The sequence below is a fragment of the Phenylobacterium sp. genome, from assembly GCF_035944335.1.
In the GTDB taxonomy this organism is placed as follows: domain Bacteria; phylum Pseudomonadota; class Alphaproteobacteria; order Caulobacterales; family Caulobacteraceae; genus Phenylobacterium.
On record NZ_DASZBG010000016.1, the window covers coordinates 1 to 52,062 of the forward strand.

Annotated in this window: 52 protein-coding genes, 2 tRNA genes and 1 pseudogene; 26 read left to right on the top strand and 29 right to left on the bottom strand. The window is 70.5% G+C overall.

Going from position 1 to position 52,062, the window contains the following annotated elements:
• The 3 genes from VGT80_RS03420 to VGT80_RS03430 form a co-directional block, all read left to right on the top strand.
• Nucleotides 1-336 (top strand): FAD-dependent oxidoreductase (locus tag VGT80_RS03420; RefSeq protein WP_327452900.1); only part of this gene is annotated, 336 nt, incomplete at its 5' end.
• A 63-nt stretch (nucleotides 337-399) separates the two neighbouring features.
• Nucleotides 400-2,382, top strand: a complete 1,983-nt coding sequence (locus VGT80_RS03425) for a M1 family metallopeptidase (protein ID WP_327452902.1) — start codon at nucleotides 400-402, stop codon at nucleotides 2,380-2,382.
• 17 nt (nucleotides 2,383-2,399) lie between these two features.
• Complete coding sequence (locus VGT80_RS03430) at nucleotides 2,400-3,350, top strand: NAD(P)H-dependent flavin oxidoreductase (RefSeq protein ID WP_327452904.1); 951 nt, start codon at nucleotides 2,400-2,402, stop codon at nucleotides 3,348-3,350.
• A gap of 1 nt (nucleotide 3,351) precedes the next feature.
• Here VGT80_RS03430 and VGT80_RS03435 read toward each other — a convergent pair whose 3' ends face one another.
• Genes VGT80_RS03435 through VGT80_RS03450 form a run of 4 tightly spaced genes read right to left on the bottom strand, consistent with a single transcriptional unit; the run spans nucleotide 3,352 to nucleotide 8,267 of the window.
• Nucleotides 3,352-4,218, bottom strand: coding sequence for an alpha/beta hydrolase family protein (locus VGT80_RS03435; RefSeq protein ID WP_327452906.1), 867 nt, complete (start codon nucleotides 4,216-4,218; stop codon nucleotides 3,352-3,354).
• Between the two features lie 47 nt (nucleotides 4,219-4,265).
• Nucleotides 4,266-5,516: a PQQ-dependent sugar dehydrogenase gene (locus VGT80_RS03440; RefSeq protein WP_327452908.1), complete on the bottom strand. Its 1,251-nt coding sequence runs from the start codon at nucleotides 5,514-5,516 to the stop codon at nucleotides 4,266-4,268.
• Nucleotides 5,517-5,525: 9 nt separating this feature from the next.
• A complete protein-coding gene (gene asnB / locus VGT80_RS03445; protein ID WP_327452910.1) occupies nucleotides 5,526-7,235 on the bottom strand; it encodes an asparagine synthase (glutamine-hydrolyzing) in 1,710 nt (569 codons plus the stop codon).
• A gap of 3 nt (nucleotides 7,236-7,238) precedes the next feature.
• Complete coding sequence (locus VGT80_RS03450) at nucleotides 7,239-8,267, bottom strand: glycosyltransferase (protein WP_327452912.1); 1,029 nt, start codon at nucleotides 8,265-8,267, stop codon at nucleotides 7,239-7,241.
• Between the two features lie 103 nt (nucleotides 8,268-8,370).
• Between VGT80_RS03450 and VGT80_RS03455 the strand changes: the two genes are divergently transcribed.
• Nucleotides 8,371-8,447, top strand: a tRNA-Met gene (locus VGT80_RS03455).
• Nucleotides 8,448-8,480: 33 nt separating this feature from the next.
• Here the strand turns inward: VGT80_RS03455 and VGT80_RS03460 are convergent.
• From VGT80_RS03460 to VGT80_RS03470, 3 genes are read right to left on the bottom strand one after another with little or no spacing between them, the layout of a single operon-like run.
• On the bottom strand, nucleotides 8,481-9,359 hold the full coding sequence (locus tag VGT80_RS03460; protein ID WP_327452914.1) for a Kdo hydroxylase family protein: 879 nt from the start codon (nucleotides 9,357-9,359) through the stop codon (nucleotides 8,481-8,483).
• A 45-nt stretch (nucleotides 9,360-9,404) separates the two neighbouring features.
• Nucleotides 9,405-10,025: a class I SAM-dependent methyltransferase gene (locus VGT80_RS03465; protein ID WP_327452916.1), complete on the bottom strand. Its 621-nt coding sequence runs from the start codon at nucleotides 10,023-10,025 to the stop codon at nucleotides 9,405-9,407.
• A 22-nt stretch (nucleotides 10,026-10,047) separates the two neighbouring features.
• Nucleotides 10,048-11,091 (bottom strand): DUF2125 domain-containing protein, encoded by a 1,044-nt coding sequence (locus VGT80_RS03470; RefSeq protein WP_327452918.1) that lies wholly within the window; start codon nucleotides 11,089-11,091, stop codon nucleotides 10,048-10,050.
• A gap of 27 nt (nucleotides 11,092-11,118) precedes the next feature.
• Here VGT80_RS03470 and VGT80_RS03475 point away from each other — a divergent pair, with 27 nt between their 5' ends.
• The gene (locus VGT80_RS03475; RefSeq protein ID WP_327452920.1) at nucleotides 11,119-11,646 is read left to right on the top strand and encodes a gamma-glutamylcyclotransferase; all 528 of its coding nucleotides are present in this window, start codon (nucleotides 11,119-11,121) and stop codon (nucleotides 11,644-11,646) included.
• Here the strand turns inward: VGT80_RS03475 and VGT80_RS03480 are convergent.
• Genes VGT80_RS03480 through VGT80_RS03495 form a run of 4 tightly spaced genes read right to left on the bottom strand, consistent with a single transcriptional unit; the run spans nucleotide 11,643 to nucleotide 14,586 of the window.
• Nucleotides 11,643-12,347, bottom strand: coding sequence for a lysophospholipid acyltransferase family protein (locus VGT80_RS03480; protein ID WP_327452922.1), 705 nt, complete (start codon nucleotides 12,345-12,347; stop codon nucleotides 11,643-11,645). The two genes, VGT80_RS03475 and VGT80_RS03480, sit on opposite strands and share 4 nt — an antisense overlap.
• A 3-nt stretch (nucleotides 12,348-12,350) precedes the next feature.
• Nucleotides 12,351-12,980 (bottom strand): YdcF family protein, encoded by a 630-nt coding sequence (locus VGT80_RS03485; protein WP_327452924.1) that lies wholly within the window; start codon nucleotides 12,978-12,980, stop codon nucleotides 12,351-12,353.
• Nucleotides 12,977-13,867 carry a cell division protein FtsX gene (locus VGT80_RS03490; RefSeq protein ID WP_327452926.1) on the bottom strand — a complete coding sequence of 297 codons (891 nt, stop codon included), beginning with the start codon at nucleotides 13,865-13,867 and terminating at the stop codon, nucleotides 12,977-12,979. The genes VGT80_RS03485 and VGT80_RS03490 overlap by 4 nt, the downstream gene beginning before the upstream one ends.
• A complete protein-coding gene (locus tag VGT80_RS03495) occupies nucleotides 13,864-14,586 on the bottom strand; it encodes a cell division ATP-binding protein FtsE (protein WP_327452928.1) in 723 nt (240 codons plus the stop codon). The genes VGT80_RS03490 and VGT80_RS03495 overlap by 4 nt, the downstream gene beginning before the upstream one ends.
• A 59-nt stretch (nucleotides 14,587-14,645) precedes the next feature.
• Here VGT80_RS03495 and VGT80_RS03500 point away from each other — a divergent pair, with 59 nt between their 5' ends.
• The 6 genes from VGT80_RS03500 (at nucleotide 14,646) to VGT80_RS03525 (ending at nucleotide 19,262) form a co-directional block, all read left to right on the top strand.
• On the top strand, nucleotides 14,646-15,482 hold the full coding sequence (locus VGT80_RS03500) for a DUF3426 domain-containing protein (protein ID WP_327452930.1): 837 nt from the start codon (nucleotides 14,646-14,648) through the stop codon (nucleotides 15,480-15,482).
• The gene (locus VGT80_RS03505) at nucleotides 15,475-15,996 is read left to right on the top strand and encodes a phosphoribosyltransferase (protein ID WP_327452932.1); all 522 of its coding nucleotides are present in this window, start codon (nucleotides 15,475-15,477) and stop codon (nucleotides 15,994-15,996) included. The genes VGT80_RS03500 and VGT80_RS03505 overlap by 8 nt, the downstream gene beginning before the upstream one ends.
• Nucleotides 15,993-16,502, top strand: coding sequence for a 2'-5' RNA ligase family protein (locus VGT80_RS03510; RefSeq protein ID WP_327452934.1), 510 nt, complete (start codon nucleotides 15,993-15,995; stop codon nucleotides 16,500-16,502). Before VGT80_RS03505 ends, VGT80_RS03510 begins: the two co-directional genes overlap by 4 nt.
• Nucleotides 16,503-16,578: 76 nt before the next feature.
• The gene (locus VGT80_RS03515) at nucleotides 16,579-16,992 is read left to right on the top strand and encodes a hypothetical protein (RefSeq protein WP_327452936.1); all 414 of its coding nucleotides are present in this window, start codon (nucleotides 16,579-16,581) and stop codon (nucleotides 16,990-16,992) included.
• A gap of 225 nt (nucleotides 16,993-17,217) precedes the next feature.
• Nucleotides 17,218-18,249 (top strand): hypothetical protein, encoded by a 1,032-nt coding sequence (locus VGT80_RS03520; protein WP_327452938.1) that lies wholly within the window; start codon nucleotides 17,218-17,220, stop codon nucleotides 18,247-18,249.
• A 14-nt stretch (nucleotides 18,250-18,263) separates the two neighbouring features.
• Nucleotides 18,264-19,262 (top strand): NAD(P)-dependent alcohol dehydrogenase, encoded by a 999-nt coding sequence (locus tag VGT80_RS03525; protein WP_327452940.1) that lies wholly within the window; start codon nucleotides 18,264-18,266, stop codon nucleotides 19,260-19,262.
• Nucleotides 19,263-19,560: 298 nt separating this feature from the next.
• Here VGT80_RS03525 and lysA read toward each other — a convergent pair whose 3' ends face one another.
• From lysA to argH, 4 genes are read right to left on the bottom strand one after another with little or no spacing between them, the layout of a single operon-like run.
• Nucleotides 19,561-20,829, bottom strand: coding sequence for a diaminopimelate decarboxylase (gene lysA / locus VGT80_RS03530; RefSeq protein WP_327452942.1), 1,269 nt, complete (start codon nucleotides 20,827-20,829; stop codon nucleotides 19,561-19,563).
• A 10-nt stretch (nucleotides 20,830-20,839) separates the two neighbouring features.
• The gene (locus tag VGT80_RS03535) at nucleotides 20,840-21,130 is read right to left on the bottom strand and encodes a hypothetical protein (protein ID WP_327452944.1); all 291 of its coding nucleotides are present in this window, start codon (nucleotides 21,128-21,130) and stop codon (nucleotides 20,840-20,842) included.
• Between the two features lie 19 nt (nucleotides 21,131-21,149).
• Complete coding sequence (locus VGT80_RS03540) at nucleotides 21,150-21,413, bottom strand: hypothetical protein (RefSeq protein ID WP_327452946.1); 264 nt, start codon at nucleotides 21,411-21,413, stop codon at nucleotides 21,150-21,152.
• A complete protein-coding gene (gene argH / locus VGT80_RS03545; RefSeq protein ID WP_327452948.1) occupies nucleotides 21,410-22,831 on the bottom strand; it encodes an argininosuccinate lyase in 1,422 nt (473 codons plus the stop codon). The genes VGT80_RS03540 and argH overlap by 4 nt, the downstream gene beginning before the upstream one ends.
• Between argH and VGT80_RS03550 the strand changes: the two genes are divergently transcribed.
• Entirely contained in the window at nucleotides 22,832-23,464 is a 633-nt protein-coding gene (locus VGT80_RS03550; RefSeq protein ID WP_327452950.1) for a TlpA disulfide reductase family protein, read from the top strand.
• Nucleotides 23,465-23,473: 9 nt separating this feature from the next.
• Here VGT80_RS03550 and VGT80_RS03555 read toward each other — a convergent pair whose 3' ends face one another.
• Entirely contained in the window at nucleotides 23,474-23,893 is a 420-nt protein-coding gene (locus tag VGT80_RS03555) for a helix-turn-helix domain-containing protein (protein WP_327452952.1), read from the bottom strand.
• Nucleotides 23,894-24,039: 146 nt separating this feature from the next.
• On the opposite strand from VGT80_RS03555, the gene VGT80_RS03560 reads away from it, so the two are divergent.
• The 4 genes from VGT80_RS03560 (at nucleotide 24,040) to VGT80_RS03575 (ending at nucleotide 27,902) form a co-directional block, all read left to right on the top strand.
• Entirely contained in the window at nucleotides 24,040-24,870 is an 831-nt protein-coding gene (locus VGT80_RS03560; protein WP_327452954.1) for a hypothetical protein, read from the top strand.
• A 77-nt stretch (nucleotides 24,871-24,947) separates the two neighbouring features.
• Complete coding sequence (locus tag VGT80_RS03565; RefSeq protein ID WP_327452955.1) at nucleotides 24,948-25,199, top strand: hypothetical protein; 252 nt, start codon at nucleotides 24,948-24,950, stop codon at nucleotides 25,197-25,199.
• Nucleotides 25,200-25,279: 80 nt separating this feature from the next.
• Nucleotides 25,280-25,747 carry a hypothetical protein gene (locus tag VGT80_RS03570; RefSeq protein ID WP_327452957.1) on the top strand — a complete coding sequence of 156 codons (468 nt, stop codon included), beginning with the start codon at nucleotides 25,280-25,282 and terminating at the stop codon, nucleotides 25,745-25,747.
• Between the two features lie 100 nt (nucleotides 25,748-25,847).
• Entirely contained in the window at nucleotides 25,848-27,902 is a 2,055-nt protein-coding gene (locus tag VGT80_RS03575) for an NAD(+) synthase (protein ID WP_327452959.1), read from the top strand.
• Here VGT80_RS03575 and VGT80_RS03580 read toward each other — a convergent pair.
• Nucleotides 27,899-28,429 carry a DUF1993 domain-containing protein gene (locus VGT80_RS03580; RefSeq protein WP_327452961.1) on the bottom strand — a complete coding sequence of 177 codons (531 nt, stop codon included), beginning with the start codon at nucleotides 28,427-28,429 and terminating at the stop codon, nucleotides 27,899-27,901. The two genes, VGT80_RS03575 and VGT80_RS03580, sit on opposite strands and share 4 nt — an antisense overlap.
• A 116-nt stretch (nucleotides 28,430-28,545) precedes the next feature.
• On the opposite strand from VGT80_RS03580, the gene VGT80_RS03585 reads away from it, so the two are divergent.
• From VGT80_RS03585 to VGT80_RS03620, 8 genes are all read left to right on the top strand, one after another.
• A complete protein-coding gene (locus tag VGT80_RS03585) occupies nucleotides 28,546-29,811 on the top strand; it encodes a c-type cytochrome (RefSeq protein ID WP_327452963.1) in 1,266 nt (421 codons plus the stop codon).
• Nucleotides 29,808-30,278 carry a (2Fe-2S)-binding protein gene (locus VGT80_RS03590; protein ID WP_327452965.1) on the top strand — a complete coding sequence of 157 codons (471 nt, stop codon included), beginning with the start codon at nucleotides 29,808-29,810 and terminating at the stop codon, nucleotides 30,276-30,278. The genes VGT80_RS03585 and VGT80_RS03590 overlap by 4 nt, the downstream gene beginning before the upstream one ends.
• Nucleotides 30,275-32,506 (top strand): xanthine dehydrogenase family protein molybdopterin-binding subunit, encoded by a 2,232-nt coding sequence (locus VGT80_RS03595; RefSeq protein WP_327452967.1) that lies wholly within the window; start codon nucleotides 30,275-30,277, stop codon nucleotides 32,504-32,506. The genes VGT80_RS03590 and VGT80_RS03595 overlap by 4 nt, the downstream gene beginning before the upstream one ends.
• 105 nt (nucleotides 32,507-32,611) lie before the next feature.
• Nucleotides 32,612-33,421 (top strand): enoyl-CoA hydratase/isomerase family protein, encoded by an 810-nt coding sequence (locus VGT80_RS03600; RefSeq protein WP_327452968.1) that lies wholly within the window; start codon nucleotides 32,612-32,614, stop codon nucleotides 33,419-33,421.
• Nucleotides 33,422-33,539: 118 nt separating this feature from the next.
• Nucleotides 33,540-34,796, top strand: coding sequence for a GTP cyclohydrolase II (locus VGT80_RS03605; RefSeq protein WP_327452970.1), 1,257 nt, complete (start codon nucleotides 33,540-33,542; stop codon nucleotides 34,794-34,796).
• 125 nt (nucleotides 34,797-34,921) lie between these two features.
• Entirely contained in the window at nucleotides 34,922-36,124 is a 1,203-nt protein-coding gene (locus VGT80_RS03610; RefSeq protein WP_327452972.1) for a DUF1688 family protein, read from the top strand.
• A gap of 13 nt (nucleotides 36,125-36,137) precedes the next feature.
• Entirely contained in the window at nucleotides 36,138-36,767 is a 630-nt protein-coding gene (gene upp / locus VGT80_RS03615) for a uracil phosphoribosyltransferase (RefSeq protein ID WP_327452974.1), read from the top strand.
• 50 nt (nucleotides 36,768-36,817) lie between these two features.
• Entirely contained in the window at nucleotides 36,818-37,177 is a 360-nt protein-coding gene (locus VGT80_RS03620) for a hypothetical protein (RefSeq protein WP_327452976.1), read from the top strand.
• A gap of 10 nt (nucleotides 37,178-37,187) precedes the next feature.
• Here the strand turns inward: VGT80_RS03620 and VGT80_RS03625 are convergent, their stop codons facing one another.
• From VGT80_RS03625 to VGT80_RS03650, 6 genes are all read right to left on the bottom strand, one after another.
• On the bottom strand, nucleotides 37,188-38,009 hold the full coding sequence (locus tag VGT80_RS03625; RefSeq protein WP_327452978.1) for a carbohydrate ABC transporter permease: 822 nt from the start codon (nucleotides 38,007-38,009) through the stop codon (nucleotides 37,188-37,190).
• Entirely contained in the window at nucleotides 38,006-38,896 is an 891-nt protein-coding gene (locus VGT80_RS03630; RefSeq protein WP_327452980.1) for a sugar ABC transporter permease, read from the bottom strand. The genes VGT80_RS03625 and VGT80_RS03630 overlap by 4 nt, the downstream gene beginning before the upstream one ends.
• On the bottom strand, nucleotides 38,893-40,179 hold the full coding sequence (locus tag VGT80_RS03635) for an extracellular solute-binding protein (RefSeq protein ID WP_327452982.1): 1,287 nt from the start codon (nucleotides 40,177-40,179) through the stop codon (nucleotides 38,893-38,895). The genes VGT80_RS03630 and VGT80_RS03635 overlap by 4 nt, the downstream gene beginning before the upstream one ends.
• Nucleotides 40,176-41,588 carry a glucoamylase family protein gene (locus VGT80_RS03640; RefSeq protein ID WP_327452984.1) on the bottom strand — a complete coding sequence of 471 codons (1,413 nt, stop codon included), beginning with the start codon at nucleotides 41,586-41,588 and terminating at the stop codon, nucleotides 40,176-40,178. Before VGT80_RS03640 ends, VGT80_RS03635 begins: the two co-directional genes overlap by 4 nt.
• 83 nt (nucleotides 41,589-41,671) lie before the next feature.
• Nucleotides 41,672-44,620: a TonB-dependent receptor gene (locus tag VGT80_RS03645; RefSeq protein ID WP_327452986.1), complete on the bottom strand. Its 2,949-nt coding sequence runs from the start codon at nucleotides 44,618-44,620 to the stop codon at nucleotides 41,672-41,674.
• Nucleotides 44,620-45,639 (bottom strand): LacI family DNA-binding transcriptional regulator, encoded by a 1,020-nt coding sequence (locus VGT80_RS03650; RefSeq protein ID WP_327452988.1) that lies wholly within the window; start codon nucleotides 45,637-45,639, stop codon nucleotides 44,620-44,622. Before VGT80_RS03650 ends, VGT80_RS03645 begins: the two co-directional genes overlap by 1 nt.
• A gap of 287 nt (nucleotides 45,640-45,926) precedes the next feature.
• Between VGT80_RS03650 and VGT80_RS03655 the strand changes: the two genes are divergently transcribed.
• Complete coding sequence (locus tag VGT80_RS03655; RefSeq protein WP_327452990.1) at nucleotides 45,927-47,288, top strand: GH1 family beta-glucosidase; 1,362 nt, start codon at nucleotides 45,927-45,929, stop codon at nucleotides 47,286-47,288.
• On the opposite strand, the gene VGT80_RS03660 is transcribed toward VGT80_RS03655, so the two are convergent.
• Both VGT80_RS03660 and VGT80_RS03665 read right to left on the bottom strand, forming a co-directional pair.
• Nucleotides 47,285-48,376 (bottom strand): sn-glycerol-3-phosphate ABC transporter ATP-binding protein UgpC, encoded by a 1,092-nt coding sequence (locus VGT80_RS03660; RefSeq protein WP_327452992.1) that lies wholly within the window; start codon nucleotides 48,374-48,376, stop codon nucleotides 47,285-47,287. The two genes, VGT80_RS03655 and VGT80_RS03660, sit on opposite strands and share 4 nt — an antisense overlap.
• A gap of 70 nt (nucleotides 48,377-48,446) precedes the next feature.
• Nucleotides 48,447-48,523: transfer RNA gene (locus VGT80_RS03665), tRNA-Arg, on the bottom strand.
• A 25-nt stretch (nucleotides 48,524-48,548) separates the two neighbouring features.
• Here VGT80_RS03665 and dctA point away from each other — a divergent pair.
• Entirely contained in the window at nucleotides 48,549-49,895 is a 1,347-nt protein-coding gene (gene dctA / locus VGT80_RS03670) for a C4-dicarboxylate transporter DctA (protein ID WP_414693889.1), read from the top strand.
• A 188-nt stretch (nucleotides 49,896-50,083) separates the two neighbouring features.
• Here dctA and VGT80_RS03675 read toward each other — a convergent pair whose 3' ends face one another.
• From VGT80_RS03675 to VGT80_RS03690, 4 genes and pseudogenes are all read right to left on the bottom strand, one after another.
• Nucleotides 50,084-50,599 (bottom strand): CarD family transcriptional regulator, encoded by a 516-nt coding sequence (locus tag VGT80_RS03675; RefSeq protein WP_327452995.1) that lies wholly within the window; start codon nucleotides 50,597-50,599, stop codon nucleotides 50,084-50,086.
• 300 nt (nucleotides 50,600-50,899) lie between these two features.
• The gene (fdxA, locus tag VGT80_RS03680; RefSeq protein WP_327452996.1) at nucleotides 50,900-51,241 is read right to left on the bottom strand and encodes a ferredoxin FdxA; all 342 of its coding nucleotides are present in this window, start codon (nucleotides 51,239-51,241) and stop codon (nucleotides 50,900-50,902) included.
• A 66-nt stretch (nucleotides 51,242-51,307) separates the two neighbouring features.
• A complete protein-coding gene (locus tag VGT80_RS03685; RefSeq protein ID WP_327452997.1) occupies nucleotides 51,308-51,616 on the bottom strand; it encodes an RNA-binding S4 domain-containing protein in 309 nt (102 codons plus the stop codon).
• A pseudogene (locus VGT80_RS03690) lies at nucleotides 51,613-52,062 on the bottom strand (phosphonate-binding protein); the annotation flags it as partial. The pseudogene VGT80_RS03690 and the gene VGT80_RS03685, both read right to left, overlap by 4 nt.

Here is a 52,062-nt window from a genome sequence, read left to right on the forward strand (position 1 = left end):
CATTACCGCCGCGACCTCGGCGGCCAGGCGGTGTTCGGGCCGGACCTGATCTTCGTGGATGAGCTGGATTACAGCGTCGACCCGGCCGCGGCCGACGCCTTCGCCCAATACATCCGCAAGTTCTGGCCGGGCCTGCCCGACAGCGCGCTCAGCCCCGACTACGCCGGCATCCGCCCCAAGCTGCACGGCCCGGGCGAGCCGCAGGGCGACTTCCGCATCGATGGATCCGACAGCCATGGCCTCGCCGGCCTCGTCGCCCTGTTTGGCATCGAAAGCCCGGGCCTGACCTCCTCGCTCGCCATCGGGGAAGAGGCCGCGGGCCGCCTGGGCCTTTAGCTCGGCCTTGCCTCCGGCGCCGCGCCTGCGCCAGATGCCGGCCAGGCAAGTCCGGGGAAGATCATGTCGTTGCGCGCGTTCGTCGTCCTGGCCATGGCGCTCGCCGTGACGCCGCTGTCCACGGCCCTGGCCCAGCCGGCGCCGGCCGCGCCCGCGAGCCGCTACGACCCGCTGAAGACCTTCGCCCCGCTCGCGCTGCCGCAGCCGGCGAACAGCATCCGCACCGGGGCCGGGACGCCGGGGCCGGCCTATTGGCAGAACCGCGCCGACTACCGGATCGAAGCGCGCCTCGACGCGGCCGCCAAGCTGCTGACCGGCGAGGAGACGATCACCTACACCAACAACAGCCCCGACACGCTCGACGCGCTGTGGCTGCAGCTCGACCAGAACATCTACCGCCCCGACAGCCGCGCCCAGGCCATGGCCGGCGGCCGCCGGCTGCCGCGCCAGTTCACCGACGGCTATGCCATCGACGCCGTGCAGATCGAGGCGGGCGGCCGCCTGGTCCCCGCCGGCCACCTGGTCAGCGACACGCGGATGCGGGTGGCCCTGCCGCAGCCGTTGCGCGCCGGCGGCCAGCTGAAGCTGCACGTCGGCTACCACTTCACCATCCCCAGCGCCTTCGGCGGACGCATGGCCTGGGGCGACAGCCGCCACGGCCCGATCTTCGACCTCGCCCAGTGGTATCCGCGGGTGGCGGTCTATGACGACGTGCGCGGCTGGGACACGCTCCCCTACCTGGCCAACGAGTTCTATCTGGAATACGGCGACTTCGATTACGCGGTGACGGTCCCCGCCGACATGATCGTCGCGGGCTCAGGCCAGCTTGTGAACCCCCAGGAGGTGCTGACGCCGGTCCAGCGCGCCCGCCTCGACGCGGCGCGGGCCAGCGACGCGACGGTGATGATCCGGACGCCGGACGAGGTGGTCGCCGCCGCGGGCCGGCCGCCGGCCGCCACCTCGACCCGGACCTGGCGCTTCCACATGGACCATACCCGCGACGTGGCCTTCTCCGCCTCGCGCGCCTTCGTCTGGGACGCCGCCCGCATCAACCTGCCCGACGGCAAGACCGCGCTCGCCCAGTCCGTCTATCCGGTGGAAAGCGCGGGCGACCCCGCCTGGGGCCGCTCGACCGAATATCTGAAGGACGCCGTCGAGCATTTCTCAAGCCGCTGGTTCCCCTATCCCTGGCCGAACGCCATCAACGTCGCGGGCCCAGCCTCGGGCATGGAATATCCGGGCCTGCTGTTCGACGGCATCGAGGACAAGGGCAAGGTGCTGTTCTGGATCACCGCCCACGAGATCGGCCACACCTGGTTTCCCATGGTGGTCGGCTTCGACGAGCGGCGCGACGCCTGGATGGACGAGGGCTTCAACACCTTCATCGACACCTACGAGTCCGACGACTTCAAGGGCGGCGTCTACGGGCCCAAGCGCGATAGCGAATATGCGCCGGGCAAGGGCACGCCCGGCGAACAGATCGCGGCCCTGCTGGCCGACCCGGACGCCCCGGTGATCCTCACCCGCGCCGACGCCATCCGCGAGACCTACCGGCACCCGGTCACCTACTTCAAATCCGCCTACGGCCTGACCCTGCTGCGCGAGGACATCCTGGGCCCCGAGCGGTTCGACCCCGCGTTCCGCAAGTTCATCGCCGACTGGGCCTACAAGCACCCCAAGCCCTCCGACTTCTTCCGGGCGATGGAGAGCGCCGGCGGCGAGGACCTCTCCTGGTTCTGGCGCGGTTGGTACTTCAACAACTGGACCCACGACCTGGCGGTGACCGCGGTCCGCTACGTCGACGGCGACCCGGCCAAGGGCGCCGAGGTGACGGTCGCCAACCTCGGCCAACTGGTGCTGCCGGCCACGCTACGGATCACCTACGCCAGCGGCCAGAAGCGCGACCTGCGCGTGCCGGTGGAGACCTGGATGCAGAACGCCAGCCACATCTTCGCCGTCCCCGCCGGGACCATCATCGAGGCCACCATCGATCCCGACCGGCGGCTGCCCGACGCCGACCGGTCCAACAACAGCGCCAGACCCTGATCTCGGAGAGGCCGCAAATGAAGAACCGCATCACGGAGCTGCTGGGGGTCAGATACCCGATCGTCCAGGCGCCCATGGGCTGGATCGCCCGGGCGCAGCTGGCCAGCGCCGTCTCCAACGCCGGCGGCCTCGGCATTATCGAAACCTCGTCCGGGCGCCTCGACGAGGTGCGCGAGGAAGTGAAGAAAATGCGCGGCCTCACCGACAAGCCGTGGGGCATCAACGTCGCCCAGGCCTTCGTGCGCGACCCGGACATTGTCTCCTTCGTGGCCGACCAGGGCGTCAAGTTCGTCACCACCTCGGCGGGCGACCCGAACCGCTACTGCGAGGCGCTGAAGGGTCGCGGCCTGACCGTGTTCCACGTGGTGCCGTCGCTGGCCGCGGCCATGAAGGCCATCGAGGCCGGCGTCGACGGGCTGGTGGTCGAGGGCGGCGAGGGCGGCGGCTTCAAGAACAGCCGCGAGGTGGCGACCATGGTCCTGCTGCCGCTGGTCTGTTCGAAGGTCGGCGTGCCGGTGATCGCGGCCGGCGGCATCGTCGACGGACGCTCCATGGCGGCGGCCTTCTGCCTGGGCGCCGAGGGCGTGCAGATGGGCACCCGCATGGTCTCCGCCGCCGAGAGCCCGGTGCACCAGAACTGGAAGGACATGATCCTCGGGGCGAAGGAGACCGACACGGTCTTCCTCAACCGCTTCGGCCCAGGACCTGCGCTCCGGGCCCTGCGCACCGAGAAGACCACGAAGTTCGAGAAGGAGCCGCCGGAGAACATCATGGGCGAGTTCGGTCGCGCGCTCGACCTCTACTTCGGCGGCGACATGGAGGCCTCGATCGCGCTGTCCGGCCAGGTCGCCGGACGCATCGACGAGGTGAAGCCGGTCGCCCAGATCCTGCGCGAGACGATCGCCGAGTTCGAGGCGGTGATGAGCGAGATGGGCGCGAGGTACGGCAAGGCCGCGCACCCCGCCTGAGCTACTTCGGCAGGCTGTCCAGCCAGGTCAGCACTTCGCTCTCCAGCCGGATCCGCTTGTCGCTCCACCCGTGGTCGGTGGCGGCGTGCGCCGTGGTCACCCGGCCGCCGCGCTTGCGGACCTCGGCGGCCAGGGCCTCGGCCCGCGGACCCAGCCCGTCGTCGGAGGTCAGCACCAGCAGCGGATGCCTGGCGAGGCCGGGCGCGGCCGCGGCGAAGCTGAGCTCCGGCCCCAAGGTCGCCACCTCGTCCGCCATCGGCTGCAGGCCGACGTTGAGCGACTCGTGGTTGTCCTCGGCGAGCTTCAACCGAACCGCTGGCGGACCCTTGGCGGCCGAGGTCATGTCCGCCGCCGAGATCAGCGCCGCGCCGGCCAGCGCCGGGTCGCGCCCGCCGGTGACCGCCGTCACCCAGCCGCCCATGCTGTGGCCCATCACCACGATCCTGCGGGTGTCGACGCCGAGCTTGGCCGCGACCGCCGGGCTGCGCACATAGGCGAGCGTCGCTTGCGCGTCCTCCAGGTTGCCCTTGAAGCTGAAGGTCCCGGGACTGCCCCAGGAGCCGCGGTAGTTGAGGGTCACCACGTTCCAGCCGTCGCGGCGGATGGCCTGGGCAAGGTCGAGGTTCTTCTCGTTGCCCGGCAGGCCGTGGAACAGCACCACGGTGGGATGCACCCCGGGGCCGGCGGCCAGATAGGCGACGCCATTGATCTCCACCCCGCCGCTCGGGATGTGCAGCACCTCCATCCGCGCCGGATGGACCTTGTCGGCCGGCGGGTCGGTGTAGATCGCCGCGGGCGGCAGGGCGATCGCCCTGGCCTGGGCGTTCGCGCCGACCAGCGAGATCGCGGCGCAGGCGGCGAGCAGCATCGACTTCATCATCATCCCCCGTTGAACCGCCGGCCCCAGCCTAGCCGCTATTTCGGGGCGATCCGCAACACCTGCCCATTGGCCTCGTCGGTCAGCACCCAAAGCGCGCCGTCGGGTCCGACGATCACGTCGCGGATGCGCCAGCCCAGGTCCTGCAGCAGCCACTCCTCGCCGACCACCCGATCGCCCTTCAGCGTCAGCCGCGCCAGGTGGGTGGAGGCCAGGCCCCCCACGAACAGGCTGCCCTTCCAGGCCGGGAACAGGTTGGCGTCATAGAAGGCCATGCCCGAGGGCGCGATCACCGGGTCCCAGTAGTAGATCGGCTGCTCCATCCCGGCCTGGGCGGTGATGCCGCGCCCCACCGGACGTCCGGAATAGTCCTCGCCATAGGAGATCACCGGCCAGCCGTAGTTCTTGCCGGCCTCGGGGATGTTCACCTCGTCGCCGCCCCGCGGGCCGTGCTCGATGGTCCACAGCCTGTGGGTCCAGGGGTCGATCACCGCGCTCTCGGGGTTGCGATGGCCGTAGGACCAGATTTCGGGGCGAGCGCCCGCTTTGCCGACGAAGGGATTGTCCTTGGGGGCCGAGCCATCCGGATTGATCCGGACGACCTTGCCGATGTCGTTGTCCAGCGTCTGGGCGCGGGCCTGGCCGTCGGTCGTGAAGCGGTCGCCGACCGTCACGAACAGGGTCCCGTCGGGGGCGAACGCCAGCCGGCCGCCGATGTTGGCGAGCGCGCCCATGGCCGGTTGGGCGCGGAAGATCGGCTGCAGGTTCTGGACGGCGACGGCGCCGTTCTCCACCAGCCGGCCGCGCGCCACCGTCAGGCCCGAGCCGCCGCCGCGGGATTCCATGTAGCTGATGTAGACCAGTCGGTTGGCGGGAAAGTGCGGGTCCAGCGCCACGTCGAACAGCCCGGCCTGCTCGCCCGTCACCACCTTCGGCACGCCGCCCAGTGGCGGCGAGATCGCGCCTGTGCGGGTGAGGATGCGCAGCCGTCCCGCCCGCTCGGTCACCAGCAGCCGGCCATCCGGCAGGAACACCTCGCCCCACGGATGGTCGAGGCCCTTGGCGATGGTCTGCACCTGGAAGGCGGTCGCGGTGGTCAGCGCGGGCGCGCGGGTCTGGCCGGGGAAGGCCGGGTGCTGGCCCTTGGCGTTCGGCGGATCGGTCTCTTCCGGAGCCGGAGCCGGGGCGCCTCCGACGCGCGCCGCCGAAGCCGCCGCGGCGCCCTGGCTCTCCCGCGCCCCGCAGGCGGCGAGCAGCAGGGCCAACAGGATCGGGAGGAGCGGGCGCATGGCGGATCCTCAGATGGGCCCGGCCGCCGCCTCGAGCGCGGCCTTGGGGGATGCGCCTTCCAGGTGGATCAGCGACCAGACCGCGAAGAACAACAACGGCCAGCGTCCGGCCGCATCCTCTTTTGCGAAGACAGCCTGAACCTCTTCGGCGCTTTTCACACGCCGCACGGCCTCCAATCCGGCGATCCGGTCGCCGATGGCCTTGGCGCGCGGCGCGATCCAGGCCTCCACCGGCACCGTGAAGCCCTGCTTGCGGGCCCAGGGCTCGGCCGCCGGGCAATGGGCTTCCAGCCACTTGCGCAGGATCCATTTGCCGTAGCGGCCGCGCAGTTTGAACCGGTCGGGCAGGGGAAAGGCGAACCGCGCCACCTCCGGATCGAGGAATGGCGTGCGGCCCTCCAGCCCGTGGGCCATCAGGCAGCGGTCGAGCTTGAGCAGCAGGTCATTGGGCAACCACGTCGCCACGTCGGCCCACTGGGCGGCCTGTAGGGGCGTCAGGCCCTTCGGCGCGCGGGCCTCGTCGCGCCAGCGGGCAAGCATTGCAGGCGTCGCGCCCTGCGGCTCCGCCGGGCGGCCGCCCAGCCAGGACGGCCGCAGCGCCCGGCGATAGCGGCCGTAGCCGCCGAACAGCTCATCGCCCCCTTCGCCGGTCAGCACGACGGTCAGCGCGCCCTTGGCGGCCTCGGCCAGCTTGTAGGTCGGCAGCGTGGCATAGTCGGTGGTCGGGTCGTCCAGCGCCCAGGCGACCTCCGGCAACACGCGCCAGAAGTCCGCCTCGTCGAAGCGGGTCTCACGCCAGTCGAGGTTCAGCGCGCGCGCCACCCGCTCGGCCTGGGCCCGCTCGTCCTTGGCGCCCGGCGCGTCGAAGCCGCAGGTGAAGGCGGTCACTGGCCGCTCGTTCAGCCGCGACATCAGGGTGGCGATGGCCGCACTGTCGATGCCGCCCGAGAGGAACAGGCCATAGGGCACGTCGGAGCGCTGGTGCACGCGGACGCTGTCCTCCAGCACGCGGTCGAGCTGGCCGATCAACGTCGCTTCATCGCCCGCCGCGTCCGCCGGTGCGCGGGACAGGGCGGCCTTGCGCCGCCCCGAGACGATCCGGCCGCCCCGCACCTCGACGATCTCGCCGGGAACCAGCCGGCGCAGGCCCTGGAAGGCGGTGCGTTCGGCCAGCGTGTAGTTGAAGGCCAGCAGCTCCTTGGCCGGCTCTTCGTTCAGCACCGGGGCCATCAGGCCGGCCTTGAAGAAGGCGCGCGGCTCGGAGGCGAAGGCCAGGCCCCCGTCGTGCTCCATGATGTAGAGCGGCTTGATGCCGAACGGATCGCGCGCCAGCCAGGTCTTGCCGTCGGCGCCGATCAGGCACAGCGCATACATGCCGCGCAGCCGCTCGAAGGCCGCCTCGCCCTCCCGGGCGTAGATGTGCAGGAAGGGCTCGAAGTCGGAGCCGGTGGCGAGCTGGTCCTCGAGGCCGAACTGCTGGCCGAGCTCGACGTAGTTGTAGATCTCGCCGTTGCCGATCACCGTCGATCCGGCGGCGTGCAGCGGCTGCCAGCCACCCTCCAGGTCGATGATCGACAGCCGAGCATGGGCCAGGGCCGCGCCCGCGGCCGCCTCCAGCCGGATGCCGTCCGGGCCGCGATGGGTCAGCGCCTGGGCCATCGCCTCCGTTACCGCCGCAGCCTTGGGCCCGCCGGCCAGCACGCCTGCGATGCCGCACATGCCTCAGGCCGCTCCGTATTGCGCGAAGAGGTCGGTCCACTGGTCGACCACGGCGGCCTGTGAGAACTCGGCGTCCACCCGCTTCAGCCCCGCTGCCGCGAGCGTTGCGCGCAGCTGCGGCGCGGTGAGCAGGCCCCCGACCGCCTCGGCGAGCGCCTCGGCGTCGTCGATCGGGACCAGCAATCCGTCCTCACCCTCGCGGATCAACGCCCGGGGACCCTGGCTCTCGGCCGCCACCACCGGCAGGCCGTGCGCCCAGGCCTGGATGATCACATTGCCCAGGGGTTCGTAGCGCGAGGGGAAGACGCAGACATCCGCCGCCCGATAGAGCGCCGAGGGGTCGGTCCGCCAGCCGAGGAACCGCACCCGATCGGCCACGCCCAGGCCCTCGGCCATGGCCTTCAGCTTGGCCTCCAGGGGTCCGGAGCCCGCGATCCACAGGTAGGCGTCGGGCAACGACTTCAGGGCGGTCAGGCTGACGTCGTGGGCCTTGGCGTCGTGCAGCCGACCCATGCCGAGCAGCAGGGGCGCATCCGCGGGCGTCTCCAGGCTCGCGCGGTCGAGCGCGGGCGCCTCGGCGGGCGCGGTCGCGAAGTTCGGGATGCAGCGCACCCGGCCGGCCGGCCAGCCCTGTGACACGATCCAGTCGGCGATGTCCTCGGTGTTGGCGACCAGCAGGTCGAAGCCCTTGTAGTATTTGAGGTTGTAGTAGCCTCCGAGCCGCCCGATCCGCGCCCACGGCCCCTTGGGCGTATGCCGCGCCGCCCGGCTCATCCAGGCCAGCGCCACCGTCGTCTGCTGACGCCGGGCGAACCCCGCCAGTCGCGGCCGGGTCAGGAGATCGAGGGCGCCGGAAAAGCCGAACACCTCCACCGGCACGCCGGCCCGGGTCAGGGCGGCCTCGCGCAGGAGGTGGCGGCGGACGGCGGCGGCCTGGCGGACGCCGGCGCGCGACAGGGCCGCGACGAGGTCGACGAAGTAGGTCTCCGCCCCGCCTTCGCCAGCCGTTCCCAGGAGTTGCAGGACGCTCATCGAAGCGGCGAACCTAACCGGTAGAACGGCTCAGCCCAAGCGGCTTGAAGGGGCGGGGGCGAAACCCTATAAACCGCGCCTCGCGCACCGCGCGGGGGTTCCTGGCTGGGTAGCTCAGCTGGTTAGAGCGGTGGATTCATAACCCACAGGTCGGCGGTTCGAGCCCGCCCCCAGCCACCAGGACCCCCCGGCGCAGATCCTGCGTGCGCCGCCCTAGACCAGCGCCTTGCCGGTCAGCCGTTCCAGGGTGCGCAGCGGTGAGGCCGCCTCGTCCTCCATCGCCGCCACCGGCAGGTAGAAGGTCTGCTCGAAGGCGTAGCGGCCGCCCAGCGCGGCGTGCACCACCGCATCGGTGAACACCATCCAGGTCGCGCCCGGCGGGAAGCTCACGTCCCAGTGCGGCGCGGCGGCCTGATAGCCGTCGTCGTCCTTCGCCTGGTCGTGCAGCTGCAGCATCAGCTGGTCGTAGGCGGTGCGCCGGCCCTTGGTGACGCCCAGCGCCTGCAGCAGCGCCCCCGCGCCCGGCGCCATCGGCCGGGCGTTGCGCAGGAAGCGCCCGGCATAGTCGGCGAACGGCTCGCCCACCCGCCAGTAGCGCGACTCGCCCGCTGGGTTCACGTTGCGGAACACCCGCAGGATCCGCCGTCCCTGCAGCGGCGTGGAGGGGAAGGCGTCCACGTGCAGGCGCCGGTCGTCCTTGCGCTTGGAGAGGTTGTGGTCGGCCGAGCGCGGCCGCCAGCTGGTGCGGCCCACCTGCAGCTTGGCCCCATAGGCCGGCATCAGTTCGCGGACCAGGTCCTCGGCCCACCGCGAATAGCGCGCCACGATTTCGACCAGCTGCTCGCGCGCGAAGCCCTCCGCAGCGGCGCCCTTCAGCTCGCCGGTGGCCGGGTTGTAGCTGATGTTCTTGACGCCCTCATTCGAGACCTGGGCGTAGAGCGCGTCCTCGAAGCCCGCGATATCGAAGTCGAGGTCGGGCAGCAGCAGCACCGAGCCGTGCTCCAAGAGGCGCGCGGCCTGGCCCTTCGGATCCTGGCGGCTGAGCACCGCGACGGGCGGCTGGGTTTTGGCGGGGGCGGTTTGGGCGGGCATCGGACTCTCAACATACACCAGCGCGCGTCCTACGCGGACCCCGGCTCATGGCCGCGCGGCGCCCCATTCGTTCCAGGCGGCGATCTTCGGCGTGCGCGGCACATACATCGTCTCGACGCTCTCCATGGTGAAGCCGGCCGCCTGGATCGCCGAGGTCACCGGCCGGGTCAGGTGGCAGCCGCCGGCGATGCGTTTCCAGACCGGCTCGATCCTGCGCTGCCACCTGGCGACGCCGGCGTCCGGCGCCAGCCCGTGCTCGCAGAACAGGAACCGGCCGCCGGGCTTCAACACCCGGCGCGCCTCGCTGAGCGCCGCGCCCGGCGTACAGACCGAGCAGAGGGTGAAGGTGCAGACCACGGTGTCGAAGCTTCCATCCTCGAAGGGCAGGGCCTCGGCGTCGCCATCCTCGACCCGCACCTTCAGCCCTGGATCGCGCTCGGCCGCCTCGGCTACGGCGCGCAGCTCCGGCGAGGGATCGACGCCCGTCACCTCGCTCACCCTGGCCGGATCGTAGAAGCGCAGGTTCAGGCCCATGCCGATGCCGAGCTCCAGCACCCGGCCCTGCGCCCTGGGCACGATCTTCGCCCGCTGCTTCATCATCGGCGGCGACGAACAGGCCAGGCCGAGCAGCTTCGGCAGGATGAAGCGGTCGTAGAGCGAAGCCATGACGTCCCCCTTTCGCGGCCCCTCAGCGCGGATCGTAGACCTTCGGCGCGGGCCCGATGGCGACCGGGCCGAGTGTGGTCCGGCCGGCCTGGAAGTCCAGGGCGATGTGGGCGGTCTGGTTGGCCTCTTCCCGGGCCTGGGCGACGTCGGCGGCGGCCTGCGCCTGGTCGCGCGGAATGGCGCCGCCTTCGCCCAGCGCCCCGAGCGCCCGCGGCGCCTGGCGCACGGTCACCGGCAATTCGCCGCGCAGTCGTCCGTCGGCGCCCACCGTCAGGGTTCCGGACGTCGCGCCGATCAGGGCGTCCCCGGCCGTAACGCCGGCCTGGCGCAGGCTCATCTGCCCGCCCGCGTCGGTCCAACGTCGCACGGCGGCGGGCCAGCTTGGGCCGTCGAAGGCGCTCATCTTCGAGAGCGTGGCGTTCCAGACGATGGAGATCGGCTTGTCCCCGGCGATGCGGGCGAACAGGCCCGACAGCCTCGCCTTGCCGTTCTGCACGTTTAGGAACACCCCGCCCTCGTCGTCCGGCCCGGCGCGCAGGTGGAACTCCACGCGCTCGGCGGCTGACAGGGAGAAGGGCTGCGCCCCGGGCTGCGGCTGGAAGCTCAGGCCGACGCCCTCGAGGTCGAAGCTCGGCGGACGTTTGTCGAAATCGGTCAGGCTGGCGCGGATCAGCTTGCCGCTCACCGTCACCGGCCCCGCCTCCGGCCGCACGAAGGTGATCCCCTGCGGCGCGGCGATCAGCCAGTGGCCGAGCGCGTGCATATAGGCCTCGGCCTCCAGCCTGGGCGCCTGCAGCGCCCAGCCGGAGGGCTCGCGGATCGTGGCCTCGGTGAGCGTCACGTCCATCCGGAACGGGTAGCCGCCGATGTCGCGCTCTTTCCAGCCGATCTGGTAGCCGGCGCGGGTGAGCTCGGCGACGGCGACGTCCATCCGCGCCTGAGCCTGGCCGCGCGCCCAGACCCACCCGCCCGACCATAGCGCCGCGACGACCAGGAGCAGGATGAACGGACCGTAGAGGCCCCACCGGCTGAGTTTGCGGGGCGGCGCGGGATCGGGCAGAGACATGTGACTTTCAGGCAAGGCGGGGCGGGAGTGTCGGACGCGCGGTGGGTCTTCGGCTACGGCTCGTTGATGTGGCGTCCGGGTTTCCCCTACGCCGAGCGGGCGGCGGCCACCCTACACGGACGCCGTCGGGCCTTCTGCATCTATTCCGTCCATCATCGCGGCACCTATGAACGCCCCGGCCTGGTGCTCGGCCTGGCGCCTGGCGGGGCGACCCGCGGCATGGCCTACCGTATCGCCGAGCCCGACTGGGCGCAGGTCCACGCCTATCTGATGGAGCGCGAGCAGCCCACCGAGACCTATGTGGAGGCCACGCGCCCCGTCCGCCTGGCCGACGGCCGCCGCGTGGACTGCCTGGTCTTCCTCTCCGACGTCCGCCATCCGCAGTGGGCCGGCGCGCTCAGCCTGGGGCGCCAGGCCGAGCTGATCGCCGGCGCGACCGGCCTTTCGGGCCGCAACCTCGACTACCTGCGCGATCTCGTGGCTCACCTGCGCGAGATGGGCGTGCGGGACCAGGCCATGGAGACGCTGCTCGGGCTGGTGGAGGGAAAAGGCTAGAGCGCCAACAACCTCGCCGACGCCGTCTCGATGCGCTCTTCCAGGATGCGCATGAACTCCGCCCGCTTCAGGCCCGGCGGGATCGGCTCGAGGTACTCGAAGACGATGGTGCCGGGGTGGCGCAGAAATCCGTGCGCCGGCCAGTGGACGCCGGAGTTGGTGGCCACCGGATAGACCGGCACGTCCAGCTCCCGGTAGAGCGCCGCCACGCCGGGCTTGTAGTCGCCGGGCACGCCCGGCTGGCCGCGGGTGCCTTCCGGGAAGATCACCACCTGGCGGTCCTTGGCGAACATGGCCTTGGCCTGGCGGACCATCTTCTTCAGCGCCGAGGCGTGGCCGCTGCGGTCGATGGGAATGGTGCCCACCCTGGCGGCGTACCAGCCGAACCAGGGGATCCAGCCGAGCTCGCGCTTCATCACGAACACCGAGCCGGGGAGGTAGGTGAACTGGGCGAAGACGTCGAGCATGCACTGGTGCTTCGGGGCGACGATCGCTGCGCCGCGCGGGATGTTCTCGCGGCCGCGCAGCTCCACCTTGATCCCGCAGATGGTCAGCAGGCCGAGCACGCCGCGCCCCCACATGTTGAACATGCGCAGCGACCAGCGCTGCGGGCCGAACAGCAGCGGCGTGCAGACCAGGCAGACGAGGACCGTCCAGAGGTAGAACAGCGCCACGTAGAGGAAGGATCGGACGGCGATCAAGGATCAGCCCTTCTGCGGCGCCGCGGGATGGCCCCGGTCGCGGGGACCGAGACTCAGGACCAGTTCGCGGCCGAGGATCGCCAGATACTTGCAATATTCCACCACCAGCAACCGGGTCCCTTGCGGCGAGCGCCACCAGCGCCGGGCGTTGAACGCCTGGGTGGCGACCGGATAGGCCTGCAGTTGCACCCCCTGGCGGTCCAGCAACGCGCGCAGCTCCAGCATGGCGCGCGGCATGTGGTAGTCGGCGGTGACCACGATCAGGCTGTTGAAGCGCATGGCCTTGGCCCAGTCGGCGGTCTCGCGCGCATTGCCCACGGTGTCGAGGGCGCTGAAGCCCAGGTCCACGCAGCAGTCGTAGAGCCGCTTCACGGCGGTGGAGACGTTGCGCACGTCCTCGCGGGTCAGGTCGCGATTGACGCCCGACACCAGCACGCGGCGGCCATAGTTGTCGGAAAGCAGGGTGACGCCGGCGGCGATCCGGTCGCGGCTGGCGGCGCCGGTCAGGACCACGATGCCGTCGGCCCGCTGCGGCGTCGGCGCGGGCGTCGACTGCTGCACGCGGCTGGCGAAGGCCGTAAGCCCCGCGGTCCAGATCAGGACCACGACCAGGAAGGCGGCGACGCTCCTCATTCCATGTCCCGGATCAGGGCCGAGGCGGTCAGTCGTGCGGCGACCGCGGCCACGAGGGCGGCGGCCAGCGGGCAGGCCAGCGCCACGGCAAGGTCGCTCCAGGCGATCGGCAGGGCGGGCGTCAGCCCCTGGGCGCCGCCGGCCAGCCGCAGCACTGCGCCCAGCCCGGCCGCGACGCCGGCGCCGATCACTCCGCCGATCGCCGCCATGCGCGCGAACCGCAGCTGGAAGAGGCTGGCGATATAGCTGTCTTCCGCGCCCGACAGGTGCAGCACCTCGACCACGTCGCGCCGGCCCGCCAACCCCGCCTGGGTGGCGAAGGCCACCACCGCGCCCGCCGCGCCGGCGATCAGCAGGAACACCACCGCCCCCAGCCCCCGCGCCAGGTTGGCCGAGCGGCGGATGTCCTTGATCCACAGGCTGTGGTCGTCGACCGAGGCGTCGAGGTCCTGGGCCTTCAGCGCCTGCGCCAGGCGGGCGGCGTCGGCGGGCGCCTTGCGGTCGAGCGTCACGGCCACGAGCCGCGGCACCGGGAGATCCTCGAGGTCCGAGATATCCCCCAGCCAGGGACGGATCAGGTCGTAGGCCTTCTGCGGCTCCAGCGCCCGGGCCTCGGCGACGCCGGTCACGCCGGCCAGGGCCTCGGCCGCCCGCGCCGCGGCGGCGTCCGGCGTCTCGCCGCGCCTGGGCCGCACGATCACCGTCGCCTCGCCGTCCAGCTGTCCGACCCAGCCGCGCGCCGCGCGATCCGAGGCGATCACCGCGATGGCGGTCAGGCAGGCGAGGAAACACAGGGTCGCCACCACGAACAGCAGCGAGCCGGAGCGCGAGCCGTCCTTCGGCAGCAGGGGCGCCGGGCGCCATTTGGCGGCGTTGAAATCGCTCATGGCGCGGCCTGCGCGGGCCGGAAGGTCATCTTCCCCTTGTCGAGGTGCAGCACCGGTCGCGCGGAGCGGGCCACCAGGTCCTGGTCGTGGGTGGCGATCAGCACGGTGGTGCCCAGCCGGTTCAGCTCCACGAACAGGCGGAAGATGCGCAGCGCCATCTCGTGATCGACGTTGCCGGTCGGCTCGTCGGCCAGCAGGATCTCGGGGCGGTTCACAACGGCCCGCGCGATGGCCAGCCGCTGCTGCTCGCCGCCGGCCAGGGTGGGGGGCAGCGAGTCCATCCGCCCGCCCAGGCCGACCCAGTTCAGCAGTTCGGCCACGTCGGCGCGATAGTCGGAGGGCCGGCCTCCGGAGATGCGCAGCGGCAGGGCCGCATTGTCGAACACCGAGAGGTGATCGAGCAGCAGCAGGTCCTGGAACACCACTCCGATGCGCCGCTTGAGCGCCGGCCGCGTCTTCGCCCCGGCCCGGGCGGCGTCCTGGCCGAAGATCTCGATGCGGCCTTGGGTGGGCCGCGCGGCCAGCGATATCAGGCGCAGGAGGCTGGTCTTCCCTGCGCCGGAGGAGCCGGTGACGAAGTGGAACGAGCCCGGCGCCAGCCCGAAGTCGAGCGCGCTCAGCACCTCCGGCCCCTCGCCGTAGCGCATGGAGACATTCTCGAAACGGACGATCTCGCCCTCGGCCGTGAAGGCCGCAGCGGCGCTCGGGTTTCTGGACATCGGGGCCGAAATCGGCGACCTCGGGAGCAGGGTTGCTGGAAGCGTCCGATTCGCCGCGAATGATACTGACCTGTCCAGAGTGCGCCACCAGCTATTTCGTGGATGATTCACGCATCCCCGAAGCCGGCAGGACTGTGAAGTGCGCCAGCTGCGCCCATCGGTGGACCGCCAAGCGCGAAACCGGCGAATTCACCTCCACCGATCCGGAGCCTGCCGTCGCGCCTGCGCCGGTGGCGCCGGCCGCGGTCGCCGATCAGCCCGCCGCCGCCGCGCCGCTGGACGCCGACGATCTGGAGATCGTGGCCGTCGAGGCGGAGCCGAGCCGCCGGCCGCCGCCGCGCCCCGCCGCCAACCCGCGCGGCGACACCAAGGGCAAGGTGCTGACCCTGGCCGCCGCCGCCGTCCTGGTCGTGGCCCTGGTGGCTGGCGCCATCCTCTTCCGCAGTCAGGTCGTGCGCCTGTGGCCCAAGAGCCAGGCCGCCTATGCGGGCCTCGGCATGCCGGAGAACAGCGTCGGTCTGGTGATCGAGGGCGTCCACGCCGAGCCCACCTTCCTGGGCGGCCGCCCGGTGCTGTCGATCACCGGGGCGATCCGCAATGTGAAGGAGGCCGCGGTCAACGCGCCCTCCATCCGCGTCAACCTGCTGGACCGGGCCGGCAAGGCGATCTCCGCCAAGATCGTGCGGCCGATCGATCCCAGGGTGCCGGCCGGCGCCACGCGCCACTTCGCCATCGCCATCACCGACCCGCCCGCCAACGCCCGCGACCTCGAGGTGGTCTTCGAGACCGCCGGCCGGCAGAGCGCCACCGCGCCGGTCGCCATCGGTCCAGCGGCGCCGGTGGAAGCCCAGCCCTTGCCCGCGGGCTCGCCGGAATCGCTTGCCGAACATGGCTGACCCGACGGTCCTGCTCCCCGAAGCGGAGATCGCCGAGCGCGTCGCCAAGATGGCGGGCGTCATCGCTCCGCGCGTCGACGACGAAACGGTGGCCGTCTGCCTGCTGACTGGCGGCCTGTGGTTCTGCGCCGACCTGACGCGCGCCCTGGCGCGGCTGGGCCGCAACCTCAGCTTCGACGCGCTGTGGCTCGCGTCCTACGGCGACGAGCGCGCCAGCCTCGGCCGCTGCGAGGTGCGCGCCGACCTGCAACGGCCACTGCACGGCCGCAAGGCGCTGATCGTCGACGACGTCTTCGACACCGGCCTGTCGCTCTCCGAAGCCGCCCGCCTGGTGCGCGACGCCGGCGCCGCGGAGGTGCTGACCGCGGTCTTCGCCCGCAAGCCCTGGCCGACGCCGCGCGCCATCGAGCCGGACTTCGTCGGCTGGGAGGCCCCGGCCCGCTTCCTGGTGGGCTACGGCATGGACGCCGCCGGGACCCTGCGCGGCCTGCCCTATGTCGGGGCGCTCGATTGAGTTCTTCGGGAGTGGTGATCCTGACGCCCGAGCTGGAGCCGCGGATCGCCGATCTGCGGGCCGTCCACGATCCCGCCGCGCGCCAGGGCATGCCCGCTCACGTCACGCTCCTCTATCCGTTCATGGATCCGGTGAAGCTCGGTCCCACCCAGCGGGGCCGCCTCGCGGAGGTCTTCCGCGGCGTCCCGGCCTTCGATCTCAGCTTCTCGCGCATCGGCCGTTTCCCCGAGGTGCTATGGATCGCCCCCGAGCCTGCGCAGCCGCTGCTGGCCATGGTGCGCGCCATCGCGGCGGTGTTTCCGGACTATCCGCCCTATGGCGGCCAGTTCGAGACGATCATCCCGCATGTGACCGTGGCGCATGGCGACGGGCTTGACCTGGGGGCGCTGGAGCCGGAGGTTCGCGCGCGCCTCGCCACGCCGGTCGTCCAGCGCGTGGACGGCGCCTCGCTTTTCACCACCATCCGTCGCAAGTGGCGGGAAGTGGATCGTTTCCTTTTGGCGTAAGCTGGTTGGCCTTAGGGCTGCCGCATCCGTGCGGCTCGGCTTGCGCGCTTGTTCGATATCCTGGAGCGACGACGACGTGATCAAGACTTCCGCCGCACTGATGCTGGGACTGCTCCTCGTGGGTGGCTGCAGCGGCCAGCCCAAATCGACCGCGAGCAGCGACCCCTACGCCGGCCTCGACGACGCCATCCGCAGCTGGAAGACCGAGGTCGCCGCCAGCGACATCAGCTGCAAACGCGCGCCCGCCGGCTCGAAGTGCGAGATGTTCGACATCTCCTGCAAGGCGCAGCGGACCATCACGCCGCAGGACCAGGCCAAGGGCGTCACCGCCAAGCTGGTCGCCGACATGAGCTGGTCGGGCTACGACGACAAGGGCGCCCCCACGCCGGCCTCGGCGGCGGCTCTGTTCACCCGAGCCAAGGGCGTCTGGGCCCGCACGCAGACCAAGGCCGTGGATCCGGTCGGCTGCGCGGACCTGGCGTCGAAGTAGCCACCCCAATTGCCGTCATCCCGGGCTGTTCTCGGGACCCGGCGCCGCCCAGCGGCCATTGCGACGGCGGCGATGGGCGGCGGCGCCTGTCACCGGTAGTCATCTTTTTGATGCCTGGAGCCGTGGCTGCGCGGACCCACCCGCCTACCCTGGCGGTCACGGCTCGCGCGGCCGGGTCAGCTTTCGGCCCTGGCCAGCGCCGGCCCGGTCGACCGGAGAGCAGCCATGCGCCATCTATCCGCGCTGATCGTCGTAGCGGCCCTGGCCGCCAGCGCCGCCGACGCCCACGCGTACCGGCCGCCGCGCACCGCCTACGGCCAGCCCGACCTGCAGGGCCTGTGGACCAACTCCGCCATGACCATGCTGGCGCGGCCGCCGATGATCAAAGGCCTGGTCCCGACGCCCGCCGAGGCCGCGGCGTTCAAGACGATGTTCCTGGGCTTCCTTGGCAACATCCTCAGCACGGCCCCCATCGATCCCAACAAGCCTGCGCCCGATGTCGCCAAGGCGGTGGAGAACACCGAATACTTGGAGATGGACCTCAACCTCGCCCGCGTCGGCGGCCAGCTCCGCTCGTCATGGATCGTGGAGCCCGCCGACGGGCAGATCCCGCTGACCGACGCCGGCAAGGCGTTGGCCAAGACGATGAGCAGGGGCAACCAGTACGACGGGCCGGAGGTGCGCCCGATGACCGAACGCTGCGTCACCGCCATCGGCTCGCCCGAGGGGCCGCCGATGATGAACACCGGCTTCAACGCCAACTACCAGATCGTCCAGACCCGCGACCATGTGGCCATCGAGGTCGAGATGAACCACGATGTCCGGATCATCCGCCTGACGGACCGCGCGCATGGGCCGGCCGCCGTGCGGCGGTGGATGGGCGACTCGGTGGGCTGGTGGGAGGGCGACACCCTGGTCGTGGAGAGCACCAACTTCCACCCGCAGGGGACCTTGATCGGCGGCGTGTTCGGGGTGTTCGCCTACCGGCCGGACTCGATCGTGCGCGAGCGGTTCACGCGAACCTCCAAGGACGAGATCCTCTATGAGTTCACGGTCGAGGATCCGGTGATCTTCTCCAAGCCCTGGCGCGCCGAGATGTCGTTTCGGCCGACCAAGGGCCCGATCTATGAATACGCCTGCCACGAAGGGAACTATGGCGTCGCCAACGCCCTGGCCGGCGCGCGCTACCAGGAACGGCAGGCCGCCGCCGAGGCTGCGAAGCCCGCGCCGGCCGCGAAGCCGGGCGCCCCGCGGTGACGGACAGTCCGACGATGCGCGCCGCCGTGATACCGCGCTACGGCTCGCCGGACGTCGTGCAGATAGGCGACGTGTCAAAGCCGGCGCCCGCAGCGGGAGAGGTCCTGATCCGCGTCCATGCGACGACGGTCAATCGGACGGATGACGGCGAGCTGCGACCCGGCATCCTGGGGCGGCTGTTCTTCGGGCTTACCCGGCCGCGCCGCACGATCTTCGGCCTCGACGTCGCCGGCGTGGTCGAAGCCGTGGGCGCCGACGTCATCGCGCTCAAGCCGGGCGATCGCGTGTTCGGCATGTGCCCGCACCAGGGCAATGGCGCTCAGGCGGAATACGTCTGCGTCCCCGAGAGCGGCCCCATCGCCCTGATGCCGGCAGGCCTGGGCTTTGCAGACGCCGTGGTCTGCGAGGGCGCCTACTATGCCGACAGCGGGCTGAAGAAATTCGACGTCGGGCCTGGCCACAAGATCCTGATCTACGGCGCCTCGGGGGCCATCGGCTCCTCTGCGGTGCAGCTTGCGAAAGCCCGTGGCGCGGAGGTGACCGCCGTCGTCGCCACGCGACATCTGGAGCTGGCCAGGTCCCTCGGCGCGGACCGCGTCATCGACTACACGGCGGAGGACTTCAGCCGCCTCGGCGAGCGCTTCGATTTCGTCTTCGAGGCGGTCGGGAAGACCAGCTACCTTCGGTGCCGCAGACTGCTGAAACCCAAGGGCAGGTTCATGGCGACGGACGCCGGACCCTGGGGGCAGTACCTGCCGCTGCTGCTGTGGTCGGCGATCGCCAGGAACGACCGAGTCGTCGTGCCCCTGCCGCCCCGGGGCGGGGGCCACGCGTTTGTCGCGTTCCTGAAGACCCGCATGGAGGCCGGCCAGTTCCGCGCGGTCGTCGATCGAACCTATCCCCTGGACGCGATCGCCGACGCCTACCGCTATGTCGCGGCGGGCCAAAAGGCCGGCATCGTCGTGATCGAGGTCGTCGCGGACGACCCGCTCGAAGCCGCTCAGGCCCGTTGAGTGAATTCAAGCTGCCGGCCTCGACGAGGCCGTCCGCCGCTGGAAGACCGAGGTCGCCGCCAGCGACATCAGCTGCAAGCGCCGGCCGGCTCGAAGTGCGAGATGTTCGACATCTGCCCAGAAGGCGCAGCGAAGGATCAGGCCAGGGGCGTCTGGACCCGCGGCCAGACCAAGCCGGTGGTCCGGCGACGGCTGGGAGATCGTCGTGTTCCGCAACATGATCCCCTTCGAACGCCCGGTCGCCGGCCCGGTCGAGCTGCGGGTGCGTGAGCAGATGGCGCAGGCCTGACGCGACGAGCTACAGCCACGGCGCCGGCCGCTCGCGGGCCAGCATCTCCTCGTAGCTCTCCCGGGGCCGGACCACGGCGAACTGGTCGTCCTTGACCAGCACCTCGGGGACCAGGAGGCGGCTGTTGTATTCGCTGGCCATGGCCGCGCCGTAGGCGCCGGCGGTCATGAAGGCCACCAGGTCGCCGGCCTGCATCGGGGCCAGGGCGCGGTCGCGGGTGAAGGTGTCGCCGGTCTCGCAGATGGGACCGACCACGTCGTAGGTCACCGGCTCGCCGTCGCGCGGCGCGACCGGGCGGATGTCGTGATAGGCGTCGTACATGGCGGGCCTGAGCAGGTCGTTCATCGCCGCGTCGAGCACCAGGAATTTCCGGCCTTCGGGACGTTCGTTGACGTGCTGGACGCGGGCCACCAGCACGCCCGCGTTGGCGGCGATCACCCGGCCCGGCTCGAAGGCGAAGGCGATGTCGAGACCCTTCATCACCCGGCCGATCATGGCGGCGTATTCGGTCGGCCCGGGCGGCGTCGGCATGTTGAAATAGGGCACGCCCAGCCCGCCGCCGAGATCGAGCCGCTCCACGGAAAGGCCCTGGCCGCGCAGCCGTTCGACCAGGCCGCGCATCTTGGTGAAGGCCGCCTCCATGGGCGCCAGGTCGGTAATCTGGCTGCCGATGTGACAGGCGACGCCCACGGGCATGAGGCCCCCGGCGTTGGAGGCGTTGGCATAGAGCCGCTCGGCCTCGGCGAAGGAGACGCCGAACTTGTTCTCCGCCTTGCCGGTGGAGATCTTGGCGTGGCCGCCGGCCTCCACGTCCGGATTGACCCGGATGGCGATGCGGGCGCGGACGCCCAAGCCCTGGGCCACCTCATCGACAAGCTTCAGCTCCGGCTCGGATTCGACGTTGATCTCGGCGACGCCGGCCTTCAGCGCGAAGGCCACTTCGCCGGCTGTCTTGCCGACGCCGGAGAAGACGATTCGCTGCGGCGGCACTGCGGCCGCCAGCGCCCGGCGGACTTCGCCCTCGGAGACCACGTCGGCGCCGGCGCCCAGCTTCGCCAGCGTCTTCAGGACCGCCACGTTGGAATTGGCCTTCACCGCAAAGGCGATCAGCGGCTCGCCGAGGCCGGCGCCCTTCAGGGCGTCGCGCAGCACCGTGTAATGCCGCTCAAGCGTCGCGGAGGAATAGACGTAGACCGGCGTCCCCACGGCCTGGGCGATGCGGCTCAAGGGCACGCCTTCGCAAGCGAGCTCGCCCCCGCGCAGCTCGAAGTGATTCATCGGGAAAGGTTCATCTCGGGGGGTTGGAATAGGGATCGGCCAGCGCGCCCTGCGGGCCCGAGGCGGTCGGATTCTGGCCCGAGCCGGGGATCGGCAGGGTGCGCGGCGGCGCCGGCGAGGCGCTCTGGTCCCGGGGGTCGATGGTGGCGGTGGGATGATTGGGATCCTGCGCCTGGCGCGGCTGGTTGCCGGCCCCGGCGCCATGGCCGCCCAGGCCCATCTGGGCGCAGCCGGCGAGGCCGCCGCTCAGGGCCACGGCGGCGAGCAGGGCGGCGATCGGGGCGGAGGTCGGACGGCTCATGGGAATCTCCTGCCCAAGCTCACTGCGGGGTGGGGGGCGGCGGCGCCACCGGTGCGGGCGACGCCGGCTGGTCCTGGCCCGGCGTGCTGTTGGGATCGCGCGGATCGACCGTCGTGACTGGCCGGTTGGGGTCCTGGCGCTGGCCGGGCTGGGCCTCCGCGGTCGGATGGCCGAACATCGGGCCGGGGCGCTCCAGGGAGCCCAGCTTCCCGCAGCCGGCCAGACCGGCGCTGAGCGCGCAGGTCGCGGCGATCGCAGCGGCGGCGGCGAACAGTCGCCTCATCCCAGGATTTCCTTCCAACGCTGGATCTGGGCCCGCACCTGGTCCGGCGCCGTCCCACCATGACTTACACGGCTGGCGACCGAGGCTTCCGGCGTCAGCACCTTGTAGATGCCCTCTGTGATCTTCGGTTCCAAGGCCTGAAGTTCGCAAAGCGGCAGCGAGGGCAGGTCGCAGGCGAGCTGTTCGGCCCGCTTCACCGCCGCGCCGGTGATGTGGTGCGCCTCGCGGAACGGCAGGCCGAGCTCTCGAACCAGCCAGTCGGCGAGGTCCGTGGCGGTGGAATAGCCGGCGCCGGCCGCTCTCGCCATGTTTTCGACGATGGGCTGCATGTCCGCGACCATGCCGGCCATGGCCGCCAGCGAGAGTTCCAGCGCGTCGAAAGCCTCGAAGGTCGGGACCTTGTCCTCCTGCATGTCCTTCGAATAGGTCAGCGGCAGGCCCTTCATGACCACCACGAGCTGGGTGAAAGAGCCCAGGAGCCGCCCGACCTTGGCGCGCACCAGCTCGGCCGCATCCGGGTTCTTTTTCTGCGGCATGATCGAGGAGCCGGTGGTGAAGGCGTCGGTGAGCCGGATGAAGCCGAACTGCGGCGTCATCCAGATGACGATCTCCTCCGCCAGCCGCGACAGGTGGGTGGCGCAGATGGTGGCCGCGGCGAGCGCTTCCAGCGCAAAGTCGCGGTCGGCGACGCTGTCCAGCGAATTGGCGGTCGGCCGATCGAAGCCCAAGGCCTCGGCCGTCTGGCGCCGGTCGATCGGGAAGGGCGAGCCGGCCAGCGCCGCGGCGCCCAGCGGGCTTTCGTTCATCCGCGCCCGCGCGTCGGCGAACCGCGAGGCGTCGCGACCGAACATCTCCACATAGGCCATCAGATGGTGGCCGAAGGTCACCGGCTGGGCGGGCTGCAGGTGGGTGAAGCCGGGCATCACCGCATCGGCGTGCGGCTCGGCCTTGGCGATCAGGGCGCGCTGCAGCGTCTTGATCTGGGCGCCGGTCCGGTCACAGGCGTCGCGCACCCACAGGCGGAAGTCGAGCGCCACCTGGTCGTTGCGCGAGCGCGCCGTGTGCAGCCGCCCGGCCGCCGGCCCGATCAGCTCGGTGAGGCGGGCCTCCACGTTCATGTGGATGTCTTCGAATTCCTCGCGGAACGGGAAGGTCCCGGCCGCGATCTCGGCTTCGATGGCGTTCAGGCCCTGCTGGATCGCCGCCTCATCCTGGCTTGATATGACGCCGACTTTACGCAACATCGCCGCGTGCGCACGGGACCCCGCCAGGTCCTGCGCCGCGAGCCGGCGGTCGAAGCCGATGGAGACGTTGATCGCCTGCATCAACTCCGCCGGCTTCTCGGAGAAGCGGCCGCCCCACATCGCCTGTCCAGCAGCGGCTGGGGGCTTTTGGGCGTCAGAGGATGAGTCTGTCATATGAGCGATCAATCCGCGGCCAGGCCCAGGGGCGGGCTTCTCAAATGGGCCCTCTGGGGCGCCGCGCTGATCGGCGTCGCGGCGGTTATCTACATCATCGCCCAAGCTTCGACCAAGCCGCCGCCGCAGACCGTGGTCTCCGTCCCGGTCCCTGTGGCGAGCGAGACGCACGATGTCGCCAGGAAGCTGGAGCACCCCGCGGACGGCCAGGCGCCGCCCGCCTACGCCTTCCACGACGCCCGCGGCAAGACGCTCAGGCCGGCCGATTTCAAGGGCAAGGTGGTGATCATGAACATCTGGGCCACCTGGTGCGGGCCCTGCAAGATCGAGATGCCGACGCTGGCCAAGCTGGCGCAGCAATATGCCGGCCAGCCCGTCCAGGTCGTGGCGGTCTCCATCGACAAGCCCGAGGAGCTGGCGGCGGCGAAGGCCTTCATCGCGGCCAATGCGCCGCTGGGCTTCTACAACGATCCCGAGGCCAAGCTGCCCTGGGCCCTGAAGCCGGCGGCGAGCGGCATGCCCACCACCCTGATCCTCGGCAAGGACGGCCTGGAGCGCGGCCGCATCTCCGGCGAGGCGGACTGGTCGGGCCCGGGCGCCAAGACGGTGATCGACAAGGTGCTGGCGGAGTAGGGGCGGGTCCTAGGCGACGATGCGCGCCTTGGCGCGGGCTTCGGCCTGCAGGGTCAGGGTGCGCAGCAGGCCCACCAGGGCCATGCGCGATTCGCCGTTCAGCCGCTCATAGGCGGCCAGCAGCTCCACCGCGCCCGGCGTCCGCATCCGGGCCAGCATGTCGATGTCGGCCGGCGACTCGCGGTCCGGCGCGTCCAGCACCTCCAGCAGATCGACCACCCGGCAGCGCAGCGCGCGGGCGATCTGCACCAGGCGCGAGAAGGAGATGCGGTTCGCGCCGTTCTCGTATTTCTGGATCTGCTGGAAGCTGATGCCGCACTGTTCGGCCAGCGCTTCCTGCGAAATTCCCAAGGTCTTGCGCCGCAGTCTCACCGCCGCGCCCAGCGCAATATCCATAGGGTCCGGCGCCTTGGCGGATCGCTCAGCCACATGTCTCTCCCATCGGCCGAGCGTTCTTTTGGGGGCGAACAGCCCCCGCGCTCTGACCGCCGCAGCATAAAGCGAATGTTTCCGGTTTGAAAAGAGCGTCGTTACGCGAACTGCAACCGAAGCCGCGCTGCCGAGTTGCCTTGGCCATGGCGGAGGAAGCGCGAGCCGGGCTGGAAACCCATGCGCCCCAAGGGGAAGCGCAGCCCTACGAGGCGCCCCCCTCGCGGCTGGGGATCGTGCTGGCGGCCCTCGTCGCGGCCGCGGCCTCGGCAAGCCTCGCCTGGTGGTTCGCCGTCCCCGACCGTTCGGCCGACATCGCCGCCGTCCCGGCCGCCGCGCCCGCGCCGCCGCCGGCGGCGGCCGCCCAACCGGTGCGCTACGACGCCGCCGATCCTGATGCGAACCAGGTCCGACGGGCCTGGGCCGACGTCAGGCAGGCCTACAGCACAGGCGGGCCCGAGGCCCTGGTGCGGGCCTCCCAGGCCTGCGCCGGCGCCGTGCCGGCCGCCCCGACGACCCTTGACTACTGCCTCGCCTACGACATCTACGCCGCCGAGGTGGCGCCGGGGGACGGATCGCAAGGTCAGGCCGGCTGGTTCAGCGGCTCCGGCGACCGCGGCCTGGCCCTGGCCCGCAGCGCGCTGCCGGAGGGCGTCGACGCCCACAACCGCCTGGCCCAGGTCGCCGCCCTGACCACGGCCGTCCTGCCCAAGGCGAAACCGCCGCAGCCAAGGATCCAGGCCGTGCACGCGCGGCCGCCCGCCGCCCGGCCGCACCTGTTGAGGGCCCGCCACGTCCGCCACCCGGTCGCCCCCAGGCCGAAGCTGCTGAAGGCCAGCGTGCGCCATCGCCCCGCGCCGCGGCCGCTCTTTGCGACCCAGCCGCCCGCCCGACCCTTCACCTTCCGGCAGGCCGCAACCCTGGACGACGTCCTGAGCCAGTCGCCGCCCGGCGAACCCCTCGACCCGCCGCACTGAACAGGCCGGTTAAGCTCTTGGTGACCGAGTCACCGCCGAACTCGGCCTCACCCGAGCGGTGATTCCGAAAAGGCCCCATGCGCGCAAGAGCTTCCCATCTGCGGTTCGACCACGGCGCGGCCCTGCGTGTGCCGCCGCCCGGCGATGCGCGGAACTGGCAGACGCTGTGGACCTGGCTCGGCGAGGACGCTTGCTCGGTCGCCGAGGCCGCCGCCGTCCAGGTGCGGACGCCGGAGGGGCCGGTGGTGGCCCACAGCGGCGACTGGATCGTGCTGTCGGTGAGCGGTGATTTCCACGTGGCCCACACCGTGCGGACCTGCGACGCCTGAGCGCCTATCTCGGGCTTGCAACCGGCGCGTGAAGCGCGCTCAATTCCCGCTAGAGAACAACAGGATTCGGGGAGGAATCCATGCGTATGCTCGTCATCGCGACGGGTCTCGCCGCCGCCATGGGCCTGGCCGCGTGCCAGCAGTCCCATAGCGACGCCACCGAGGCGCCGGCGCCCAAGAAGGACCTTGGCCGCTCGCAGGTCATGTACCAGGGTCAGGAACCGGTGCTGAAGATCGACACCGCCGTCGTCGAACCCGGCAAGACGCCCGACAGCGTGGTGCTGAAGGTCACCGGCGATGTGCCCGGCCCCGGCTACAGCGACGCGGCCTTCCTGCCGCGCATCTATCCGGCCCCGCCGCCCGATGGTGTCTACGAGGTCGATGTCGTGGCCACCAAACCGGCCGGCGCCATGGTCGCCCAGCCCACCCAGATCGAGGTCGCCCACGCCTGGCCGAACTATCCGGCCGCGCACCTGAAGGCGGTGCGTTTCATGGCCAAGGGCAACCAGGTCATGGCCACGGTTCCGGCCGCCAAGCCCGCGGGCTGAAACCGGCCAAGCTGGCGCCATCCATCGCTCGTCAATAGATAGGGCTTAAAGGAAGCCGCCGCGGACGCACGTCCGCAGGGCACATCCTGAAGGCGCACGGATGGCTGAGAAGGCCGCGTTCTATTCGATCCACAGGCACGGCTTCGTCCGCGTCGCCGTCTGCGCGCCGCGCGTCTGCACGGCCGATCCGGCCGGCAATGTCGCCGAAACCCTGGCGCTCGCCCGCCAGGGCGACATCGAATCCTGCGACCTGATGGTCTTCCCCGAGCTTGGCGTCTCGTCCTACGCGCAGGACGACCTGCACCTGCAGGACGCCATCCTGGAGCGCGTCGACCAGGGCCTCGCCGAGATCGCCAAGGCCAGCCGCAAGCTTAAGCCGGTGCTCGTCGTGGGCGCCCCGGTCCGCCGCAACGGCCGGCTCTACAACTGCGCCATCGCCATTCACCGCGGCGCCATCCTGGGCGTCACGCCCAAGAGCTTCCTGCCCAACTACCGCGAATATTACGAGAAGCGCTGGTTCGCCTCCGGCGTCGGCCTCACCGGCCTGGAGGTGCAGATCGGCGGCCAGACGGTCCCGTTCGGCGTCGACCTGGTGTTCGAGGCGACGGACCTCGCCGACTTCATCTTCCACCTGGAGATCTGCGAGGATTTCTGGGCCGCGACCCCGCCCTCGACGAGGGGCGCGCTGGCCGGCGCCCTGATCCTCTGCAACCTCTCGGCCTCGAACATCGTGGTCGGCAAGGCCCTTGAGCGCGCCATGCTCTGCGCCTCGCAGTCGGTGCGCTGCCAGGCGGCCTACCTCTATGCCGCCGCGGGTCCCGGCGAGAGCACCACCGACGTCGCCTGGGACGGCCAGGGCAGCGTCCATGAACTGGGCGAACTGCTGGCCGAGACCGAGCGTTTCCCGGCCAAGCCGCAGATCGCCGTCGCCGATGTGGACGTCGAGCGGCTGCGGCTGGAGCGCCTGCGGACGCCGACCTTCAACGACGCCGCGACCGCCGCCGGCCACCCGGAGATGACCTTCCGCCGGGTGCGCTTCGAGCACGCGCCGCACATGGCCGACGTGGGCCTGATCCGGCCCATCGACCGCTTCCCCTTCGTGCCCAACGATCCGACGCGGCTCGATCAGGACTGCTACGAGGCCTTCAACATCCAGGTGCAGGGCCTGGTCCGCCGGCTGCAGCACACCAAGAGCGAGACCATCGTCATCGGCGTCTCGGGCGGCCTCGATTCCACCCACGCCCTGGTGGTCGCCGCCAAGGCCTGCGACGCGCTGGGCAAGCCGCGCTCGGCGATCGCCGCCTTCACGCTGCCCGGCTTCGCCACCAGCGACAAGACCAAGGCCAACGCCTGGGCCCTGATGAAGGCGATCGGCGCCACGGCCGAGGAGATCGACATCCGCCCGGCCGCCGAGCAGCTGCTCAAGGACATGGGCCACCCCTTCGCCAAGGGAAAGCCGGTCTATGACGTGACGTTCGAGAACGTGCAGGCGGGGCTTCGGACCGACTACCTGTTCCGCCTGGCCAACCAGCGCAAGGGCATCGTGCTCGGCACCGGGGACCTCTCGGAGCTGGCGCTCGGCTGGTGCACCTATGGCGTCGGCGACCAGATGAGCCACTACAACGTCAACGGCTCGGTGGCGAAGACCTCGATCCAGCACCTGATCCGCTGGGCGGCCAGGACCGGCCAGTTCGACAAGGCGACGTCGGCGACCCTGATCTCGGTGCTCGACACCGAGATCTCGCCCGAGCTGGTGCCGGCCGATGCGACGGGCGCGATCCAGTCCACCCAGGCCATCGTCGGGCCCTACGAGCTGCAGGACTTCAACCTGTTCTACGTCACCCGCTATGGCCTTAGGCCCTCGAAGGTCGCCTTCCTGTCGTGGCAGGCCTGGAAGGATGCGAAGGCCGGCGACTGGCCGCCGAACTTCCCCGCCGAGGCCCGCAACGCCTACGATCTCGCGACCATCAAGAAGTGGCTCAAAGTCTTCCTCGTCCGCTTCTTCGAGACGAGCCAGTTCAAGCGTTCCGCCATGCCCAATGGGCCCAAGGTGATCTCCGGCGGCAATCTCTCGCCCCGCGGCGACTGGCGCGCCCCCTCCGACGCCACCGCCCGCACCTGGGTGGACGAGCTGGACGCCAACGTTCCCGACTAGGCCGGCCGGGTGCGCAGGCGTCCCTCGTAGTCGCGCTTGCCGATCGGCACGCCGCGCGAGCGCAGGATGTCGTAGGCGGTGACGGCGTGGAAATGGAAGTTGGGCAGGGCGAACGACAGGATGAAGGTCTCCGAGGTGAAGGCGAGCCTGCGCGGACCGATCTGCAGGTCGAGGTCCTTGCCGGCCCAGCCATCGACCTCCCCGGGGTTGAAGGCCTCCAGCGCCGTCACCGCCTCGCCGATCATCGCCTGAAGGGCGGCGAAGGGCATCGAGCCGATCAGGGCGGGCGGGTCGAACACGCCGGTCTTCACAGCCTCCATCCCCCAGACGGCGTGGTGCGACAGGGCTTCGATCTGGAAGTGGAAGGGCGCCATGTCCTTGTACAGGCGGGCGTCCACGAAGTCGTCCGGATCGGCGCCGGTCTCGACGCAATGCCGCGCCGCGCGCTCGAGGAAGCCTCCGACCGCTGTCACGGTCTGCAGGAAGGTCGGCACGCTGAGCTCGTAGAAGGAGGTGGCCATTGGCATCCGCGGTCCTGTGGCCGGCATTGTTGCCATGCGGACTCCGCCCTGTCGTGGCGGACGCGCGAACTTTCCTTGGGCTCCGCTCGTTGTGACGGTGACGCTTCCCCTCTGGACCTCAGATGAAACCCGCCGGCCTGATCCGCGCGCTCGCCGCCGCAGGGACGCTGATCCTTGTCGCGAGCGCCTGTGCGGGCGGCCCTAAGCTGCCGCCGCCCCCGGCTCAGACCTTCGAGCGGGCCGAGATCGAGCGTGGCGCCGGCCTCGCCAAGCTCGGCGACTGCCAGGGCTGCCACACCGCCGACGGCGGCGTCGCCTATGCGGGCGGCCGGCCGCTCAAGACGCCGTTCGGGACGCTCTACGCCACCAACATCACGCCGGATCGCGAGACCGGGCTCGGCCGGTACACGAAAGAAGCCTTCGTGCGCGCCATGCGTCGCGGGGTCCGCGCCGACGGGGCGCACCTCTATCCGGCCTTTCCGTACGACCACTTCGCCTATGCCGACGACCGCGACCTGGACGCCCTCTACGCCTTCCTGATGACGCGCCGGCCGGTCGTCCAGACCGCGCCCGCGAACCGCCTGATCCCGCCGGCCAACATCCGCAGCGTGCTCGCCATCTGGAAGGCCCTGTTCTTCCATCCCGGTCCGCCGGCGGCGCCCGACCCGAACGACGAACAGGCGCGCGGCGCCTATCTCGTGCAGAGCCTGGGCCACTGCGGCGCCTGCCACACGCCGCATAACGTGCTCGGGGCGGAGGACCGAAAGCGCGGCCTGGATGGGGGGTATCAGGAGGGTTGGTACGCCCCGCCGCTGAACGCCCTGTCACCCGCCTCCGCCGCCTGGACGCCCGAGGGGCTGGAGCGCTACTTCAAGACCGGCCTCGACCGCGACCACGCCGCTGCCGCCGGGCCCATGGGGACCGTGGTCCGCGAGCTTGCCCGCGCCCCCGACGCCGACCTGCACGCCATGGCGGTCTATCTCGCGCAGGTCATGCGCCCCTCGCCGGCCGGGCAGGGCCGCGCCGCCCTCGTCGACCGCGCCGAGGCGGCGCAGCGAGCCCATCCCGAGGGGGCGAGCCTCTATGCCGGCGCCTGCGCCACCTGCCACGAGCCGGGCGCGCCGATGATGCTGGAGGGCCGGCCGCCGCTGCCGCTGGGCACGCCGCTGCACGAGGCCGACCCGCGCGATGTGCTCCAGATCGTCCTGCAGGGGCTGAAGCCTCCGCTCGGCGGCGCGGGTCCCTACATGCCGGCGTTCGCCTCCAGCCTGACCGACCGCCAGGTCGCCGAGATCGCGGCCTACGTCCGGGCCCGCTACAGTGATCGCCCGCCGTGGCCCGACCTGACCGCCGCCGTGGCCAAGGCGCGCAAGGAGGGGGCGTCTTGACGATCGTCATCAACGTCAATGGTCGCGACCACACCGTCGAGGCCGCCCCCGAGACGCCGCTGCTCTATGTGCTGCGGGGCGACCTTGAGCTGAACGGCGCGAAGTTCGGATGTGGCCTCGGCCAATGCGGCGCCTGCGCCGTGCAGGTCGACGGCCAGGCCGCCTATTCCTGCCTGCTTCCCGTGGCCGCCGCGCAGGGCCGCCGCATCCGCACGGTGGAAGGGCTGGGGACGGTCGAACATCCGGGCGTGTTGCAGAAGGCCTTCGAGACCGAACAAGCCGCCCAGTGCGGCTACTGCATCGCCGGCATGATCATGCGCGCCCAGGCCCTGCTCGACGCCAATCCGCGGCCGACCGAGACCCAGATCCGCGAGCACATGCAACCCAACCTCTGCCGCTGCGGGACCCACATGCGCATCCTGCGCGCCATCCGCCGCGCCGCGGGCCTGCCGGCGGAAACCGTATGAGCGAAGCGGTCAACATCTCCCGCCGCAGCGTCCTGGGCGCGGGCGGGCTGATCGTGGCCTTTTCGTTGGCCCCACGCGCCTTGGCCCAGGAGGGCGGCGGCGCCCCCAAACCGGTCGCGCCGGGCCTGCCGGGGAGCCTGAAGACCACGCCCATGCTCGACGCCTGGATCCGCGTGGACGCCGAGGGTATCACCGTCTTCACCGGCAAGGCGGAGCTGGGCCAGGGCATCAAGACCGCGCTGATCCAGGTGGCCGCCGAGGAGCTGGACGTGGCGCCCGGCGCCATCCGCCTGGTCACCGCCGACACCGGCCGCACCCCCAACGAAGGCGTCACCGCCGGCAGCCACTCGCTGCAGGACTCAGGCACGGCGATCCAGGGCGCCGCGGCCAATGTGCGGCTGCTGCTCGGCGAAGCCGCCGGCCAGAAGCTCGGCGTCGCGGCCGAGACCCTGACGACCACCGGCGACGGCGGCTTCAAGGCGCCGGACGGCCGCACGGCCAGCTACCGCGACCTCGCCGCGGGCCTGTCGCTGCACGTGGCGGCCAGGCCCGACGTCCCGCACCGGCCGCTCGCCGCGCGCCGCGCGCTCGGAACCAACCTGCCGCGCGTGGACATCCCCGCCAAGGTCACCGGCGGGCCCGCCTATGTCCACGACCTGCGCCTGCCCGGCATGCTGCACGCCCGCGTGGTGCGAGGGCCGAGCGTCGGGACGGACTTGAACGCGCTCGATGAAGCCGCCCTGGCCGGCCTGCCCGGCGTCGTGAAGCTGGTCCGCAACGGCCGCTTCGCCGCCATCGTCGCCGAGCGGGAATGGACCGCGGTGCAGGCCTTGCAGCGCCTGCAGCAGGCCGGCTGGCGCCGGGCAAGCCCCACGCTCCCAGCCGGCGACCCGCCGTCGTCCCTGCAAGGCGCCTCGCAGGACGAGGTGATCCAGGATGTCGGCGGCGGCGTGGCGGCGCGTGGCGTCCGCACCGTCCAGGCCCGCTATTCGCGCCCCTGGCTGATGCATGGCGCCATCGGCCCTTCCTGCGCGGTCGCCCAGTTCCAGGACGGTCAGCTCACCGTCTGGACCCACAGCCAGGGCGTCTATCCCCTGCGCGGCGCCATCGCCCAGCTCGTCAAGCTGCCGCCGGACAAGGTCCGCTGCATCCACATGGAAGGCGCCGGCTGCTACGGCCACAACGGCGCGGACGATGTGGCGGGCGATGCGGCGCTGGCCGCCATGGCCCTGCCGGGCCGTCCCGTCCGCCTGCAATGGATGCGCGAGCAGGAGCACGGCTGGGAGCCGCTGGGCTGCACCCAGGCGGCGCAGATCGAGGCCAGCCTCGACGCCGCCGGCCGCATCGCCGCGTGGAAATTCGACGTCTGGAGCCACAGCCACAACGGCCGCCCGACCACGGCCGGCGGCCTGCTCGCCGGTCTGGAGGTCGATCCGCCGTTCCAGACGCCCCGGCCGCGGCCGATCCCGATGCCGGAGGGCGGCGGCGACCGCAACGGCGTCGCCATCTACGCCTTCCCGCAGGCCAGGGCCGTCTCGCACTTCATCGAGCAGGCGCCGCTGCGCGCCTCGGCCCTGCGCTCGCTGGGCGCCCACCTCAACGTCTTCGCGATCGAGAGCTTCATGGACGAGTGCGCCAAGGCCGCCGGCGCCGATCCGGTGGCCTTCCGCCTGGCGCACCTGACCGACGACCGGGCCAGGGCGGTGATCCAGCTCTGCGCCGACCGCTTCGGCTGGGCGAACCGTCCGCGCGGCGACGGCCGGCGCGGGACCGGCTTCGCCTTCGCCCGCTACAAGAACCTCGCCTCCTATTGCGCCGTGGCCCTGGAGGTGGAGGTCGAGCATGAGACCGGCCAGACCACGGTCCGCCGGGTGGTCGCCGCCATCGACTCCGGCGACGTGGTCAATCCGGACGGGCTGAAGAACCAGACCGAGGGCGGCATCGTCCAGGCCCTGTCCTGGAGCGGCCTGGAGGCCGTGACCTTCGACGCCGACCACCGCACCAGCTTCGACTGGAGCGCCTATCCCGTCGCCCGCTTCAAGGATGTCCCCGGCGCGGTGACGGTGCACGTCCTGAACCGGCCGGGCACGCCGTTCCTGGGCGCCGGCGAGGCGGCGCAGGGCCCGGCCAGCGCGGCGCTCGCCAACGCGGTCGCCGACGCCTGCGGCGCCCGCCTGCGCGACCTGCCGCTGAGCCCCGAGCGCGTGAAGGCGGCGGTGGGGATCTAGTGTCGTGCCGGTTTTGACCCTGCGGCCAAGACCGGGATGACAGCGGTGGGGTGGCGGCGCTCCTGGCATCAGCCGTACTGTGGCCGGGCAATGGGAGGCGCATCCATGACGGATCGGCTGTTCGAGGAAGCTTGGCGTCATGTGCGCGTCACCCGCGACGGCCCCGTCGTCGAGGTGCAGCTGCACCGCCCGCAGGCCCGCAACGCCCTCGACAACGCCCACATGGAGGAGCTGACCGAGGTCGCGCGCCTGCTGCGGCTGCGCGCCGATGTGCTGGCGGTGATCCTCAAGGGCGCGGACACCTATTTCTCCGCCGGTGCCGACCTGAAGGCCGCCGGCGAGCGGGCGCGGCCGACCCTGATGCAGACCCGCGAGGCGATCATGCGCGGGCCGGACCTGTGCAAGGCCTGGGAGGAGATCGAGGCCGTCACCATCGCGGCGATCGAGGGCTACTGCATCGGCGGCGCCTGCGCCCTCGTGGTCGCCTGTGACTTCCGGATCATGGGCAAGTCCGCCTACGTCCGCCTGCCGGAGGTCCCGCTCGGCATGAACATGAGCTGGCGCACCCTGCCGAGGCTCGTGGCCCTGATCGGCCCGTCGCGGGCCAAGCAGTTCGTGATGTTCGGCGAGGCGGCCGATGCCGCCCGCTGCGCCGACTGGGGGATGTGCGACGAGCTGGTCGACGATGGCCAGGCGCTCACCGCGGCGCGGGCCTGGGCGGCGAAGGTCGCGGCCTTGCCGCCCTTGCCGGTGCGGATGACCAAGGAGGCGGTCACCGCCATCGCCGCGGCCAACGCCCACGCCTCGATCTACATGGACCGCGACCAGTTCCTGCTGGCCAGCCGCTCCAGCGACTATCGCGAGGGCGTGCAGGCCTTCCTCGAAAAGCGGAAGCCGCAGTTCAAGGGCGACTGACCGCGGCGCCCGCCGCTCGCTTGCCAAGCCGGCAGAGGCGGCGCAAGCTTCGCGTCCAGAGGCCCCGTGTCGGCGAACCGCTGCGGGGCCGCATTGATTCCAAGAGGTATTTCCGCCCATGCCGGGCAATCGAACGTCACACATCCGGCTCACCTCGCACCCCGGGACGGGGTCCCAGAGCCGCTTCCCGATCCATTGGGGCGCCGCGGACGCCAAGGCGCGCGGGCCGGTCATCGCGACCGTCAACGCCGGCGCCGACCGCAACGCCATCGGCGCCCACGGCGGCGCCTATTCGGTCTATCGGGCGCTGGCCATCTCGGCCGGCGCCATGGACCCGCTGGTCCGCCCCGAACTGCACAACACCCATCCCGTCGTGCCCATCGGGCCGCATCCGCAGTGGTCCGATCCCGGCAAGATCGTCTCGCTCGACCCCTGGGGCGCGCGCGTCGCCGAGGACTTCGCCGCCGAGCTGGCGGAGGGCGTCGACATCCGTCCGACCATCGCCGTCACCAAGGCGCGCATCGACCTGGCGGAGATCCACGACGCCATCGCCAAGGGCCGGCTGAAGGTCGACGGCGAGGTGGTGCATGAGAACGGCGACGTCTCGGTCACCAAGGCCGCCATCGATCCGGTCTGGTATCTGCCGGGCATCGCGGCGCGCTTCGACGTCGACGAGACCCAGCTGCGCCGCACGCTCTTCGAACAGACCGGCGGCATGTACCCCGAGCTGGTCACCCGGCCCGACATGGCCGTCTTCCTGCCGCCGATCGGCGGGATCACCCTCTACATCATGGGCGACGCGACCAAGCTCGGCGACGCCCGCGTCCCGCTCACCTGCCGGGTGCACGACGAGTGCAACGGCTCCGACGTGTTCGGGTCCGACATCTGCACCTGCCGGCCCTACCTGACCCATGGCATCGAGGAGTGCGTGGCCTCCGCCCAGACCGGCGGCACGGGCCTGATCGTCTACAACCGCAAGGAGGGCCGCGCGCTGGGGGAGGTGACCAAGTTCCTGGTCTACAACGCCCGCAAGCGCCAGCCGGGCGGCGACCAGGCGGCGACCTATTTCGAGCGCACCGAATGCGTGGCCGGGGTCCAGGACGCCCGCTTCCAGCAGCTGATGCCCGACATCATCCACTGGCTGGGCATCAGCCGCATCGACCGCTTCGTCTCCATGTCCAACATGAAGTACGACGCCCTCGTGCAGGGCGGGATCGAGATCGGCGAGCGGGTGCCGATCCCGGACTATCTGGTGCCAGAGGACGCCAGCGTGGAGATGGAGGCCAAGAAGGCGGCCGGCTATTTCACGCCGGAGAAGAAGCCGTCGAAGCAGGATCTCAAGAAGGTCGTCGGCCGCGACCTCAAGGAATTCTGAGGGGCGGTCATGGCCTCTTCTATTCCAGCCGTCATGGCCGGGCTTGTCCCGGCCATCCATGAACACCGCGCCCGCCGGCAAGCCCGCGAGTCCTGCGATCATGGGTCCCCGGGACAAGCCCGCGGATGACGGTCATCGACAAGGACAGGGCGCTGGCCAAGGGCCTGTTGTCCGCCGTCGCCGTGCGCGAACGCGCCCACGAGCTGCTGCAGATCGCGCTGGCGGGCGGGCTCGCCGAATGGCGGGTCGATCTCGAGCGCCTGGCGCACGCCGCCGACATCACCGGCCAGGTGGTGCGGGCCAACTATCCGGACCTGAAGGTCCCCTTCCACGCCCGCTGGCGGCACTTCGTGGTGGAGGGCCGCGACCTCTGGGCCGAGCGGCTCGCCGCCCACCGCTTTGCCGACCGGGCCGAGGCCGCCCGCGCCGCCTTCGACCTGGTGATCCCCTCGGTGCTGCTGGACGCCGGGGCCGGCGGCGCCTGGCGCTACCGCGACGCCGCCACGGGCGCCGGGCTCGGCCGCTCGGAGGGCCTGGGCGTCGCCTCGCTGCGCATGTTCGAGGCCGGCGCCTTCTCCTCGGACCCCGCCCGGCCGTTGCAGGCCGACGCCCTGGCTCGCGTCGACGAAGGCGTTCTGGCCAAGGGATTCCAGGTCACCCCGGACAATCCGCTGGTCGGGCTCGAGGGCCGGGCCGCCCTGGTTCGCAGGCTGGGCGAGGTCGTCGGCCGACCGGCGCGGCTCTACGACCTGATCGCCGCCCGCGCCGAGGCCGGCCGGCTCCCGGCGCCGGTGATCCTCGAGGTCCTGCTCGCCGAGCTGGGTCCAATCTGGCCGGGGCGGATCAGCCTGGGCGGCCTGCCGCTCGGCGACTGCTGGCGCCATCCGGCGCTGAAGCGGGCCGACGCCACCGACGGCCTCGTGCCCATCCACAAGCTCTCCCAGTGGCTGGCCTATTCCCTTATCGAGCCGCTGCAGGCGGCCGGCGTCGAGGTCACCGACATCGACGGTCTCACCGGCCTGGCCGAATACCGTAACGGCGGCCTCTTCGTGGACGCCGGCGTGCTGGTGCCGAAGGATCCGGCCGACGCGAGCCGCGCCCATGCGGTGGACGGCCCGCTGGTGGTCGGCTGGCGGGCCTTGACCGTGGCCCTGCTCGATCGCCTGGCCCCGCTGGTGCGCGAGCGGCTGGGGGTCACCGCCGCCGATTTCCCATTGGCCTGCGTGCTGGAGGGCGGCTCCTGGGGGGCCGGGCGCAGGCTGGCGCGCGAACGCCGCGCCGACGCCGCGCCGCCGATCGCCGTGATCAGCGACGGCACTGTTTTCTAAGGGGGACTTGAAGATGAGGGGCGTCACCGTCGTCGACCATCCGCTGGTGCAGCACAAGCTCACCCTGATGCGGAAGAAGGACACCTCGACCAAGAGCTTCCGCCAGCTGCTCAAGGAGATCGGCAGCCTGGTCTGCTACGAGGTCACCCGCGACCTGCCGCTGGAGACCGTGGAGATCGAGACGCCGCTGACCGCCATGTCGGCGCCGGCCATCGCGGGCAAGAAGCTGGTGTTCGCCGCCATCCTGCGCTCGGGCATGGGCATGCTGGAGGGGATGCTGGAGCTGGTGCCCGCCGCCCGCATCGCCCACGTCGGCCTCTACCGCGACCCGGCGACGCTGGCCTGCGTGGAATATTACTTCAAGGCGCCCGACAATCTCGGGGAGCGCACGGTGATCGTGGTCGACCCGATGCTGGCCACCGGCAACACCGCCATCGCCGCCGTCGACCGGCTGAAGGAGGCCGGCGCGAAGACCATCCGCATGGCCTGCCTGCTCTGCGCGCCCGAGGGCCTCTCCAATTTCCAGGGCCACCACCCCGATGTGAAGGTCTGGACCGCGGCCATCGACGACCACCTCAACGACCACGGCTACATCCTCCCCGGTCTCGGCGACGCCGGCGACCGGATGTACGGCACCCGCTAGCGCGGTCCCGCGCCACTGCTAAGCTGTGGCCCGACGTCGGGAGGCGCGGGATGTTCGAATATCGCGGCTGGGGGATCCTGGTCTGGATCGTCCCCTTTGCCTGGATCTTCGCGATGATCTTGGTGGTGGCTGCGATCGGCCACTACGAGCCGAACCTGGCCAAGGCCGGCGCCATGGCCGATCGGGCCGTGGGGTCGGGCCTGGCGCTGGGGGCGGCCAGCCTGTGGCTGATCTCGCGCCACCGGTCCCAGGTCGCTCCCGGCCGCGACCAGTTCAACGGCCTGCCGATGCGCTATTTTTCCTACCCCGTCGCGGCCGGGGCCGTGTTCTGCTTCGCCTTGCCCTACCTCGCCCCGTTTCCGTCGTGGGTCGACCGCGTGATGGACTGGATCGGCCACACGCTCGTGTAGGCCCGACGCCTCAGCCCTTCACGCTGCCGGCCAGCAGGCCGCGGATGTAGAAGCGCTGCAGCACCACGAACAGCAGCAGCACCGGGGCCACCGTCACCACCGCGCCGGCCATCATCAGCTCGGCGTCCTGCACATGCTCGCGCGACAGCGAGGCCAGCGCGATGGGCAGGGTGTAGAGCCGGTCGTCGCTGAGCACGATCAGGGGCCACATGAAGTCGTTCCAGGTGGCCAGGAAGGTGAAGGTGGCCAGCGTCACCATGATCGGCCCCAGCACAGGCAGCACGATGGAGCGGAAGATGCGCAGTTCGCTGGCCCCGTCGACGCGCGCGGCCTCCAGCAGCTCGTCGGGGATGGACAGCGCGTACTGGCGCACCAGGAAGATGCCGAACACGCCCGCCGCCGCCGGGACCAGCACCCCGCCGAAATTGTTCACCAGCCCAAGCGTTTTCAGCATCAGGAACAGCGGGATCATCGCCACCTGGCCGGGGATGACCAGGGCGCCCAGCAGGAGCTGGAAGACGCGGTCGCGGCCGGCGAAGCGCAGCTTGGCGAAGGCGTAGCCCGCCATGACGTTGAAGGTCAGCGACAGCGCCGTCGCCACGCTCGCCAGGAACAGGCTGTTTGCGAAATTGCGCCCGATCCCCTGGCGGGCGAACAGCTCGCGATAGGCCGCCAGGCTCGGCGCGTGCGGCAGCAGGGGCGGCGGAAAGCTGTCGGCCTCGCCCGGGCGCATGAACGACACCGAGACCATCCACAACAGCGGCGCGAGCGCCAGGATGGCGGCGATGACCAGGAGGCCGTTGACCGCGATGGCCGGCAGAAGGCGCTTCACGGCCCGCCTCCGCGCCGGCCGATGGCGAGCTGCAGCACCGTGACGCCCAGCATCAGGACGAACAGCAGGAAGGCCACCGCCGAGGCGACCCCCAGGTTCCACCATTTGAAGCCCTGTTCGTACATGAAGTAGAGCACGCTCACCGTCGCCTGGCCGGGCCCGCCCTGGGTCATCACATAGGGCTCGGCGAACAGCTGCAGGTAGCCGGCGATGGTCAGCAGGCTGACCAGCAGGATCACCGGCCCCAGGCCCGGCAGGGTCACGTGCCAGAAGCGGCGCAGCGCCGACGCGCCGTCGATGCGGGCCGCCTCATAGAGGTCCTGCGGGATGGTCTGCAGGCCCGCCACGAAGATGATCATGTTGTAGCCGAAGTTCTTCCAGACCGCGAAGATCACGATGGCCGGCATGGCCCAGTGAGGATCGCCCAGCCAGTCGATCGGCCCGATGCCGATCTCGCCCAGCGCATAGTTGATCAGGCCGTAGCGGGCATGCAGCAGGTAGCGCCAGATCACCGCCACGGCCACCAGCGTGGTGACGACGGGCGCGAACAGGGCGGTGCGGAAGAACGGCTTGAACCGGACGAGCCGCGAGTCCAGCAGGAGCGCCGCGCCCAGCGAGGCGGCGATCGACAGCGGCACGCCCAGCCCCACGAAATAGAGCGTGTTGCCGACCGCTTGCCAGAACAGCGGATTGACCAGCAGGTCGACGTAGTTCCTCAGGCCCACGAAACGCAGGTTGTGCAGGTCGGCCAGCGAATAGATGTCGAAGTCGGTGAGGCTGAGCACGAAGGCCGCCAGCACCGGCACGAAGAAGAAGACGCCGATGATCGCCACGGCGGGCGCGACAAACAGCCATCCGGCGCGCTGGCTGCCGATCTGGCCTCTCATGCCGGCGCGCCCCGGTTGTGGTCGAGCATCCAGCGATGCTTTTCCAGGAGGGCGTCGGCCCGCTTGTCGATCTCGGCGGCGGCCGCATCGACGCTCATCCCCTTGGTCACCATCTGCTCGGCGACCAGCTGCATCTCGGTGGCGATGCGCTCCCACTCCGGCGCCTGTGGCGCGGCCTTGGCCCGCTCCAGCTGAGCGCGGAACGCCGCGGCCCGCGGATCGCCGCCCAGCGCCGGCTGGGCCCAGGCGTCGCGCCGCGCCGGCAGGTCGCCGGTGAGCGTCCAGAAGCCGGTCTGGGCCGGGACCTGGCTCAGGTGCTCGATCAGCCGCCACGCCGCGGCCTTCTTGGACGACCCTTTCAATACGACCAGGCTCGAGCCGCCGGCGATCCCGGCGCCGGGTCCGGCTGGGCCAGGCATAGGCGCGGTCATCCAGATATCCTGCCGGTCGGCGGGCAGGCGGCGGCTGAACTCGCCCAGGTTCCACGGGCCTGAGATGTAGAAGCTGAAATAGCCGCGCGCGAACTCGTCGTAGAGGTTGCCGATCTGGGTGTCGGCCGCCGCCGGCGCGAGGCCGCGCCGGAAGATCTCTGCGTAGAAGCCGAGCGCGCGCTTGAAGCCGGGGCTCTGGAAATTGCCGCGCCCGCCGCGGTCTCTCAGCAACGGATCGTCCTGTTGCAGCGCCAGCGTCAGCAGCGGCTCATATTCGTTGAGCGGCAGGAGGGCGGCGTAGTTCTGCGGTCCGACCAGGCGCTTGATCGCCGTCATCGCCTCGAGCCACTGGGCCCAGCTCGCCGGCGGTGCGGCATAGCCGGCCCGCGCCAGCAGGTCGCGGCGGTAGAACAGCAGGCGGCTGTCGACGTACCAGGGGATGCCATAGAGCCCGCCGTCGACCACATTGGTCCGCCAGATGCCCGGGAAATTGTCGGCCGCGCGCACGACCTGCGAGCCGGCTACCCGCGCGTCCAGACGTTCCACCGCGCCCAGGGCGGTGAACTCCGGCAGCCAGGTGTTGCCCATCTGGCAGAGGTCGGGCAGGCCGCCGCCGGCAAAGGCGGTGAGCAGCTTGGCGTGGGCCCCGCTCCAGGGCAGTTGCTGCACCTCGACGCGCACGCCCGGGTTCGCCCGCTCGAAGGCCGGCATCATGCTCTGCACGACCTCGCCCTCGCGGCCCATGGCCCAGAACCGCAGCACCTCGCCATCGCGCCCGCTCGGCGCGCACGCCGCCAGCGATCCGGCCGCCAGCTGGCCGAGCGCCGCGCGGCGTGAGGGGCGAAGGCTCATGCGGCCGCCAGCCAGCCGCCGGTGAAGCCGGCCCGCTTCAGGCCGCGGACGATGTGCGGATTGGCGCGCATCACCTGCCAGATCAAACCGCTTCGCCAGTTCTCCAGCATGGCTACGATCGGCCCCTGGTCGATGCCGAGGTATTGCGGACCGATCCAGCCCGCGCCAGGGATCACCCGCCCCGTGCCGGGCCGCACGTCGTCGAAATCGAAGCTCGGGTTGAAGGCGTCGAGGAAGCCATAGCGGCCATGGACGTGCGCGCCGTACTGGCGCTTCAGCGCCAGGGCCGCCGGCCCGCAGATTTCGGGGGCGAACGGCATCGAGCCCAGCGCCGCGGTGGGCGCCAGCGTCCCGTCGTCCCGCTGTCCGGGTCCGCGCGCCGAATAGCCGCGGAACTCGCGCAGCTCGCCGCGGTAGGCATGCTTCATGTCGCCCGGCCCGTCGCAGGCGGTCAGGCCCCAGACGTCGCCGCCATAGCCCTTCCAACCGCCGGGATTGGCCTGGGCATAGGCCCGCTGGGCCAGGGTCGCGCGGCGGCTGTTCTCGAAATAGTCGAGCCCCTTGGCCTGCATGTAGCTGTCGCGCACGCCGCGCAGGTCGACCCAGACCTGGGTGTACTGATGGCCGAACATCGGGGGGAATCCGAGGTGCGGTTCGGGGCCAAAGTTAAGGCCCCAGCTCTTGTCGAAGTCCCGTTGCCAGGCGCTCCAGGCGTCGGTCCCCACGGGGTGGGTCGGCGAGCCCAGCGCCAGCAGATAGACGATCATGCCCTCGTTGTAGCCGCGCCACGCGTAGTCGATGAAGCCGCCCTCCGGCGTCCAGCCCATGCCGATGGCCGGGGATTCCCTGGCCGGCTGCTGCGCCCAGCGCCAGTCCACCCGCCCGTAGATCGCCTCGGCGAGGCGCCGGATCTCCGCCTCCTCGGCGTCGGTTCGATTGAAGTAGGACTGGCAGAACAGCATGCCGGCCAGGAGCAGGGCGGTGTCCACCGTCGAGAGCTCGATCTGCTGGAACCGCTCGCCGGTCGCCATGTCGAGGAAGTGGTAGAAGAAGCCGTTGTAGCCGGTGACGCCGCGGGCCTGTGGCCCCTGTGGCGCGCGGTCGAAGAACCGGAGCGTGGCCAGCACGCGCCGGCGGGCCGCAGCCCGGCTGACCCAGCCCCGCTCGACCCCGATCGGATAGGCGGTGAGCGCGAAACCAACGGCTGCGATGCTGCAGAACGGCGGGTTCGGGAAACGGTCCGGCGTCAGGCCGTTGGCGGGGTTGGTGGTCTCCCAGAAGAAGCGGAAGGTCCGCGCCTCGAGATCGTCGAAGAACCGATCGGATTTGGCCGCCGCCGTCGCCGAGGCCGCCCACGGCGCGGCCGCCGCGGCCGCGGCGGACCCCCGGATGAAGAAGCGTCTGTCCATCGGCGCGCTATAGGCTCCGGAAAGCGTCGGAGGAGAAGACGGAACCGCCCGGATCGCTCCGGACGGTCCCTTTTTCGCGCGGTCTAGAACTTGTACTTGGCGCCCACCTGCAGGGTCCGCGGCGGCCCGACCGTGCAGCTCGGGTTGCCGAAGTTGGTGTTGGTCCCCGGCAGCGGCGGCTTGAAGCCGTCGTTGCAGCCGAGGTTGGCGTGGTTGAAGACGTTGAAGATGTTGGCGTCCAGCTCGACCTTCTGGCCGCTGATCACCTGGATCTCCTTGGAGAAGCTCAGGTCCACCTGCTGGAACATCTTGGCGTGGGCGAAGTCGCCGATGCGCAGCATGTTGCCGTTGCCGGTGTCGCCGAACCCGCGGCTGGCGTCGATCACCTGGAACGGCGCGCCGGAGGTCAGGGTGACCACGGTCGAGGCGCGGATGCCCCACGGCAGGGCCACGATGCCGGTGCCCACGAGCTGGTGCCGCACGTCCGCATCGTTCGGATAGAACGGGTCGGTGGCGATGTTCGGGAAGTCGAAGTTGAAGGTGTAGCCCTTCTGCTTCGAGTGGGCATAGGTGTAGGCCAGCGTCGCCCCCCAACCGGACTGCTGGGTGTAGGGCTTCTCGGCGTAGAGATAGAGCGCCGTGTACTTGGTCTGCCGCGCGTTGCTGGAGGCCACCACATTGCCGAACCCGGGCACCGGGATGAAGTCCAGGAAGCCGCCGGAATTGCGCGCCACCGTCCGGTTGGCCGGGAAGTAGCCGATGTCGTCGCGGCCCAGCTCCTCGCTCAGCGTCGCCGAGGTATTCCAGTCGCCGAGGCGCTGGCGGACGCCGACGCTGAACTGGTCGGTGTAGGGCGGCTTCTGGTCGTTGCGCAGGACGCGCAGCTCGCCGTTCGGCGCCTGGTTCGACGCGATCAGCGCATTGAGGCCCGCCGCGGTCAGGAACTGCGGCTGGAACTGGATGGTGGGCTGGCCATTGCGCGGCAGGCCGTCCGGAGAGAACTCGAAGCTCCTGAGGGTGAACTGGCGGAAGAGGTTCTCCTCGGCGGCGTTGCGGAACAGGGTGCGGTCGTAATAGCGGCCGTAGCCCGCGAACAGCACCGTGCGCTGGTCGTCGAAGACGTCGTAGGAGATGCCGATCCGCGGCTGGAACTCGCCGAGGTAGGCCTTCCGGTTCGAGCCGGTCGAGATGTAGTCGTTGGCGTTGAAGAAGTTGCCGGGCTGGGTGGACAGCACCGCCTGCAGGGCCTGCAGCGCGGCCACCGCGTTGGGCGGGGTCACGAAGCTCTTGTCGTTGGCGTTGCTCTCATAGTCCCAGCGCAGGCCGAGGTTCAGGGTCAGCTGGCTGGTCAGCTTCCAGTCGTCCTGGATGAACATCCCGAACTGGACGTCGTTGGCGCTCATGTGCGGCGTGCCGGTGCCGAAGATCGCCTCGAACGGCTGGGCGAAGCTCTCGCGCTGGGCCGGGTCGATGTTGAAGTTGAACTGCGGATTGGTGTTCTGGCCGTTCTCGACCTTGAACTGGTCGAACGACACCTTCGCGCCGAGCTTGACCAGGTGCGTGCCGTGCCAGTCGAAGCCGGTGAAGGTGACGTTGTCGCGGAAGGTGATGTCCCGCTCCTTCACGTCCTGTTCGGTGGAGAAGCCGCCCACCTCGATCACGCCGAAGAAGTTGCGGCCCGGCAGGTTCGGGTTGGCGATCGCCGGGTTGAACTCCGAGGTCAGCAGGTCGGCGGTGAATTCGTTCAGCCAGTTGGACCCTTGCCAGGTGTCCTTGGCCTGGACGGTGAACACCGTGTTGCGGTTGTTCTGCGCCTGCTCGAAGCCGACGTTGGACCCGGCGCCCTGGTTTCCGAAGCCGGTGATCTCGTGCTCCTTGCGGAAGTTCGCCGAGACCTCGAGCGTATTGTTGTCGGCCATCCGCCAGGTCAGCTTCCCGAAGTAGAGATCCTCGTGGAACGGACTGGAAAAGGTGCCGGTGAACTGGCTGACCGGGAACGGCAGTTGCGCCTGGCGGGCCGCGTCGCCCTGGGCCACCACCTGGCCGGAGCGGACCTGGTCGTTGGCTTCGTAGGAGCCGAAGAAGAACAGCTTGTCCTGGATGATCGGGCCGCCCAGCGACACCCCATACTGCTCATTGCGCACCGGCGGCTTGCTCAGACCGTTGCGCTTGGTGATGGCGTCGGTGGCCGTCATGTTCTGATTGTCGAAGGTGCCGAACAGCTCGCCGTGGAACTCGTTGGAGCCCGACTTGGTCACCGCGGTGATCACCGAGGTGCCGGCGTCCTCGTACTCGGCCTTGAAGTTCTGCGTCGAGACGCGGAATTCCTGCACCGCCAGCTGGCTGAACGGGTTGCCGCGGCTGGAGTCCTGGCCGACCAGGCCGCCCTGCTGGACGTTGCTCTTCAGGCTGACGCCGTCGATGAACACATTGGTCTGGCTGGCGCCCAGCGAGTCGCCGTTGGGTGAGCCGTTGGCGCCGCCGGCGAAGGTCTTGCGCAGCGGATTGGTCGACAGCCGGATGCCCGGCGCCAGCTGCGCGAAGTTCAGGAAGTTGCGCTCTTGCTGCGGCAGCACCTCGATCTGCTCGGGGGTGATGTTGGTGGCCACTTCCGAGGTCTTGGTCTCGCGGGCGTGGGTCGGGGCGGCGGTGACCACCAGCTCCGAGACGCTGGCCCCGGCGGTCCCGACCGCCAGGTCGACGGTCGCCGATTGGCCGACCTGCACCTGCAGGGTCTGGCCGGTGGTTCCCCCGTCCGGGGCGGTGGCGACGATGCGATAATTCCCCGGCCGCAGGCCGGTCAGGACATAGGATCCGTCGGGCCCGGTGGTCGTGCGCGTGACGAAGCCGGTCTCGACCTGGGTGGCGACCACGTTCGCGCCGGCCCGCGAGGCCGCGCCCTCGGTCACCCGGCCGTTGACCGTGGCGGTGGAGAGCTGGGCGTGCGCCACGCCCGCCAGGCCTGCGGAGAGCGCCATCGCGCAACAGGAGGCGGTCAGCCACCGCCGGGCCGTCGTGATCTGGGTCTTCATCATTGTCTCTCCGTGAAGATACTGGCGGCGCCCGCCGGCGCCTGGACTTGGAAATTCGAAGATTCGCGCACCACCAGCCGGGGCTGTTCCAGCTCCAGTCGGTGGCCCGACTCGCCGCTTTCGATCTCCAGGGCGAGGCGTTCGAGCGCGCGGCGGCCGAGGTCGGCGATATTGGTGTGCACGGTGGTCAGCGCCGGCCGCACGAGGCGCGCCACCGGCACGTCGTCGAAGCCCGCCAGCGCCACGTCCTGCGGGACGCGCACGCCGCGCTCGGCGAGCGCCAGCAGGCAGCCGATGGCCATCATGTCGTTGGCGGCGAACACCGCGATCGGCCTGGGCGACATCTCGGCCAGCCGCAGGCCGGCGCGAAAGCCCGACTCCTCGGTGAAGTCGCCGTCCAGAACCAGGCCCTCGCGGCCGCCCAGCGCGTCGCGATAGCCGCGTCGTCGCTCCTGGGATTCCAGGTTGTCCGCAGGCCCGGCGATCAGCGCCACCGGCCGGCCGCTGGAGGCCAGGTGCTTCACCACCGCCACCGCGCCTGTGTAGTTGTCGACGCAGAACGAGGCGAAGGAACCGTTCTCGACCCGGGTGTTGATCAGCACGGTGGGCAGGTCGGCCGCCAGATTGTCAGCCAGCAGGTGCTCGTCGACGTAGGGCGACATCAGGAGCAGGCCGTCGACCCGCCCGCGCATGGCGCGCATGGCCGCGGCGGCTTCGGTCGCATCGCCGTGCGAGGTGGAGACCAGCAGGTGCAGGCCGCGTTCGCGGGCGGCGAGGTCGGCGCCGCGGATGATCTCGGAGAAGAACTCGCCATGCAGGTCCGGCAGCATGACGCCGATCACGTCGCTGCGCCGGGTGCTCAGCGACCGGGCTGCGGAGTGGGGCAGGTAGCGCAGGCGCTGGGCCGCTTCGAGCACGCGGTCGCGGGTGGCGTCGGTGACGTTGTCCAGGCCGTTCAGGGAGCGCGACGCCGAGGCGACCGAAACGCCGGCCTCACGGGCCACGTCGCGGATGGTCACGGACCTAGGGCCGGATGCGCGCTCCGCGGCGCGTCTCATGACAGGGTCGGACGATTGGCGGCGGTCGCGGGTCCGCCGCGTGGCGCGCACAGGAATGACGACGTCGTCGTCGACACGCTTTGTCCTCCCAGGACGAAGTTGATCCGCCGATCCCGCCGGGCCGGCGCCGCTTCGCCTCATTTTCGTCACGCAATGTAACCGGTTTCATCTTGGTGTAAAGCCGCGTGTGAGTCATACCTCCGCAACTCAGAGCAGCCGTTGGCGCGAGCCGGAGACCAAGAGATCCCATGAGTGCGAACCGTCAGTTTCCCGAGGGATTTCTCTGGGGGGCCGCCACGGCCGCCTATCAGGTCGAAGGCTCGTCCACGGCCGACGGGGCGGGCATGAGCATCTGGGACCGCTTCGCCCACACGCCGGGCATGACGCTGAACGGCGACACCGGCGACGTGGCCTGCGACCAGTATCGCCGCTACCGCGAGGACGCCGCCCTGATGGCCGACTTGGGCCTCAAGGCCTATCGCTTCAGCATCTCGTGGAGCCGGGTGTTGCCGCAGGGCAAGGGCGCCTCGAACCCGGCCGGCCTCGACTACTACGACCGCCTTGCCGACGCCCTGCTGGAGAAGGGCATCGAGCCCCTGGCCACGCTCTACCACTGGGATCTGCCGGCCGCTCTGGACGACCGCGGCGGCTGGCTGAACCCCGACATCGCCGACTGGTTCGCCGACTACGCCCAGCTGATGTACCGCAAGCTCGACGGGCGGGTGAAGACCTGGGCCACGCTCAACGAGCCGTGGGTGGTCACCGACGGCGGCTATCTGCACGGCGCGCTGGCGCCAGGCCACCGCAGCCGCTTCGAGGCGCCCATCGCCTCGCACCAGCTGTTGCGCGCGCACGGCGCGGCGGTGAAGGCCTATCGCGCCGAGGGCCAGCACCGGATCGGCATCGTCGTGAACCTGGAGCCCAAGTATCCGGCCTCGCCAGCCCCGGCCGACCTGGCCGCGGTGAAGCGCGCCGACGCCTACATGAACCGCCAATACCTCGACCCGATCTTCAAGGGGAGCTACCCGCCGGAACTGAAGGAGATCTTCGGCGAGGCCTGGCCGGAATGGCCGGCGGAGGACTACGCCCTCATCGCCCAGCCCATCGACTGGTTGGGCGTCAACTACTACACGCGCAACGTCACCCGGCACGACGAAACCAAGTGGCCGCTGAAGGCCGCCGCGGTGCGCCAGGATCAGGCCGCCTATACCGAGACCGGCTGGGAGGTGTTCCCCCAGGGGCTCACCGACACCCTGCTGTGGGTCAAGCAACGCTACGGCGACCTACCGATCACCATCACCGAAAACGGGGCGGCCTTCTACGATCCGCCCACCGCCGAGGGCGGCCGCGTGCAGGATCCGTTGCGCGTCGGCTATCTCAAGAGCCACCTCAACGCCGTCCTCGACGCCATCGAAAAGGGCGTGAAGGTCGAGGGTTACATGGTCTGGTCGCTGCTCGACAATCTTGAGTGGTCGCTGGGCTATTCGAAGCGGTTCGGCATCGTCCACGTGAATTTCAAGACCCAGGAGCGGACGCCGAAGGACAGCGCCCGCTTCTACGCCGAGGTCATCGCGGCCAACGGCGGCGCGCCGCTCGCCAAGGGCGGCTAGACGCTGCGCCGCAAGGCCCGACCCTCGGCGTCGAACAGGTGGGCGGCGTCCGGCGGCACGCCGAGCCGCAGGCTCTGGCCGACTTCGACGGCGGCGCCGGCGGTGGCCTGCACGGTGATCTCCTCCTCGGAGCCCGTCAGCCGCGCGTAGGCGAAGGAAACCGCGCCCAGGGCTTCCACGAAGCGGACCTGGGCGCCTAGGCTGTTGGCCGTCTCGCCGACCCGGAAGTGCTCGGGACGGACGCCCAGCGTCACCCGCTCCCCCGGCCTGGCCCGCGCGGCGTCGACCGCCACCCGGATCGTCTCGCCCGACGCCAGCCGCACCGAGGCCTGTTTCGGCCCGGCCTCGATCACCTGCGCGCTCAGCAGGTTGATTTTCGGCGAACCGAGGAAGGCGGCGACGAACAGGGTGTCCGGCGCATTGTAGAGATCCAGCGGCGCGCCGATCTGCTCGATCCGGCCCTCCCGCAGAACCACGATCCGGTCGGCCAGCGTCATGGCCTCCACCTGGTCGTGGGTCACGTAGATCATGGTGGTTTCGAGCGTGTCGTGCAGCTTGGCGAACTCGTAGCGCATGTGCACCCTGAGCGCCGCGTCGAGGTTGGACAGCGGCTCGTCGAACAGGAACAGCTTGGGCTTGCGCACGATGGCCCGGCCGATCGCCACCCGCTGGCGCTGGCCGCCGGAGAGCTCCTTCGGCCGTCGCTCCAGCAGGGCCTCGATGTTCAGCACCTTGGCCGCCGCCCGCACCGCCGCGTCCACCGCCGCGCGCGGCGTCTTGGCGAGCTTCAGGGCAAACGCCATGTTCTCGTAGACGGTCATGTGCGGATAGAGCGCGTAGGACTGGAACACCATGGCCACGCCGCGCTCGGCGGGCGAGGCGTCGTTGACCCGCCGGTCGGCGATGCGGATCTCCCCGGCCGAGGCCTCCTCCAGCCCGGCGATGATGCGGAGCAGGGTCGACTTCCCGCAGCCCGACGGGCCGACGAAGACCACGAACTCCCCATCGGCGATGGTCAGGTCGATATCGTGCAGGACCGGGACCGGGCCGAAATCCTTGCGGACCGCCGACAGCTGAACTTGCGCCATGGCCCGAGCAGATCAAAACCGCTCGGACCGCACAAGCGGCAAACGCGACGGCGCCGCGGCTGGGACTAGCTGGCGGCCCGGAAGGGACTCGAACCCCTGACCTTGGCTTTAGGAAAGCCCTGCTCTATCCGGCTGAGCTACCGGGCCGCGCGGGCGCCGTGATAGCGTCCGCATGGCCGGCGTGCAAACGCGGCCGCCAGGCGTCCGAGGGGGAAACACCGGCTTGCGCTACCTTCGGCTGCTCTATGTCCAGGTGCTGATCGGCGTCGTGCTCGGCGTGGCGGTCGGCGCGCTGTGGCCGGCGTTCGGCGCCGCGCTGAAGCCGCTGGGCGACGCCTTCGTCAAGCTGATCAAGATGGCTGTGGCGCCGGTGATCTTCTGCACCGTGACCGCAGGCCTGGCGCGGATGAGCGACCTGAAGGCCTTCGGCCGGCTGGGCCTTCGCACCGTCGTCTATTTCGAGGTGGTCTCGACCTTCGCCCTGCTGCTCGGCCTGGTGGTGGGCGAGGTGCTGCACCCGGGGCGCGGCTTCAACATCGACCCGCGCACCCTCGATCCGTCGATCGCCGCCGGCTACGTGACCCAGGCCCACCACGGCAAGGGCGTCGTCGACTACCTCATGGATCTGATCCCCGACGCCTTCATGGGCGCCTTCGCCCGGGGCGACCTGCTGCAGGTGCTGATCCTGGCGATCCTCGCCGGCATCGCCTGTTCGCGGATGGGCCCGTTCGGCGAGAAGGTGACCGGCGTCGTCGACGACATCGGCCGCCTGTTCTTCGGGATCATCGGGGTGATCGTGAAGCTGGCCCCCATCGCGGCCTTCGGGGCCATGGCCTTCACCATCGGCAAATATGGCGTCGCCTCGCTGGTCCAGCTGGGCGCCCTGATCGGGGTCTTCTACCTGACCGCCATCGTCTTCGTGCTGGGGGTGCTGGGGGCCATCGCGGCGCTCTGCGGCTTCTCGATCCTGAAGTTCCTGGCCTACATCCGCGAGGAGCTGCTGATCGTGCTCGGCACCTCCTCGTCGGAGACCGTGCTGCCGCAGATCATGCTGAAGCTGCAGCGGCTGGGCGCCGGCAAGGCGACCACTGGCCTGGTCGTGCCGACCGGCTATTCCTTCAACCTCGACGGCACCAACATCTACATGACGCTGGCCACCCTGTTCCTGGCCCAGGCCACCAACACGCCCTTGAGCTGGCAGCAGGAGGCCGCCCTTCTGGGGGTCGCCATGCTGACGTCGAAGGGCGCGAGCGGGGTCACCGGGGCAGGCTTCATCACGCTCGCCGCGACGCTGGCCGTCATCCCCGACCTGCCGATCGCGGCCTTGGCCCTGCTGGTGGGCGTCGACCGTTTCATGTCGACCTGCCGGGCGCTCACCAATCTGGTGGGCAACGGCGTCGCCACCCTGGTCCTGGCCGGTTGGGAAGGCGACCTCGACCGCGAACGCCTGGCGTTGGAGCTCAATGCGGGCCCGGGGGCCCAGGGCGAGGTGCTGCTGGCTACGGCCGATACGGACTAGCCTTGCCCTCCCCGTTCACCGGGAGGGGGACCATTCGCCGAGCGGAGGGGAGAGCCGATGGTGGGAGGGGCGAGGTTCTGCACTCACCGGCCGCCCCCTCCGTCCCCCGCTCCGCAGGGGAGGCAAGAAAACGCCCGGCCAGGATATCCCTGGGCCGGGCGTCTCAAACTCGCAGGTTGTCGCGGTGATCAGGCGGCCGCGGCGGCGACCTTCACCAGCGACTGGTTGAGCAGGGTGATGGCCGCGTCGCGGTCGATCCGCTCGATGGCGGCGACTTCGCGGGCCATGCGGTCCAGCGCCGATTCATAGAGCTGGCGCTCCGAATAGGACTGTTCCGGCTGGTTCTCGGCGCGGTGCAGGTCGCGCACCACCTCGGCGATGGAGATCAGGTCGCCGGAGTTGATCTTGGCTTCGTACTCCTGGGCGCGACGCGACCACATGGTGCGCTTCACCCGCGCGCGGCCCTTCAGCGTGCCCAGCGCCTTGGACACCACATTGCCCTCGGCCAACGGCCGCAGGCCCGCGGTGCGCGCCTTGGCGGTCGGCACGCGCAGGGTCATTTTCTCGTGGTCGAAGGTGATGACATAGACCTCGAGTTTCAGACCGGCGACTTCCTGGGTTTCGATCCCCTGCACCTGGCCCACGCCGTGAGCCGGGTAGACGACGTGATCGCCAACCGAGAAATCGTGACCGTTCTTGCTCATCCGAAACCTCTCAAATGCTCGGTCCGCACCTTCGTCGGACCGCTGACGCGCGCAATCGCCCAGTGACGAGGCCACACTTTCCGCGAAGGAGACGCGGCGGCATCATCAATTGGAGCGGATGTAGACCTCTAAAGACACCCTTCGCCCAATCCAGGCGGAAGCCGGGACGGTGCTACTTCTGGAAGACGGGCAGGGCAGTGGCCCATTGCCGCGTCACCCTGGGTGAATACCATAAAATGAAGCCGAATGAAAGGCTTGCCTTGGTGGCGGCCCTGCAACCGACGCGAGCGCTGTCAAGCTTCAGGACCCGCGGCCCGGCTTTTCCGAGAAATACTTGTCCAGCTTGTCGGTTTCCCGCTCGAACTCTTCGGCGTCGGCGGGCGGCTCGCCCTTGACCGTGATGTTGGGCCAGACCTTCGAATATTCCGAGTTGATCTTCAGCCACTTGCCGTCCGGATCATCCTCGGTGTCGGGCTTGATGGCGTCGACCGGGCACTCCGGCTCGCAGACGCCGCAGTCGATGCATTCGTCCGGATTGATCGCCAGGAAATTCTCGCCCTCGTAGAAACAGTCGACCGGGCACACTTCCACGCAGTCCATGAACTTACATTTGATGCATGGATCCATCACGATGTAGGTCATGCGGGCAGGTGCTCCGGCTGCGCCCCTTTAACGGCGCGCGGGTTGTCAGGGCGCGGGGCCCGAATGTCAATGCGAGGACCCGGCTTCGCCGCCCGAGGAATTCTGCAAGGCGGAATAGAGTCCCCGCGCCTCGGCCGGCGGTCCGCGCCTCGTCCCCAGCCCCTCGACGGCCACCGCGACCAGCCGGCCGCCCATGGCGAACACCAGGACATCGCCCACCTTCAGGGGCTTCGAGGATTTCTCCAGCCGGGTCTCCTGGCCGAGGCGGGTCAGACGCACCCGGCCATCGTCCACGAACCGCGCCGCCATCGACCGCGTCTTGAAGAACCGCGCGCGCCACAGCCAGACATCGACCCGGGCCGAGTCTTCCGTCACGCCCGGGCCGCCTTGGGCTTGCGCCGCCTCCGCACGCGCCGGGCGGGGGCGGGCTGGTCCTTCAGGGCGGCCAGCGCCGCGAAGGGCGAGTGGCGCTTCGGCGGGGCGGCGGGCTCGGCCGGCCGTTCGCGCCGCCGACGCCAGGCGAGGGGTTGGCCGGGCTGTGGCCTGGCGGCGGGCGCGAAGCCCAAGCCGCGCAGGATCTGCCGGGCCTGCGTCTCGCTCCAGCCCAGCTCGTCGCGGGCCTGGTCGGAGAATAGCACCCCGCCGCCCGCCCTGGGCGCGGCGCGCAGCAGTTCGTCCAACCGCTCCAGTTGCTCCACGGGGACCGCCAGACCGCCCACCGCCAGCAGCCCATGGGCCGAGAGCGCGCGCACGGCGCCGCCTGGCGGCAGGGGTCCTGGGCGGTCGGCGAGCGGTCGCCAGTCCGGCGTCTCGCGCGCCGC

Coding starts and splice junctions, on each gene's coding strand:
- VGT80_RS03425 (WP_327452902.1), top strand. CDS start 400: ATGTCGTTGCGCGCGTTCGTCGTCCTGGCCATGGCGCTCGCCGTGACG.
- VGT80_RS03430 (WP_327452904.1), top strand. CDS start 2,400: ATGAAGAACCGCATCACGGAGCTGCTGGGGGTCAGATACCCGATCGTC.
- VGT80_RS03435 (WP_327452906.1), bottom strand. CDS start 4,218: ATGCTGCTCGCCGCCTGCGCCGCGATCTCGCTGGTCGGCGCGAACGCC.
- VGT80_RS03440 (WP_327452908.1), bottom strand. CDS start 5,516: ATGCGCCCGCTCCTCCCGATCCTGTTGGCCCTGCTGCTCGCCGCCTGC.
- asnB (WP_327452910.1), bottom strand. CDS start 7,235: ATGTGCGGCATCGCAGGCGTGCTGGCCGGCGGGCCCAAGGCTGCGGCG.
- VGT80_RS03450 (WP_327452912.1), bottom strand. CDS start 8,267: ATGAGCGTCCTGCAACTCCTGGGAACGGCTGGCGAAGGCGGGGCGGAG.
- VGT80_RS03460 (WP_327452914.1), bottom strand. CDS start 9,359: ATGCCCGCCCAAACCGCCCCCGCCAAAACCCAGCCGCCCGTCGCGGTG.
- VGT80_RS03465 (WP_327452916.1), bottom strand. CDS start 10,025: ATGGCTTCGCTCTACGACCGCTTCATCCTGCCGAAGCTGCTCGGCCTG.
- VGT80_RS03470 (WP_327452918.1), bottom strand. CDS start 11,091: ATGTCTCTGCCCGATCCCGCGCCGCCCCGCAAACTCAGCCGGTGGGGC.
- VGT80_RS03485 (WP_327452924.1), bottom strand. CDS start 12,980: ATGAGGAGCGTCGCCGCCTTCCTGGTCGTGGTCCTGATCTGGACCGCG.
- VGT80_RS03490 (WP_327452926.1), bottom strand. CDS start 13,867: ATGAGCGATTTCAACGCCGCCAAATGGCGCCCGGCGCCCCTGCTGCCG.
- VGT80_RS03495 (WP_327452928.1), bottom strand. CDS start 14,586: ATGTCCAGAAACCCGAGCGCCGCTGCGGCCTTCACGGCCGAGGGCGAG.
- VGT80_RS03500 (WP_327452930.1), top strand. CDS start 14,646: ATGATACTGACCTGTCCAGAGTGCGCCACCAGCTATTTCGTGGATGAT.
- VGT80_RS03505 (WP_327452932.1), top strand. CDS start 15,475: ATGGCTGACCCGACGGTCCTGCTCCCCGAAGCGGAGATCGCCGAGCGC.
- VGT80_RS03520 (WP_327452938.1), top strand. CDS start 17,218: ATGCGCCATCTATCCGCGCTGATCGTCGTAGCGGCCCTGGCCGCCAGC.
- VGT80_RS03525 (WP_327452940.1), top strand. CDS start 18,264: ATGCGCGCCGCCGTGATACCGCGCTACGGCTCGCCGGACGTCGTGCAG.
- lysA (WP_327452942.1), bottom strand. CDS start 20,829: ATGAATCACTTCGAGCTGCGCGGGGGCGAGCTCGCTTGCGAAGGCGTG.
- VGT80_RS03535 (WP_327452944.1), bottom strand. CDS start 21,130: ATGAGCCGTCCGACCTCCGCCCCGATCGCCGCCCTGCTCGCCGCCGTG.
- VGT80_RS03540 (WP_327452946.1), bottom strand. CDS start 21,413: ATGAGGCGACTGTTCGCCGCCGCCGCTGCGATCGCCGCGACCTGCGCG.
- argH (WP_327452948.1), bottom strand. CDS start 22,831: ATGACAGACTCATCCTCTGACGCCCAAAAGCCCCCAGCCGCTGCTGGA.
- VGT80_RS03550 (WP_327452950.1), top strand. CDS start 22,832: ATGAGCGATCAATCCGCGGCCAGGCCCAGGGGCGGGCTTCTCAAATGG.
- VGT80_RS03560 (WP_327452954.1), top strand. CDS start 24,040: ATGGCGGAGGAAGCGCGAGCCGGGCTGGAAACCCATGCGCCCCAAGGG.
- VGT80_RS03565 (WP_327452955.1), top strand. CDS start 24,948: ATGCGCGCAAGAGCTTCCCATCTGCGGTTCGACCACGGCGCGGCCCTG.
- VGT80_RS03570 (WP_327452957.1), top strand. CDS start 25,280: ATGCGTATGCTCGTCATCGCGACGGGTCTCGCCGCCGCCATGGGCCTG.
- VGT80_RS03575 (WP_327452959.1), top strand. CDS start 25,848: ATGGCTGAGAAGGCCGCGTTCTATTCGATCCACAGGCACGGCTTCGTC.
- VGT80_RS03580 (WP_327452961.1), bottom strand. CDS start 28,429: ATGCCAATGGCCACCTCCTTCTACGAGCTCAGCGTGCCGACCTTCCTG.
- VGT80_RS03585 (WP_327452963.1), top strand. CDS start 28,546: ATGAAACCCGCCGGCCTGATCCGCGCGCTCGCCGCCGCAGGGACGCTG.
- VGT80_RS03595 (WP_327452967.1), top strand. CDS start 30,275: ATGAGCGAAGCGGTCAACATCTCCCGCCGCAGCGTCCTGGGCGCGGGC.
- VGT80_RS03600 (WP_327452968.1), top strand. CDS start 32,612: ATGACGGATCGGCTGTTCGAGGAAGCTTGGCGTCATGTGCGCGTCACC.
- VGT80_RS03605 (WP_327452970.1), top strand. CDS start 33,540: ATGCCGGGCAATCGAACGTCACACATCCGGCTCACCTCGCACCCCGGG.
- VGT80_RS03610 (WP_327452972.1), top strand. CDS start 34,922: ATGACGGTCATCGACAAGGACAGGGCGCTGGCCAAGGGCCTGTTGTCC.
- upp (WP_327452974.1), top strand. CDS start 36,138: ATGAGGGGCGTCACCGTCGTCGACCATCCGCTGGTGCAGCACAAGCTC.
- VGT80_RS03620 (WP_327452976.1), top strand. CDS start 36,818: ATGTTCGAATATCGCGGCTGGGGGATCCTGGTCTGGATCGTCCCCTTT.
- VGT80_RS03630 (WP_327452980.1), bottom strand. CDS start 38,896: ATGAGAGGCCAGATCGGCAGCCAGCGCGCCGGATGGCTGTTTGTCGCG.
- VGT80_RS03635 (WP_327452982.1), bottom strand. CDS start 40,179: ATGAGCCTTCGCCCCTCACGCCGCGCGGCGCTCGGCCAGCTGGCGGCC.
- VGT80_RS03640 (WP_327452984.1), bottom strand. CDS start 41,588: ATGGACAGACGCTTCTTCATCCGGGGGTCCGCCGCGGCCGCGGCGGCC.
- VGT80_RS03645 (WP_327452986.1), bottom strand. CDS start 44,620: ATGAAGACCCAGATCACGACGGCCCGGCGGTGGCTGACCGCCTCCTGT.
- VGT80_RS03655 (WP_327452990.1), top strand. CDS start 45,927: ATGAGTGCGAACCGTCAGTTTCCCGAGGGATTTCTCTGGGGGGCCGCC.
- VGT80_RS03660 (WP_327452992.1), bottom strand. CDS start 48,376: ATGGCGCAAGTTCAGCTGTCGGCGGTCCGCAAGGATTTCGGCCCGGTC.
- dctA (WP_414693889.1), top strand. CDS start 48,549: ATGGCCGGCGTGCAAACGCGGCCGCCAGGCGTCCGAGGGGGAAACACC.
- VGT80_RS03675 (WP_327452995.1), bottom strand. CDS start 50,599: ATGAGCAAGAACGGTCACGATTTCTCGGTTGGCGATCACGTCGTCTAC.
- fdxA (WP_327452996.1), bottom strand. CDS start 51,241: ATGACCTACATCGTGATGGATCCATGCATCAAATGTAAGTTCATGGAC.